This window comes from Verrucomicrobia bacterium S94 (assembly GCA_004299845.1).
In the GTDB taxonomy this organism is placed as follows: domain Bacteria; phylum Verrucomicrobiota; class Kiritimatiellia; order Kiritimatiellales; family Pontiellaceae; genus Pontiella.
Genome location: CP036201.1, coordinates 2,249,188 through 2,306,858 on the forward strand (window position 1 = coordinate 2,249,188; position 57,671 = coordinate 2,306,858).

48 protein-coding genes and 1 pseudogene (1 of these 49 running past the window's edge) are annotated in these 57,671 nt (G+C 53.5%); 18 read left to right on the forward strand and 31 right to left on the reverse strand.

All coding sequences use genetic code 11. From position 1 onward, the window contains the following. The 5 genes from EGM51_09520 to EGM51_09540 all read right to left on the reverse strand — a co-directional run. On the reverse strand, window positions 1-589 hold the 5' portion of the coding sequence (locus EGM51_09520; GenBank protein QBG47619.1) for an iron-containing alcohol dehydrogenase. 575 nt of this gene lie to the left of the window's left edge; the window shows 589 of its 1,164 coding nt (coding positions 1-589); it begins with the start codon at window positions 587-589; its stop codon lies off the left edge, out of view. Continuing rightward, the gene (locus tag EGM51_09525) at window positions 576-1,376 is read right to left on the reverse strand and encodes a haloacid dehalogenase type II (GenBank protein ID QBG47620.1); all 801 of its coding nucleotides are present in this window, start codon (window positions 1,374-1,376) and stop codon (window positions 576-578) included. Before EGM51_09525 ends, EGM51_09520 begins: the two co-directional genes overlap by 14 nt. Window positions 1,377-1,451: 75 nt before the next feature. Continuing rightward, complete coding sequence (locus EGM51_09530) at window positions 1,452-2,447, reverse strand: 2-dehydropantoate 2-reductase (protein QBG47621.1); 996 nt, start codon at window positions 2,445-2,447, stop codon at window positions 1,452-1,454. A 23-nt stretch (window positions 2,448-2,470) separates the two neighbouring features. Further along, window positions 2,471-3,205 (reverse strand): SDR family NAD(P)-dependent oxidoreductase, encoded by a 735-nt coding sequence (locus EGM51_09535; protein QBG47622.1) that lies wholly within the window; start codon window positions 3,203-3,205, stop codon window positions 2,471-2,473. Window positions 3,206-3,289: 84 nt separating this feature from the next. Beyond that, window positions 3,290-3,844, reverse strand: a complete 555-nt coding sequence (locus EGM51_09540; GenBank protein ID QBG47623.1) for a carboxymuconolactone decarboxylase family protein — start codon at window positions 3,842-3,844, stop codon at window positions 3,290-3,292. Window positions 3,845-4,091: 247 nt separating this feature from the next. On the opposite strand from EGM51_09540, the gene EGM51_09545 reads away from it, so the two are divergent. Continuing rightward, the gene (locus EGM51_09545) at window positions 4,092-4,667 is read left to right on the forward strand and encodes a TetR/AcrR family transcriptional regulator (GenBank protein QBG47624.1); all 576 of its coding nucleotides are present in this window, start codon (window positions 4,092-4,094) and stop codon (window positions 4,665-4,667) included. 10 nt (window positions 4,668-4,677) lie between these two features. Here the strand turns inward: EGM51_09545 and EGM51_09550 are convergent, their stop codons facing one another. Then, entirely contained in the window at window positions 4,678-4,872 is a 195-nt protein-coding gene (locus EGM51_09550) for a hypothetical protein (protein ID QBG47625.1), read from the reverse strand. On the opposite strand from EGM51_09550, the gene EGM51_09555 reads away from it, so the two are divergent. The 3 genes and pseudogenes from EGM51_09555 to EGM51_09565 all read left to right on the forward strand — a co-directional run bounded on the left by EGM51_09555 (window position 4,871) and on the right by EGM51_09565 (window position 5,737). Beyond that, window positions 4,871-5,188 (forward strand): hypothetical protein, encoded by a 318-nt coding sequence (locus EGM51_09555; protein ID QBG47626.1) that lies wholly within the window; start codon window positions 4,871-4,873, stop codon window positions 5,186-5,188. The two genes, EGM51_09550 and EGM51_09555, sit on opposite strands and share 2 nt — an antisense overlap. Then, complete coding sequence (locus tag EGM51_09560; protein ID QBG47627.1) at window positions 5,124-5,501, forward strand: hypothetical protein; 378 nt, start codon at window positions 5,124-5,126, stop codon at window positions 5,499-5,501. Before EGM51_09555 ends, EGM51_09560 begins: the two co-directional genes overlap by 65 nt. Window positions 5,502-5,504: 3 nt before the next feature. Further along, window positions 5,505-5,737 (forward strand): annotated as a pseudogene (locus EGM51_09565) (IS66 family insertion sequence hypothetical protein). Window positions 5,738-5,872: 135 nt separating this feature from the next. Here EGM51_09565 and EGM51_09570 read toward each other — a convergent pair. The 5 genes from EGM51_09570 to EGM51_09590 all read right to left on the reverse strand — a co-directional run bounded on the left by EGM51_09570 (window position 5,873) and on the right by EGM51_09590 (window position 13,490). Continuing rightward, window positions 5,873-9,316 carry an autotransporter outer membrane beta-barrel domain-containing protein gene (locus tag EGM51_09570; GenBank protein ID QBG47628.1) on the reverse strand — a complete coding sequence of 1,148 codons (3,444 nt, stop codon included), beginning with the start codon at window positions 9,314-9,316 and terminating at the stop codon, window positions 5,873-5,875. A gap of 180 nt (window positions 9,317-9,496) precedes the next feature. Next, a complete protein-coding gene (locus tag EGM51_09575) occupies window positions 9,497-10,357 on the reverse strand; it encodes a hypothetical protein (protein QBG47629.1) in 861 nt (286 codons plus the stop codon). A 106-nt stretch (window positions 10,358-10,463) separates the two neighbouring features. Continuing rightward, window positions 10,464-11,720, reverse strand: a complete 1,257-nt coding sequence (locus EGM51_09580; protein QBG49288.1) for an ISL3 family transposase — start codon at window positions 11,718-11,720, stop codon at window positions 10,464-10,466. A 505-nt stretch (window positions 11,721-12,225) separates the two neighbouring features. Then, complete coding sequence (locus EGM51_09585; GenBank protein ID QBG47630.1) at window positions 12,226-12,783, reverse strand: PEP-CTERM sorting domain-containing protein; 558 nt, start codon at window positions 12,781-12,783, stop codon at window positions 12,226-12,228. A gap of 56 nt (window positions 12,784-12,839) precedes the next feature. Next, window positions 12,840-13,490: a hypothetical protein gene (locus EGM51_09590; protein QBG47631.1), complete on the reverse strand. Its 651-nt coding sequence runs from the start codon at window positions 13,488-13,490 to the stop codon at window positions 12,840-12,842. Window positions 13,491-14,374: 884 nt separating this feature from the next. On the opposite strand from EGM51_09590, the gene EGM51_09595 reads away from it, so the two are divergent. Both EGM51_09595 and lgt read left to right on the forward strand, forming a co-directional pair. Next, the gene (locus EGM51_09595) at window positions 14,375-15,268 is read left to right on the forward strand and encodes a HEAT repeat domain-containing protein (protein ID QBG47632.1); all 894 of its coding nucleotides are present in this window, start codon (window positions 14,375-14,377) and stop codon (window positions 15,266-15,268) included. A 410-nt stretch (window positions 15,269-15,678) separates the two neighbouring features. Beyond that, window positions 15,679-16,551: a prolipoprotein diacylglyceryl transferase gene (gene lgt / locus EGM51_09600; GenBank protein ID QBG47633.1), complete on the forward strand. Its 873-nt coding sequence runs from the start codon at window positions 15,679-15,681 to the stop codon at window positions 16,549-16,551. 442 nt (window positions 16,552-16,993) lie between these two features. Here lgt and EGM51_09605 read toward each other — a convergent pair whose 3' ends face one another. The 7 genes from EGM51_09605 to EGM51_09635 all read right to left on the reverse strand — a co-directional run bounded on the left by EGM51_09605 (window position 16,994) and on the right by EGM51_09635 (window position 22,827). Then, entirely contained in the window at window positions 16,994-17,557 is a 564-nt protein-coding gene (locus EGM51_09605) for a PEP-CTERM sorting domain-containing protein (protein ID QBG47634.1), read from the reverse strand. 14 nt (window positions 17,558-17,571) lie between these two features. Next, a complete protein-coding gene (locus EGM51_09610; GenBank protein QBG47635.1) occupies window positions 17,572-18,099 on the reverse strand; it encodes a hypothetical protein in 528 nt (175 codons plus the stop codon). A gap of 83 nt (window positions 18,100-18,182) precedes the next feature. Further along, window positions 18,183-18,920, reverse strand: a complete 738-nt coding sequence (locus EGM51_09615; protein ID QBG47636.1) for a hypothetical protein — start codon at window positions 18,918-18,920, stop codon at window positions 18,183-18,185. A gap of 2 nt (window positions 18,921-18,922) precedes the next feature. Then, complete coding sequence (gene ubiE, locus EGM51_09620; GenBank protein ID QBG47637.1) at window positions 18,923-19,642, reverse strand: bifunctional demethylmenaquinone methyltransferase/2-methoxy-6-polyprenyl-1,4-benzoquinol methylase UbiE; 720 nt, start codon at window positions 19,640-19,642, stop codon at window positions 18,923-18,925. 88 nt (window positions 19,643-19,730) lie between these two features. Next, window positions 19,731-20,291 (reverse strand): UbiX family flavin prenyltransferase, encoded by a 561-nt coding sequence (locus tag EGM51_09625; protein ID QBG47638.1) that lies wholly within the window; start codon window positions 20,289-20,291, stop codon window positions 19,731-19,733. A 353-nt stretch (window positions 20,292-20,644) separates the two neighbouring features. Continuing rightward, window positions 20,645-22,042 (reverse strand): hypothetical protein, encoded by a 1,398-nt coding sequence (locus tag EGM51_09630; protein QBG47639.1) that lies wholly within the window; start codon window positions 22,040-22,042, stop codon window positions 20,645-20,647. Beyond that, a complete protein-coding gene (locus EGM51_09635; GenBank protein ID QBG47640.1) occupies window positions 22,039-22,827 on the reverse strand; it encodes a 1,4-dihydroxy-6-naphthoate synthase in 789 nt (262 codons plus the stop codon). The genes EGM51_09630 and EGM51_09635 overlap by 4 nt, the downstream gene beginning before the upstream one ends. Before the next feature lie 176 nt (window positions 22,828-23,003). Between EGM51_09635 and EGM51_09640 the strand changes: the two genes are divergently transcribed. From EGM51_09640 to EGM51_09660, 5 genes are all read left to right on the forward strand, one after another. Beyond that, entirely contained in the window at window positions 23,004-24,812 is a 1,809-nt protein-coding gene (locus EGM51_09640) for an assimilatory sulfite reductase (NADPH) flavoprotein subunit (GenBank protein QBG47641.1), read from the forward strand. 14 nt (window positions 24,813-24,826) lie between these two features. After that, the gene (cysI, locus tag EGM51_09645) at window positions 24,827-26,554 is read left to right on the forward strand and encodes an assimilatory sulfite reductase (NADPH) hemoprotein subunit (protein ID QBG47642.1); all 1,728 of its coding nucleotides are present in this window, start codon (window positions 24,827-24,829) and stop codon (window positions 26,552-26,554) included. A 94-nt stretch (window positions 26,555-26,648) separates the two neighbouring features. Continuing rightward, on the forward strand, window positions 26,649-27,371 hold the full coding sequence (locus tag EGM51_09650) for a phosphoadenylyl-sulfate reductase (protein QBG47643.1): 723 nt from the start codon (window positions 26,649-26,651) through the stop codon (window positions 27,369-27,371). Between the two features lie 494 nt (window positions 27,372-27,865). Continuing rightward, on the forward strand, window positions 27,866-30,277 hold the full coding sequence (locus EGM51_09655) for a PAS domain S-box protein (protein ID QBG47644.1): 2,412 nt from the start codon (window positions 27,866-27,868) through the stop codon (window positions 30,275-30,277). Between the two features lie 125 nt (window positions 30,278-30,402). Next, the gene (locus tag EGM51_09660) at window positions 30,403-31,002 is read left to right on the forward strand and encodes a hypothetical protein (GenBank protein QBG47645.1); all 600 of its coding nucleotides are present in this window, start codon (window positions 30,403-30,405) and stop codon (window positions 31,000-31,002) included. An 8-nt stretch (window positions 31,003-31,010) separates the two neighbouring features. Here EGM51_09660 and EGM51_09665 read toward each other — a convergent pair whose 3' ends face one another. Both EGM51_09665 and EGM51_09670 read right to left on the reverse strand, forming a co-directional pair. Beyond that, window positions 31,011-32,321, reverse strand: a complete 1,311-nt coding sequence (locus EGM51_09665) for a hypothetical protein (protein QBG47646.1) — start codon at window positions 32,319-32,321, stop codon at window positions 31,011-31,013. 8 nt (window positions 32,322-32,329) lie between these two features. Further along, a complete protein-coding gene (locus EGM51_09670) occupies window positions 32,330-32,983 on the reverse strand; it encodes a cyclic nucleotide-binding domain-containing protein (protein QBG47647.1) in 654 nt (217 codons plus the stop codon). Window positions 32,984-33,196: 213 nt separating this feature from the next. Here EGM51_09670 and EGM51_09675 point away from each other — a divergent pair, with 213 nt between their 5' ends. The 4 genes from EGM51_09675 (at window position 33,197) to EGM51_09690 (ending at window position 37,368) form a co-directional block, all read left to right on the forward strand. Further along, window positions 33,197-33,886 (forward strand): class I SAM-dependent methyltransferase, encoded by a 690-nt coding sequence (locus EGM51_09675; GenBank protein ID QBG47648.1) that lies wholly within the window; start codon window positions 33,197-33,199, stop codon window positions 33,884-33,886. A gap of 100 nt (window positions 33,887-33,986) precedes the next feature. Beyond that, window positions 33,987-34,994: a GTP-binding protein gene (locus EGM51_09680; protein QBG47649.1), complete on the forward strand. Its 1,008-nt coding sequence runs from the start codon at window positions 33,987-33,989 to the stop codon at window positions 34,992-34,994. A gap of 118 nt (window positions 34,995-35,112) precedes the next feature. After that, window positions 35,113-36,873 carry an ATP-binding cassette domain-containing protein gene (locus EGM51_09685; GenBank protein QBG47650.1) on the forward strand — a complete coding sequence of 587 codons (1,761 nt, stop codon included), beginning with the start codon at window positions 35,113-35,115 and terminating at the stop codon, window positions 36,871-36,873. A gap of 207 nt (window positions 36,874-37,080) precedes the next feature. After that, window positions 37,081-37,368, forward strand: a complete 288-nt coding sequence (locus EGM51_09690; GenBank protein QBG47651.1) for a hypothetical protein — start codon at window positions 37,081-37,083, stop codon at window positions 37,366-37,368. Here EGM51_09690 and EGM51_09695 read toward each other — a convergent pair. The 7 genes from EGM51_09695 to EGM51_09725 all read right to left on the reverse strand — a co-directional run bounded on the left by EGM51_09695 (window position 37,355) and on the right by EGM51_09725 (window position 46,783). After that, the gene (locus EGM51_09695) at window positions 37,355-38,755 is read right to left on the reverse strand and encodes an MFS transporter (protein QBG47652.1); all 1,401 of its coding nucleotides are present in this window, start codon (window positions 38,753-38,755) and stop codon (window positions 37,355-37,357) included. The two genes, EGM51_09690 and EGM51_09695, sit on opposite strands and share 14 nt — an antisense overlap. A gap of 1 nt (window position 38,756) precedes the next feature. After that, entirely contained in the window at window positions 38,757-39,791 is a 1,035-nt protein-coding gene (locus EGM51_09700; GenBank protein QBG47653.1) for a methyltransferase, read from the reverse strand. Between the two features lie 29 nt (window positions 39,792-39,820). Then, window positions 39,821-41,299, reverse strand: a complete 1,479-nt coding sequence (locus tag EGM51_09705; protein ID QBG47654.1) for an alpha-L-fucosidase — start codon at window positions 41,297-41,299, stop codon at window positions 39,821-39,823. Window positions 41,300-41,473: 174 nt separating this feature from the next. Continuing rightward, window positions 41,474-42,880 carry a glucuronate isomerase gene (gene uxaC, locus EGM51_09710; protein ID QBG47655.1) on the reverse strand — a complete coding sequence of 469 codons (1,407 nt, stop codon included), beginning with the start codon at window positions 42,878-42,880 and terminating at the stop codon, window positions 41,474-41,476. A 3-nt stretch (window positions 42,881-42,883) separates the two neighbouring features. Then, a complete protein-coding gene (locus EGM51_09715) occupies window positions 42,884-44,164 on the reverse strand; it encodes a DUF2088 domain-containing protein (GenBank protein ID QBG47656.1) in 1,281 nt (426 codons plus the stop codon). Window positions 44,165-44,235: 71 nt separating this feature from the next. Further along, entirely contained in the window at window positions 44,236-45,687 is a 1,452-nt protein-coding gene (gene gnd / locus EGM51_09720) for a decarboxylating NADP(+)-dependent phosphogluconate dehydrogenase (GenBank protein ID QBG47657.1), read from the reverse strand. Between the two features lie 22 nt (window positions 45,688-45,709). Then, window positions 45,710-46,783 carry a sugar kinase gene (locus EGM51_09725; protein ID QBG47658.1) on the reverse strand — a complete coding sequence of 358 codons (1,074 nt, stop codon included), beginning with the start codon at window positions 46,781-46,783 and terminating at the stop codon, window positions 45,710-45,712. Between the two features lie 297 nt (window positions 46,784-47,080). Here EGM51_09725 and EGM51_09730 point away from each other — a divergent pair, with 297 nt between their 5' ends. Beyond that, a complete protein-coding gene (locus EGM51_09730; GenBank protein QBG47659.1) occupies window positions 47,081-48,556 on the forward strand; it encodes a mannonate dehydratase in 1,476 nt (491 codons plus the stop codon). 141 nt (window positions 48,557-48,697) lie between these two features. On the opposite strand, the gene EGM51_09735 is transcribed toward EGM51_09730, so the two are convergent. Next, window positions 48,698-49,069 carry a response regulator gene (locus tag EGM51_09735; protein QBG47660.1) on the reverse strand — a complete coding sequence of 124 codons (372 nt, stop codon included), beginning with the start codon at window positions 49,067-49,069 and terminating at the stop codon, window positions 48,698-48,700. Window positions 49,070-49,114: 45 nt separating this feature from the next. Beyond that, entirely contained in the window at window positions 49,115-53,395 is a 4,281-nt protein-coding gene (locus EGM51_09740) for a PAS domain S-box protein (GenBank protein ID QBG47661.1), read from the reverse strand. Window positions 53,396-53,514: 119 nt separating this feature from the next. On the opposite strand from EGM51_09740, the gene EGM51_09745 reads away from it, so the two are divergent. After that, a complete protein-coding gene (locus EGM51_09745) occupies window positions 53,515-54,795 on the forward strand; it encodes a thymidine phosphorylase (GenBank protein ID QBG47662.1) in 1,281 nt (426 codons plus the stop codon). Window positions 54,796-54,974: 179 nt separating this feature from the next. On the opposite strand, the gene EGM51_09750 is transcribed toward EGM51_09745, so the two are convergent. Together EGM51_09750 and EGM51_09755 are read right to left on the reverse strand one after the other, a co-directional pair. After that, complete coding sequence (locus EGM51_09750) at window positions 54,975-55,964, reverse strand: integron integrase (protein QBG47663.1); 990 nt, start codon at window positions 55,962-55,964, stop codon at window positions 54,975-54,977. Between the two features lie 172 nt (window positions 55,965-56,136). After that, window positions 56,137-56,373: a hypothetical protein gene (locus EGM51_09755; GenBank protein QBG47664.1), complete on the reverse strand. Its 237-nt coding sequence runs from the start codon at window positions 56,371-56,373 to the stop codon at window positions 56,137-56,139. Window positions 56,374-56,757: 384 nt separating this feature from the next. On the opposite strand from EGM51_09755, the gene EGM51_09760 reads away from it, so the two are divergent. Beyond that, on the forward strand, window positions 56,758-57,012 hold the full coding sequence (locus tag EGM51_09760; GenBank protein QBG47665.1) for a hypothetical protein: 255 nt from the start codon (window positions 56,758-56,760) through the stop codon (window positions 57,010-57,012). Window positions 57,013-57,671 lie beyond the last annotated feature (659 nt).

The following is a 57,671-nucleotide window of genomic DNA, read 5'->3' on the forward strand; positions in this document are numbered from 1 at the left end:
TATGTACAAACGCATCTGCCACCCCGTTAGATAGCTGCCGCTGCGGCAGCGTGTAGGTTTTGGTCGGATCCAGCACGGAGAACTGCGGAAACACATGCGGACTCATAAAAGCCAGTTTGGCATGAAGTGCCGCCCGGGTAACTACCGCTCCGTGATTCATTTCCGAACCGGTGGCAGGCAGGGTCAGCACAGTACCGAAAGGCATAGCCGAATGCACGTTGGCGCCGTGCTCGGTCAGAATGCTCCAGGGATCGCCTTCAAACGGAATGGCCGCAGCCACAAATTTGGTGCCGTCAATCACGGAACCGCCACCGACCGCCAGCAGAAAATCGACACGCTCCGCCCGGGCGGTTTCCACAGCCCGCATCAGGGTCTCAAACTGCGGGTTTGCCTCAATGCCGCCGAACTCGACTGCAGGACGCCCTTCCAGTGCCTGGCGCACTTCGTCGAGCGTACCGGTACGCCGTGCGCTCTCGCCGCCGTAAAGTACCATCACGCGGGCGTCACCCGGAATATGTTCATCGATCGAAGCCGTGCGGTTTTCCCCGAAAAGAATCCGGGTCGGGTTGTAAAAGTCAAAATGATTCATAAGTTTTTCCTTTCGTTGAAGAGGTGTTCAGGAGGATAGACGCGAGTTCAGACAGATTGTTCACGACATAATCCGGCCGCGCGGCATTCGGATAAAGGGTCTTTCCCGGCCGCGCGATAAAAGCGGTCTGCAGGCCGACGTTATCCGCACCCGCCAGATCCCAGGCATGCGCGGCCACCATCAGCACGTCTTCCGGTTGCAGGCCGAGATCGTCGAGCACCATACGATACGTATCCGGATGGGGTTTATATTTCCGGAGCGCCTCAACGGTGTAGAGCGCGTCAAATTGATCGACTAAGCCGGCTTTGGTTAATTTGGTTCGTGCTCCGGCATCATTGGAGTTGGTCAGTGTGACCAGTTTAAACCGCCCGTCCTGCTTGAGCGCCTTCAATCCTTCCAGCACATCCGGATGCGGCGGCAGCGAACGGAGCGGCGGAATGATGGCCTCCCGGGCTTCATCAACCGTCATTTCTATGTCCTGGGTTTCAGCCACCATCATCAGCGCAGCCGTCCCGATTTCTCCAAAACTGTGATAGCTATCCGACAACGTTTCCACCAGTGAATAGTGCAGCATCGTTGAAAACCAGAGCGGCAGCAGATCCTCCCGGCCGCCGAGGGCTTCACCCACCGATTTCTTCAGCGGATCCAGGCTCAGCAGCGTTTCGTTAACATCAAAAATAATAACCTTGGGGGCGGCATACTGTTCTCCTGATTTTCCGGGGTTATCTGAGCACGGGCAACGGTTAATGCGGCGGCCAAAAAGACACCGGCAAAACCTGGGTTTAATCGTGAGTAAATCATTTTTATCTCCTGCTTACTTCATATAAGTTTCCCGGCCGTACTGATGCCGGGGTTATTCTTTTTATTTGCCTGCAGCACTTCCGACGGAACCGCCGGCACGGAGTTTGAGAGCGGCATAAATAAACTGATTCACAGGCGTTTCTACACCGTATGTTTTACCGAGCCGCACCAGCGTTCCATGCATCGCTTCAAGTTCCAGCGGCTTGCCGCACTCCAGATCCTGAAGCATGGACGCTTTGACTGCGGGAGGATATGAATCAATGGTGCGCATCGCGTTTTCCTGTGCGTCGTCCGGCAGGTTGACGCCGCCCGCCCGGGCGACGGTGTCCACTTCACGCAGGCAGGCGAGGTACATCGCCCGCGTGTCGGGATCTTCGCGGGTTGGCCCGATGGAACATCCGGTGACCGACTGGACGCCCATGGTGCAAATGGCCAGCATGTATTTCATCCAGAGCGCAACGCGAATATCGGCGGGACGTTCGGCCGCGATATTCGCTTTTTGCAATACGGACAAGGCGGTCCGGCCGGCCGCTTCATCGGCCTCATTCAGTGGACCGAGCAGTATCGGTTTTTCAACGCCTGATTGCCGCACCACGCCGGGAGTTATGGTTGAGACGGGTAAATAAGTCAGTCCACCCAGAATATGTTCAGAACCAGCGAGCGCTCCAAGGCGTTCGGCGCTGTCGACTCCGTTCTGCAGGGGAAGAACAATGGTGTCGGGACCTTTGAGTGCGCGCAACACCGGGGCGATTGCTTCAAAGGCATAGCTTTTGGTCGCAACGATCAATAACTCCACCGGCCCGACGTTATCCGCCCGGTCGGTCGCAAGGAAATCGGAAACGCTGAACGGCCCGTCATCGCGATGAACCGTCACGCCCTTCGAGCGCAGTGCCTGAAGCGTTGCGCCGCGGGCGATAAAATGAACGGCCGCTCCGCTGCGCGCCAATTTCGCGCCGTAATAACAGCCCAGCGCACCCGCTCCAATGATTCCTATTTTCATAAGTTTTCCCGTTTTGCTTATTGCGCCGCACCGTTCCCTCCGGCGGACATTCACCATGTTCAGATCCGTTTCACGGCCGCCTATGAAAAGTCGGCCATAACAATTTCGTCCGCAAAGTGCTGATAGGCCGCGCCGATCATCTGCCCTCCCGGGTCGGGGTAGACGAAAAAGTCGCCGTTAGCCAGCGCATCCACCAAGGCTTCTCCGACCACCGAAGCCGGAGTCGAAGTCGTCACATCGCAGGCTTCCGCCATATCCGTTACCACGCCGCCGGGGTGTACACTGACCACCTGTACGCCCTTTTTGCTCAGATCTTCACGCAGTGCCTGGGTCAGCGAATACGCCGCCGCCTTGGAGGCGGAATAGGTTGCGATGTCGGCAAAGTCGCGGAACGACGCCACCGAATTCAGCTGAACCAGCGCCCCGTTATTTTTTTCCAGTATGCCGGCAAAAGCGTGTGCCACATTCAGCAGACCGAATACATTGACCTGCAGCTCATCAACCAGATTGGGTTCGGCACGTTCATCAAGCACCCGGCTGTTCGGAATCGCAATCCCGGCATTATTGACCACCACATCCACATCCGCGGCCTGTTTGGCCAGCGCCTCGATCGAAACCTTATCAGCCACATCCGCGCGGATGGTTACCACCTTGTCGCCATACTGCGCTTCCAGTTCCGCGGTCGATTCCGGACGGCGAACCGCCAGATAAACCTTCTCTGCACCGTGGTTGATAAATGATTCGACAATCGCCCTGCCGATGCCCCGGTTGGCCCCGGTCACCAGCGCGACTTTATTTTCAATAGAAATTCCCATGATTCACTTCCTCCATTCATATGCGTTCATTGTGCCGGTCCGGCACCGCTCCCGTCCAGCACCGACCTGAAACAGGACTGCCGATTATTTTTTCTTCTCCCAGATCAGCTTCTGAAACGGTTCATCGACCGGCGTGTGCGCAAGGTGATTCACATAGTTGCTGATGATTTTCTGCGACAGACCGAGTACCACTTCCAGCAGCTGACGCTGCGTGTAACCCGCAGCAAAAAAGGCCTCCATTTCATCATCAGTCAGCCGTCCGCGGTTCCGGACCAAGGACAACGTGGTCTCACGAAGCACCTGCAGCTTTTCGGTCGGCAGCTCCGTCTCGTTCCGCAGCGCCTCCGTAATGACCGGATCAACCTGCATCATGCCCGCAATCGCCGTATGCGCCGGAACACAGTAGTGACACTCATGTTCCACATTGATCGTCTGCCACACCACCGTCAGCTCTTCCGCATTGAACGATGAATGCTCAAAAAGGCTGTGCAGTTGCGTATACGCATCCAGCACACCGGGCGCTTCCGCCAGTACCGCCAGCAGATTCGGCACCATGCCGAATGTTCGCTGCGCCTCCTCCAGCATCGGCTTACTCTCTTCCGGTGCGGACTTGATTGTATGAATTTTAAACGTGCTCATTGTCCTCTCCATTCGGGGTTTACTGTCAGCCTTTCCAGACCGTTTCGTGTCAATACGTCCGGGTTATAGGCCTCCTGGAATGATCATTCAAGTTTTATTTTGAATGATCATTCCATATATGCATCTAATCATCTCATTTTACGCCGTTTACAATGAATAATCTTTTTGAATGACTATTCAATCTGATCTGCTATATTACTCATCAGATGCCCGAATAAACAAAATTCGGAAGACAAAGGAGCATACGATGGCCAAGGCGCAATTTGATCGGAACGAAGTCATAGAGAATGCAATCCGGCTGTTCTGGCAGCACGGCTACAGCGCATCGTCCATGCAGCAGGTAGTCAAAGCCACCGGTCTTCAGCCGGGCTCCATCTACCTGGCCTTCAAAAACAAAGAGGGCCTCTACCGGGAAGCACTCGATGCCTATGCCGCAAACTCAAAAAAGCGGATCAAAGCCGCGCTTGAGGGACCGGACGGCATGCTCAAAGGAATCTGCACGGTGCTGGAATCGATGATCGAGCAATCCACGAAGGAAGATTATAACAGCTGTTTCCTGATCAAAACCCAGCTCGAACTGGCCGCCGAAGGCAACTCGCTGCACGAACTGGCCTCGGAAAAACTCGATGAAATCGAGGCTCTCTTCCGCAGTTACCTCGAACAGGAATTCGACACCGAAACCGCAAGGAAACGAGCCGCCTCCATTATGGTTCATATTTTCGGACTGCGCGTGTACGGCTATAAAGACAATGCCGCCGAACGCATGCGCGAAAGTCTGCGCCAGGGCCTACCCTGGCTCCCCTGGAATCAAACCGGCAGTTAAGCAACCGTCATCAACAATCCTTATTGAATTCAGACTCATTTTTCTCTTCAGCCAACGAAAAAAGAGATTCGGCATCCCGATCATGATACCGTTCACCGACCGGAACCGGGACATTACCGTAACCTAATATACGCCATTTGCAGGTAAGCGTCTTTTCCTTCACCCCGTAGTCAGCCCCGATGACGCCTGATAATTTCTCTGGCATGGATACGAATGAAAACAATGTGTCGGGGCGGGCTTCTTATATGGAGGATGAACGCCGGGAATTGATGGAGGAGTTTTATTCGTCGAGGCTGACCCGGGCGCCGTTCTGCCGGGAGTGGAACATCAACCCGAAAACGCTGGCCCGGTGGCAGAAGGTGGTACGAGAGGAGGCCGCGGTTTCATTCTGCGAGGTAGACATTCAGTCAGAATCTCCTCCGGTGGATGATCTGAGGATCTGCCTGCCGAACGGGATTGAGGTGCAGCTTCGAATTTCCTGTCTCAGCGAACTGGGCACAGTTCTACAGGAGGAATGTTGAACCGGGCTCTGCCCTATTTCTTTCAGAAATTATCTGCGCTTCGCTTCGGGGATTAAGCCATTCGATCCGGGTGTTTCTTGCGGTGGAGCCGGTAGATCTGAGAAAAAGCTTCAACGGATTGCATGGCATCGTCCTGGATCGACCCAACGCAGATCCCTGTTCAGGAGCATTATACCAAACGTTAAAACTATCCGGTATAAATTTGATCCCTCGCAAAGGCGCTGAGGACGCAGAGAAATTCAGATATAAACGGCTCCGCGCTCTCTGCGTCGCTGCGCGGAATAACGCAGTCATTAAGACCGGAATGTTTTAGTAAATGGTATTATTCGTGTTTACGAACAAACGGCGGAACCGGATCAAGACGCTGTACTGGGACGGCACCGGGATGTGGGTGGCAATCAAACGGCTGGAGCAGGCCGTTTCACCTGGCCGAAGGGCATTGCCGAAAATGAAAAGCCTGAACTCGCCCCCGAGGCGCTGGCCTTGCTGCTCGACGCTTTGTCGACCATGCAGCAGCCCGAAGTTTCGAACTGGACACCAGCCCGCTGAGCCGCCGCCCGGAAGCAAACCGCATAGCCGTTGACAATAGGGTGATAGAAAAGACGCATACTCTCCAACACACGAAAAAGGCCATTCCGAAGAATGGCCTTTCTGCGACAGGCAAAGTCCCCGTGATTCCTGCTCTTAGAAGCGATGCAGGATTTTACCACTGACCATTACGTTGTGGTAATCCTCACCGAATGCACCGTCCAGATCCAGGCTGAACTCGGTGGTATCATTTTCCCACTCGGAGAAGCGGATTCCGGTACCCAGACGAATCAGATCCTCTTCGCGGGCCTGCAACGCCACAGCAATCGGATCACCGGTTCCTCCAACCATGACGTAGCTGTCATCATCCATATCCGCATTGAATTCATGCAGCCAATGTGCCCGGAATTCCGGCTGGAACTCCAGCTCAGTGTCGAAGCTTTCAATCACACCGATCATCGACAGCGTAGCACCGATGGTTGTCAGGTGAGACCACTCATCGTAAGAGTCATAGTCTTTATCCGGGAACGGCGTCGTCAGGCTGGATTCCTCCGTATAGGAACCCCGGCTGTAGAACGAACCGAGATAGGAGGCTTCCGGTGTCAGCAGCCATTTGTCCTTCATGAAAGAAATTCCGTAACCGATACCTACTCCAATACCCAGTGTATGTGCATCATAATCCGCTTCATACCCAATGGTATCGACACCTTCCGTCGAAACATCGTTATAGGCATACGTCACACTGGCATCAATATAAAGCGACTCACTGTTATGCGCCCAGTAGGCCGAGGCATGCAATGTATCCGCATCACCATCATTACCTTCACGGCCATCCACCATGGTACGGGCATAACCGGCACCAAGACCGACCAGCATTTTTTCAAAACGCTTATCCATACCCACCATACCGCCGGCAATCGTTGCATCGTACCCGGCATGACCCGTCGTACTGTCCCGACTGATTGCCGAACCATAGGCTCCGCCCCAGGTCTGCCAGGTTTCAGGCATTTCAATCGGCTCATCCACCCCCGGCGTGCGCTCTCTGAGCCCGATCTGGAAGTCCCGATATCCACTGCCCTTTCCGCCGGTTCCTGAATGATAGACCTTATCTACAGCGGAAGAAATATCCTCTTGATCGAGCGTGGGCGCGTTATCCGATACTTTGCGGACGTCTTTCTGGATATCCCACGACGGCAGTACATCTTTTGTCCACTGCACCGTATTGTCGTACCACTCCTGCGGACCACGCGGTCCGGACGGTGCATACGTGGTTTTACTGCCAAAGTTTTTATAACGCAGATTGGTCCGGGTACGGCTTCTGATCTGATCCGCAAATACGCCCTGCAGTCCCATCAATGCATTAGCCATTTCCGGTGTACGGGCAAATCCCTGCTCCATATCAATCGCCGCTTCCTCTTTGCTGCTCCACTCAGCTCCCACATAAGCCGACAGATTGGAGTCAGCAGAAACAATCGGAGCAAGCTGCGTCATTGCATCCTGCATATCCGTATAGTCTTCGAAGATTTTATCCAGTGCAAGCTGACCATAGGTTGCTTCCAGCACATAACGCGAACCATCGTTGTAGTTCGTAACCCCATTGATACCGAGCAGCCACTCCGGATTATTCTCCAGCGTGAAATCGGTATATTCCAGCGAATGCGTAATATTGGATTCCGTGGCCGATGCCAGCAGAATACCGTCTGACAGATGATCGGCCGTCATATTGGTGTCCGTATTCACCACCGTCCACGACACTCCATCCTCAATCGTAGCAGATCCCGTATTGATCATACCGCCTGTAACGCCGGCACCATCCGTTTCAATGGAAGTCATCAGTTCAGTGCCGGACTTCACCGTCAGATTGGAGGACACATTCATAGTACCCAGACCTACATCCAACAACCCGGAAATCTCTGCACTCTGCTCAACATTCACTTCAGCATTCTGATCCAGCAGCACAAGAGACGATCCGCTCTGAAGATTAAAGTTCTGATTAACAAAACGAATGGAACCATCACTTACCGAGGTATTTACAAAATGCTCGTCGCTCCATTCCTCTATCGTGGAGTCTCCTCCTTGAACAACCACATTTCCACTGCTCGCAACTCCATTTGAAATAGCGAGGTAGTTCGTTGCCGTTCCGCCCAGATACAAATCACCGAATTCAAATGCAGAGCCTAGCCTGATGTAATTTTCACCGGATCCCTGAAGGAATAAATCCTCAGCTATACCATCAAGAATAACCCCGTCACTACCCGCAACACCCTCAACAATAATGTCTCCAAATGTTCCATCCTCAATCGTGAATACATTCTGCATTGGAACAGCTGCTGCAAATTCAGACGGAACAAACGATGTGAAAGTCGCCTGAGAATAACTGCCGCTTTTAATCAGCGTCTCGCTGGGAAGACCTGTTGCATTCACCAAAAGACCACGGCCGGTTACAGTAATGCCGGACAGTTCACTCGATGAAGCCGCCAACAAAAGGCCATAACCCTCTTCACCCTCTTCACCGTTGGCACTCCCTGCCGCTCCACCTTCGAAAGTACCTCCGGTAATTTCCAGAGAACCTCCCGCTCCGGTATTGGCAAACCAGACCTCTGCACCATTTCCACCATTAGCCTGAGCAGAATCACCGGTGGCGATTCCACCATCTCCACCGGAGAAAACACCATTACTGATGCTTACAGTTCCTCCACCGGCAATCAACATGCCCATTCCGCCATCCGCAATAGCTTCAATACCTGCAGAGGTTCCTCCTGATCCCCCCGCATATACTCCGCCATCCACGGTAATCGAATTAGGGTTAAAGGATCCTAGATTCCAGTTCAGATTCAACCCATTCCCGCCGGTCGTATCCGATAACTCCGCGGTAAGTTCGTTGGCCACTCCACCGTTACCGCCAACCGCTGTAACATCGGAATCGAGAGTGCCGATTGCGGCTGTGGAGATATTGAGATCGATGGCATTTCCGCCTAACGCAACAAGACTTTCTGCGCCCGCACCGGATGCCGTACCGCCATCCCCCCCAGTCAGCAGTCCGGCTTCAATATTAACAGTCCCGGATTCCGCATATAGCGCACTGCCGCCACTTGCCTCCAACGAGTTGGCAGACAGCCCTATTGCAACACCGCCGTCGCCTCCGGCAATATAACCATCAGTAACCTGCAGCATATGAGAGCCCGTGGTTCCTGAAAATTCGACCCCATAGCCTCCATTGGCCACTCCTGCCCGGATACCACTTTGAGTTATACTGACCGTAGCACCGTTACCACCTTGAATTTTTTCGGATTCGACCTGCTGATTGTTAATATCCACCGAAGCAACACTTGTAATCGACAAACCGGAACCGGCAACAACCGTAAGATTCGCCGCAGAATCCTGATCCACCCCGTCCCCACCGGAAAACGAAGCATTCTGAACCTGAAGATCAGCTATATTCGATACCGTTGCCGCATTTTCTCCAGCAGAGCCGAGATAATTTGTGCCCGAAAGCAGCGCGGGATCCGGAGCTCCACTGTTTACATAGTTCGTTACCGCACCGTACGAAATCGAGCTAACGGCTGTGAGAGCAAATATTGTTTTAACGATATGGTTCATTATCCCCCTAAAAAATTTGGATTAGGTCACAACAAAAAAAGCTCTCATAAAGGAAAACCAATGTCATGGAAAAAAGTATTTTTTTGCCCCTTGATTAATCGTCATCACAATCACCGCCTTCATAACCGGGCTATTAACCCTCCTCACACCACACAATAACGGCCACTACCATCTCGCACATCAATAGTTATGCAGATAGGAATCAAAAACCGCCATAGCAAGCACAGTGGTATGCGAACGCGGGGATGAAACTACAGTAGAGGCCCCGTCAAAACGAATCCGGGTTCTGGAAAGCGGCCAGGAACCGTCATCCAGCTGCAGATCAATAATCCGCTCTATCCATTTTCGCACAGCACGCCGATCAATCTCCTCATACCGGCCGTACCGCAGCACAAGTGCTACACGCTCCACATAAAGATCAATGGAATCAACCCCGTTCGTCGAACACTGCTCGATGTATACACGCCGCCAAAGCTCCCGCCTGCGCAACCACATTTCATCACTCAGCGGCAAACCCGCCTGCTCCGCCCAGATCAAACTAAGCAGTTGATGCGTCAGAATATAACCGCTTTCCTCGGATGATATAAAATCCTGAATCCAGGACAGGGCCCGCTCTTCCGGACCACCGAAAGCAGCCTGCAGATAGTGAATAAATTTTCCGATACCGCGATCCGGATATTCCGGCAGGTTCACCCGCGGCAAATCGGGAAACACCCCCGGAACATAATAAGGATTAAAGACCTTTTTTTTCGCTTCATCTGCAAATGACATCAGCTCCGCATCATCCTCCGCAAACTGCCGCAACACCCAGAGCACATCAGCCTGAACCGCCACCTCACGAAGCATTGAAGCACGAGCTTTGCTATACGCCTCCCGAACCGTTTTTTTATGCTCATCGGACACAACAGCATCCCGGTGCTCAACCATCCGCACCTCTTCCGACGACAGCTCACCCGTTTTGCAACCGGATACACACAGCCCGGAAAAAAGAACCAGACACACGCTCACCGCATTTATACGCACTCCACCCAGAATGATCATGCTATCCTTATAACCCCGTTTTCGAACCGCTTCAAGCCCTCAACACATAGACCGGAAACCTCAGACCACACCCCACCGGCGACAACATGATAACAAAACGGCCTCTTCAGCAAAATCTGTGGGTTGCTTCCGGCTCCGGGAGGTCGCCCATCGTGTGAAACAGGGCGATTTCAAGCACTTCGTAGCTTCGAAAGCCGTATGCTTTTCTCGTTACCAGATTTACTTTGCGGTTCAGGCCCTCGACGACGCCTGATGAATAGGCCTTCTTGGCTTTGAACCAGTTCAGGATCAGCGGCTGATGCCGCCGGATCGTTCCGACAAATTTTTTCATAGGATCGAGTCGCGAGCGCATGGCTCGGGTGCTCCATTTCTTGAGATACCATTCTGCCCAGTATGGGCTCGTGTAGTTCCAGAAGAGCTGGAAGCTTTCCTTGAGCAGATAGGCCCGGACGCTCTTCAGGTCGTAGGTGAGCACATCATTGAGTTTGAGTGCCTGTTTCTCGGTGAGGTTTTCCGGGTTTTTGAGCAGGCAGTATTTCGTATGTTTAAGCACCTCGTCATCGCAGCCCTCCTGCCGTAAGCGTTTGACCTCGTCGATACGAACCTGGTTCACGGCTTTGTTCAGATGCTGAATGATGTGGAAGCGGTCGAGCACATGCAATGCCTGCGGGGCCTTTTTAGCGATGACCTTGAGGTAGGCCCTCCACATGTCGGAGCAGACGAACTCCAGCCGGGCGCAGCGATCCCGGCCGAAGGCCCGGAAGATCCGCAGCAGGGTTTTGGCCGTACGGTCTTTACCGACGAACAGCAGGCGGCGCATCCCCGCATCGATCCGGTAGACCACGGTAAGGTATTGGTGTCCCTTGCCGTATTGGATTTCGTCCACGCCGATGGCCATCACGCCGTCAAGGTTGCGGTGCGCCAGCCCATAGTTGACAATGGCTTTGACCGAGCGGTAGACCGTGTCCCAGCTTGTGTGGAACGATTCGGCGGTTTCCTTCCACGAGAGTCTGCGTGCCCAGCGGGCAAGAAACAGCTGAAACGCTTTGGTTGTATGCGACTTTCCATCCGCCCACGGAACCTTTTCGACCTTCACACCGCATTCGGGGCAGTTGACTCGGCGCATTCGGTATTCAAGTTGGACGGGAATATTCCAAAGCGGAACGAATTCGAATTGCCGCACCGATTGGCGGTCGTAGCATTTCCTTGGCTTGCCGCACCCCGAGCAAAGCACCTTGCCGTTGAGTCGGGGCCTGATTTCCGCCACCAACGCCGGACCGGCATTACGCAGTTCCAGACGGCAGGCGGAGTAAACAAATGATTTGAGCGGATGAACTCTGTTGAGTAGGGTCTGGATTCGCACCGGGCATACCTCTTCTGTGTTGTGCAGTTCTGGTAGACCACACATTACAGATAAGTTGCCCGGTGCGTTAATCATTATTTTTTACCCACAGATTCAGCAGAAGACCCACAAAACGCAGATCTCCGGTCAGCACCGCCTTAAAACAAATGACACACAACCGGAAAAAACCTTCTGCCCCCAACGTTTCCCTTCCGGGTAAACGTTCTCTACACCCCGAAGAACGGACTCTCACGGCACTGCAACCCCTCTGCCTGAAAAGAAGAGCAATAAAAGTCCATTGCAGTACCGAGCCTACTAAACGGAAAACGTCGGCGACCCACCTTTCGCTCAACAACTCCGGCTGAAGCTCAGGACCACCCGCAAACCCGGCCGCGTTGACCTGAAACGAACTCCAGGCAATCACGGACACGACGGCCGCAATCCCAGTGCCTATCCCGATGTAGATATACAAAAAAAAAGAGCCCGCATAAGCGGACTCTTTTTCAAACCTCTGTTAATCGATAGATTAACGACGTACTTTGCGGCGGGCCAGGAACATACCCAGACCCGCAATACCCATCAGACCGATTGTAGCCGGTTCCGGAACAACATAGGTACCGTTCTGATTAATGTTCAACACACCAGTGAAAGTATTATCAGAGAATGTTGTATTCAAGACCGATGGATCATAAACGAAATCATCTCCGTCACCCATAGGGATATCAAGGAAAAACTCTCCATCAGCACCATCACTCTCGAAAATACGGGTGAAAAATTCTCCGCCGGTATAATCACCAACGTAAATCCCACCTAAACCTGTCCAGGAACTGTTTTCCCCAGTGATTCCAGAATCGAGAAGCACTTCTCCAGGAAGAAGCGCTCCTCCAATCACTTCATAGCCACCGCTGATCGTTTGAGCCCCATCAGGACTCCAAATCAACTGAATTGTAGAACCTACCAGATAATTAGGCGCACCTTCAGGTGCGGTCACTCCACCAGCCAGACTCCTCCAATCAATGGAAAGATCCGCAGTTGCCACACCAACTGCCAGTGCCGCAACCGCAATCGTCACAACTTTTTTCATGTTATTTCTCCTTTGTTTATATACCGCTCTCAAGCCGAGAACGGTAGAGCAATTAATCAAAAAGGTTTAGCCTCAACCCAAACATTCGTCGTACCAGCATTATTTTCATACCAGAAACCTTCACCAACTGCAAAGACAAGGTCGGCACTCCAAGCATCTCCAGAAAGAAAAATGGTTTGATATTCAGCAATATTCCCAATATAACCGGTTTCCGGATCATATTTGTATATTTTATCACCCAAAGCCGGAGTCAAATCCAAATCATTGATCGAAACCTCCACGGGCCAGGGATAGCGTTGCAGACTCAACCCTGGAGGAAGCGAATTTGTTATGGAATCAGCCGAAGGTACTTCGCCAGAAAAGATATTGGTGGAAGCAACCGTTGTCTCAACCCAGAAGGAACCTTCGGACAGGTCGAGCTCAGCACTCCACGCATCCCCGGACAAAAATATGGTCTGGTATTCAGCAATATTTCCAATATACCCACTCACCGGGTCATATTTGTAAATTTTAGAACCCAGGGGCAAAGAATCTCCAAAGAGTCCCGTCGGCGTAGCATCCGATCCTTCAAACTGCTGGGAAGCAATGACCAGACCCGGTACAGTTTCTACTTTAGTATACCCCACAATATTAGCACTGGTGACGGTCTGCGCAGTAACCACTGCTGCACAGGCTGCCATTGCGGCTGTTGCAATAATTTTTTTCATTTTATTACTCCTTCATTTTAAGTGAACCCATTCCACTTATGTTTAAACTTTTTACCGCAGGTCCCGGGAAGCGGCAATAGATTTTTCGGGTTATTTGTCCAACATCCACAGATTGCACGGATTTACTGGATTTTATTCCCTTCAACGGTCAAACCTCCAACGGCTGATTCCGTTTCCTGAAGTATGCAACGGGGAACCGCCCGCCGCAACCGGCGTGTATAACGTCATAAAAACAGCATTTTTTCAAGTTTGGATTTGGTTAAGTCCAGTGATAAACCGCGAACAGCTATAAACCCATGCGCCCGCCTTCGTGTATTTGGTGCACTGCCCCTAATACCAAACGTTAAAACTACCCGGTATAAATTTGATCTCTCGCAGAGTACGCAGAGTAATTCAGTCATAAATGGCTCTGCGTCGCTGCGCGGAATAACGCTATCGTTAAGATCGGAATGTTTTAGTAAATGGTATAAGAGCATTTCCTTACACTCATTTAGCCCCGATAATTCGTCTCCTTTTCAGATTCCGATTGCGGGGCGCGCCCGGTCAGGGACCGGGCCTACAGATCCGGCAGTTCCCTGCAGGCCGGGTGCCCCACCCGGCGCATACCGCACGGTGCCCGGTCAGAGACCGGGCCTACACCTTATTCAAAATAAATTCTGCTGAGCCACCTTCACTCCGTAAGATTCGCCCAACCGAGACCGCCATAGATCCCACGAAAAAATCCCATACGCCCTTTTGTGTATTTCGTTGTTTCAGGCCTTTCGGAAATCGATCCCGCACCCCGCGTCGCCACCCCCTGCACGGAATCACCGGACCTGTAATCTTGATTTCAGCCCAGCATTCCCTTATTAACGCGGTGACATAATATCCCGAAAGGTAAACTCATGAAAAACCCGTTGTTTTTTCTGACCGTACTGACAACTGCACTCTGTATCTCCGGCACAGCACAACCCGCTGTTACAAACTCCCCGACATCCATACAGGAAATGCTTATCAGCGGAACCCCTCAATATAAAATGCATTTTCTGGCTATGATCTCTCAAGGTAAAGTCAAAGTTAATGAGAGCTATATTCCCGGACTTGAAACCTGTGCAACACATCCATCAATCCCGCTCCGCAGCCTTTCAGCCAAACTCCTGGGCCAGTATTTTATCCGGGAAAAGGATGCGCCGAATGAAGAAGCTCTGGCCATTCTACTGAAACTCGCCCATGACCCGGAAGCAGACGTCCGTTTCAATGCAATCTTTTACGGCCTGACACAGGTGAAATACAAAACCCCGGAACTGGCCGAGCAGCTGATTGATATTGCGGCGAAAGAACGTAATCCGGCCCTGCAGGACCGCATCATCGTCTCGCTGGCCAATTATCAGCCCCAGGTGGAGGAGATTCTGAATAAAAAGCTGAACGGTGAACATGCGATTGCCTATTATGAAATTTACGAGGATTTCACCGGCAAGGAACCGCCGCATGAGGAAAAATTTCTTAATATGCCCTCCTCGCGGCCGCGCCTGTTGGTAATCAAAGCGAACGAATCCAACCCGGAAGTTTCAAAACCGGCTCTGATCCAGTTGCTGAAACAGGGCGGCCTGAAAAATCCGACGGTTGAAACCTCAGGAACGGGCGAAAGCTATGTCCTGATGCTGACCACCTATATCACCCGTGACTATAAAAATGTCCGGGAGGTGCTGTCAGCAAATGATGATTTTTCGATCACTCAGGATCTCTGGCTGACTCCGGAACTGGAAATTCAGATTGAAGCCATGCGAAAAGCGCAGTAGGGCCCGCAAGGCACTCTGCGGTTAAAGCCCCGGATTTCGGAGGAGATGCTAAACGCCGTTGTTTTTTTTGCGGCGGGCTTCATACGCGGAGATTTCTCAGAGCAAACTTTGTTTAATTGACCGCACAGCAGCTCCTCCGCCGGCAATGCGTATCGCAGGCGGCCTGCCTGCCGGAACCCAAGCATGAATGCCAGGTGAACCTGGCGAAATGCATCAATGCTGAACAACGCCCGGTCTATTCATCGAATAACGGCCCATGAGTCAATACGCAGGCTCGATATCACTTAACCCAACTCAATTACACCCCGCAAATGCACCCCAGAGCGGCATTCATTGACGTCGATCTGCGGTTCCTTACGTATAGCCATTGATTTATATCCGCGGTTTTTCTTACATTCGTCGCCACACACATGAACTATTACATCCATAACATTAATCCGATCGTGCTGGATCTGCCGGGAGAGCTGGCGGTGCGGTGGTACGGTATTTCGTATCTGCTGGGTTTCATTGCCTGCATACTGCTGCTGCGGCACTGGTCGAAACAGGGCGATTTTGAAGTTCCGGAAAAGGAGGTCAGCAATTTTGTGGTGCTGCTGGCCTTTTTCGGGGTGTTTATCGGCGGCCGCGTCGGCTATGTGCTGTTTTATAATTTCAGGGAATTTCTGCAGCATCCGCTTTATCTCGTGCAGGTCTGGAAAGGCGGCATGGCAAGCCACGGCGGCTTCATCGGCGTCATTCTGTTTATTTACTGGTACGCACGCAAAAACCGGCACTCCTTCTGGAACCTGACGGATAACATGGCGGTCACGACTTCGCTGGGCTTTGCCTTCGGCCGGCTCGCCAACTTTATCAACGGGGAGCTGTGGGGCCGGATCACCGATGTAAAATGGGCGGTGATTTTCCCGCAGGAGCTCGGCCTGCAGTACGGACAGTATGATCTGCCCATGATTTCCAGCCTGATGAACGCGGGCGAACTGCATCCGCGGCATCCATCGCAGCTCTATCAGGCCTTTGCAGAGGGATTTTTTGTTTTCGGCATCATGCTGCTGCTCCGCAAAACCCGCTGGGGGAAAAAGCCGGGGGCGCTGAGCGCCTCCTACCTTGTACTGTATGCCCTTGCGCGTATTGCCATGGAATTTTTCCGCGAACCGGACAACGGCGAATTCTTCATCGCCTGGATCACCAAAGGACAGTTTTACTCAGCGCTTATGCTCATCGGCGCAGCCGTCATTGCCGGAAAAATGGATTTATTCTCGCGCAGAGACACTGTGAACACGAAGTAACCGTCCAACCGCTTTATACCATCTTACTAAAACATTCCGGGCTTAACGACAGCGTTATTCCGTGCAGAGAGCGCGGAGCCGTTTATGACTGAATTTCTCTGCGTCCTCGGTGCCTCTGCGCGGGATCAAATTTATACCGGATCGTTTTAACGTTTGGTATTATAAGTAGATTTTTAGCATTTTTTCTGCGCTCCCTGCGCCTCCGCGCGCGACTGAGCAGCTCACAGCTAAATAGATCATCATCCCCAGCGGGAGGATCAGACCGAGGTTGGCGATATTGGAGACGACGAGCGCATCGAGGACTTCCTGCGCGAAGCATTGCCCGCATGGACTACGCCGCCGCTGAAATACAGCAATACGGCTCAAAACCGGCCAAACACGACTATTTCCATTTTGAGTCGGAACCGACCAGCTCGTATTAGCAACCGCTGAAGGACAACACTTATGACCGGTGCGCCGTTGCCCGGCGATACATAAACACCAGACCGGCGGAAAGGCCCATCAAGGTAATCGTTGCCGGTTCCGGAATCACGTGCAGTTTTCCGGTGGTATAGAGCTCCGACATATCCCACTCCAGTCCGGCGGCAGCAATGGGCGTAACAGAGTTGAATGCCCCGGAAACACTGCCCTGAATTTCGAAAATCTGTACAAAATCGCCGTATTCCGGAACCTCAAATTCGTCAAACAGAACATTCAGCTCCCCATCGAATACCACGTCTCCGGTAATCGTCAACGTGTTCGTGGCACAGATATCAAGTGTTCCCTGATCGGTAAGCTGCAGATCACCCTCTATGACCCCGTCGGCCGATCCGGTCGAAAAACAACCGTTGACCAGCAGGTTTCCGATAACATGGCCCGCCTCAACCGCACACCCGGCATCCACCACATCAAGTCCGCGCAGGGTCCCTCCCACCGAAACCGTACTGCCGGAATGCAGAACGAGATTATCGTCAGCAGCATTGAGGTCGGATTCAACCGTCAACGTTCCGCCCGATTCAACAGACACCCAGCTGCCGTTGGTTACCGAAAGAGATCCGGCACGGACTTCGCCGCCGGACGAAACCTGCAGATAGGCCGGAATTTCCCGGGGTTCTTCAAACTGCCCCGGTCCCCCGGAGCATCCGGCGACCAGATGGTGAGCCGGCCTGCAATATCCAGCAGCGAACCGGCTCCTGTAACCGTTACCAAATTGAGCAGTGAAGAATAAACAATGCCCTCCGTTACATCGCCGTACAGATTAAAATCCGTCGCAGTAAGAACACCGCCGTTATTCAGGACCAGCCCGCAGCCTCGTGATGAACTGCCGACATACACCCTATTCACAGCAACTGCCCCGCCGTCGACCACCGCAACCGAATCATAGCAGTTATCCCCAACAATCAGCCCGCCGGCCTCCAAAGTACCCTGAACCAGCAACTGATTGTTGTTGGAATACGGCGAAATGACCACATTGCCCTCAGAATGGCTGATGGTACCAACCGGAACTTCCAGAGCCTGGACTGCACAGGCGGCGAAAACCGCCGACCCAATAAGTAAAGAACTACGCACCCTCTTCCTCCAATCCAGACAACATTAACACCATTTACGGATTTTACCGCAACAATTCTTAACCGGATTCTTCAAGTCATAAATCAATAGCCAAGCAGCTTACGAAAATGATTCATTCCTTCAAGATCGTGCGCATCCAGCTTGTGATGCACGGAATTATCAAGATAATCGAGCCAGAATGCATGCGAACCGCCCAACTGATCGGCATAGCGCTCGGCGATCGCTTCCATATCCAGAAAACCGGCGGCATATGATTTATGGGCAATTTCCGAAACCGCCTCATAATGCTCAAAATCCTTACGCACCGCCCAGACCGCAAAAACAAAAGGCAGTCCGGTCCATTTCATCCAGGCTTCGGCCAGATCAATATCCCCCGCCGGGGCCGGCTCTGCACAGAGGGCGCGATCGCCGATGACCACCGCGGCATCCGGCTTTTCCAGATCCTGTAAATCATACATCTCGATCTTCTGTTTGAAGTAACGGGTCATCAGCAGCTCGGCCAAAGCGTTCGACGTTGCTGAAGCCGGGTCTTTCACAATGGTTTTAATCCGGCCCATCTTCTTATTGCACTTCAGCAGCACACTCTGCACCGGACCATCCGCCGCAACGCCCAGCCCTTCAATCATCTTCAGCTCGGGATGCGCAAAAAAATGGGCCACCGGAATCAGGGCCACATCACATTTTCCGTCTTTCAAATCACGGACCAGACACGCCGGATGATCATTAATCACCGTCACCCGCGAATCCACTTCTGTCAGTTTATCCACCAACGGCGCGGAATTACTGTACGGCGCACCTGCAAAAACAAACGAATCTTTCATCTCTACTTCTTACCTGAAAATATACAAACCGTTCCCATCGTCAGGGCTTTATACTGCACATTCGAAAACTCCGCAGCACTGAACATGTCGGTCACGGTATCGGGGCGCGGAAAATCTTCAATCGAATCCATCAGATATTTATACGCCGAACCGCCGCCAAGGATTTTACCGATCATGGGAACCAGCGGCGTATACAGTTTATAACCCGCCCGTACCCAGGCCTTATCCGGATAGGTCGCCTCCAGGACCACCAGCATACCGCCGGGCTTCAGTACACGCCGCATTTCCTCCAGCGCTTTCTGCCGGCGCTCGATATTGCGGAAACAGAAACCCGACACAATCCCGTCATACGTATCATTTTCCATCGGGAGATCCAGCGCATCGGCTGTAAAAAAAGAGACCGAATCTCCGACCTTCCTTTTTTCCGCTTTATCCTTGGCAATGGCCAGCATCTGCTCCGACGGATCAATCCCGTCAACCCGCACCCCGGCCGACTGATCGATAATTTCAAAAACCAGATCGCCTGTGCCGGTACCGATGTCCAGATAACGCCCGCTGCGGAAAGGTTTCAGCAACTGAACCGTTTTTTTCCGCCAGCCCTTATCCATGCCCATGGAAATCGCCCGGTTCGCCACATCATAATTTTTTGCGATGCGGTCAAACATGGCACGGTTTTCCTCCGCAGAAATCAGGGTATCTCGATCTGTAGAATGCCTAGTCATTTAAAAATGTTAACAACGAATGAATGGAAAGCAACGAATAGTTAGGTCGTATTGGATTCGCAGCTTTCCATTCATTCGCTGCCCATCCCTATCGGATGTCCTCCCAGGTCTTCGGTGCGGCCTGGCCGAACAGCGAGAGCACGTGGTCGCAATAGTATCCCAGCATTTCGGTCATTGAAACCGACTCCGGATCACGATCCTTTGCCATATAATACGGCGGCGACATCGGCATAATCGTTCCGCCCGCTTCCGCCACACGCGCCGCATTCTGCGTATTGATCAGTGTCCACGGCGCCTCCCGGATACACAGCACCACTTTGCGCCCCTCCTTCAACTGACAATGCGCCGCCCGCGTCACCAGCGAATCGGCAATGCCGGAAGCCACTTTCCCCAGGGTGTTGGCGGAACACGGCATAATCACCATCCCGACTGTCGGAACTGATCCCGAAGCAATCGTGGCGCTGAGATCGCCGTCTTTCCAGACTTCAGACGCCAGAGCTTCAAGCCCCTCAAACGACCCGGCCTCCTGCTCATATACATAACGGCCCATACGACTCGCAACCAGCGTCACCGGCCACTGCGATTTTTCAATCAGCAGTTTCGTGGCCAGCGCTCCCGAAGCACCTGTCATGGCAACAATCAGTTTCATAAACAACCTTCTACTATTTGCAACGAATGAATGGAAAGCAGCGAATTCATCGAACAACTCTCCGGAGAAAAACCTCAGGTCCTGATCTATCGATCAGAACACCCTGCCCGACTCCTGAATGTCTCATGTATGACTTTAAACGACTGAGATCCGTAGCGCTGGATAAAGCCGACACCTGCACCAATACGGTTTTGTTGATGAGGAGGACATCCAACTCCCGGGGCTCAAACTCCCGACCGGCACCGGGTTCATTATAAGCCTCCATACCGGCACCGATGATCGAATAGGATAATTCCGGATATATCAGCCCTTTATTCACAAAGCCCCATTCGTTGCTTTCCACCCGTTCATTATTAAATCCCCAGCAGTACCACCAGTGCTCCGGCAATACCCGCAATCGCGGAAATCGGGAAGAATCTAACGGGAACCGGAATGGCCGGCAAGTAGGCCGCACCGAAGGCAAGAAACGCCGCCAGCAGCGCAACGAACGCCGCCGCACCGCCGCCCAGCGTCAGCCAGAGCATCACCAGCAGCGCAAAAGCAATCAGATGAGTACACGCCGCCACCAGCTGGCCGCCGCGGGCACCGAGTGTCGCCGGCACCGACCGCACCCCATGTGCGCGGTCGAATTCGATATCCAGCAGCGCATAGATAATATCGAATCCGCTGATCCAGAAAAAGGCAAACAGCGCCAGCAGCATCAGCGGCGGCGGAAAATCCACCGAATTGGTGACGGCAATATACGACGCCAGCGGGGCCACGCCCAGACAAACCCCGATACCGTAATGACACAGTGGCGTAAACCGCTTCAGCAGCGAATAGACCGCCAGCGGAATGAGCGGAAAGAGCGACAGTTTCAGCACCAGCGGACCCAGCAGAAAACAGGCCGCAAAATAGAGCACCAGACCGGTCAGTGCCACGCCCCGGCCCTGCGCCATGGAAAGCGCACCGCTCGCCAGTTCGCGGTTTTTCGTCCTCGGATTCTGCGCATCGATGTTTTTATCGAAAATACGGTTCACCGCCATGCCGAACGTCCGCGCCCCTACACCGGCCAGCGTAATGAGCAGCAGCACGTTGACCGACGGCATGCCCTGCGCTCCGATCCATGCCCCCGCAAACAGCAGCGGCAGACTGAAAACCGTGTGCTCCACTTTGGTAAACGAGTGAATCCTGCTCCAGAGACCGGACGATTTCTCTTTATCCGGCTCCGCCTCTTCTGCAAGTCCGTCCAGACACTGAAAAACCGCTGCAGCCACCGTTTCCGAAACCGGGCCGATATGTTTCTGAATATCCTCTTTTCCGTTCACATCGCCGAAGTCGGTCACCCCTTTAAGCAGAATACAGGGAATGGAATGGTCTTCGCAGACGCGGGCCACCGCATAGCCTTCCATATCGACCAGTTCGCCGTATTTTGAAAGTGCCTTTTTCCGTGCCGGCTCAAACACCGGTTCCTGCACACTCACCAGTCGTTTCAGGCCGATCCCGACGCCGACATTTACCGCCGCCTTCAGCTCCTCCATACTGACCATGGAAACCCGATACACCGCGCCGCGTTCCAGCCGGTTGTTCAGCGCCCCGCAGACCCCGGCATTGATGATCGTTGTACAGCCCCGCTCCACCAGCTTTTCAGCAGCAATACGGGCGGCCTCAAGCCCCATTTCGCCGGAAATCTCCACCACACATCCGTCCGGTACGCCCCGGTCCAGAAACGGCTTCGCCTCCATCGGCGTCGCAAAATGAATTCCAATCATTGAATGACTCCCGCGTCCTTCGCCATCTTCTGCAGGGTATCAATCGCCGCCCGGCCTTCGTCGCCGAGATCGAGCGTGAAATGATTTACATAGGTTTTAATATGCTCCGTCGCCACCTCATCGGCGAGCTCCTGCGCATGACTTCTCACATACTCCATCGTGGATTCCGGCTCGTCAAATGCATGCTGAATGGAAGCTTTGAGCCACTTTTCAATTGCTGCTATTTTCTCCGCACCGAGCCGTTTATGCGCGGCAATACAACCCAGCGGAATCGGTTGTCCGGTTGCGCTTTCCCACCAGTCGCCCAGATCCTCCAGACACTGGAAACCCTGCTCCTTGTAGACAAAACGCCCCTCGTGAATAATCACACCGGCGTCGGCCGTCCCCGATTCCACCGCATCCATGATCTGATCGAAGGGCATAAAGATCCGGTTTTTCAGCTTCGGATTCCACAGCCGCAACAGCAGGTGCGCCGTGGTGTATTCGCCCGGAACTGCAACGACCGATTTTTCAGTCAGAATTTTCCCGTTTTCTGTAATCACCAGCGGTCCGCAGCCGCGGCCCAGCGCCGAACCGCACTGCAGCAGTTGATAGTTTTCCTGCACCAGCAGCCAGGCATGATACGACAGCTTGGTCACATCCAGCTTTTCTTCAAATGCCCATTCGTTCAGCGTCTCTACGTCGTGCAAATGCGTATAAATGTCTGCTTGTTTTGCTAATTTGTAAAAGATGAATGTGTCATTCGGACACGTAGAATAGCCAATATTTACGGGGTCGTTTTGCATATACTTACAATTTTACAGGTGTTTAAATCGCTTAATTTACGTACATTAATTTAAATTTATGATTGATCCGATCGCCTTTCCGGTTATTATCCGCGCCATCCATTTCGGAAACCGAAGAACAGAACAACCGGAAAATCATTCGATTCGAAAGTATAGAAACAAGGATTTAGGAAAAAATGTCAACACAACCTACACCAAACACGGGGCTTGATGCCCAACTCGTCGGTCAGTTGAATGCGCTGGCCGCTTCGCTCACCCCGGCCCAGCTCGCCTGGGTTGGCGGATATTTCACCGGCCTCAGCGCCCAGGGTGCCGGTGCCGCCCTTCCGGTCGGTGCCGCCGCAGGCGGGGGCGATCCGGATGCGGTTCTGACCATTCTCTACGGTTCCCAGACCGGCCACGCCCGCTCTGTGGCGGAGGAACTGCGCGATGCCGCGCAGGAAGCGGGCCTTGCCGTTGACTGTGTTTCCATGGGTAAATTTAAAGAGAAAAACCTCAAAAAGCTCAAATATGTCGCCGTCGTCACCTCCACTCAGGGCGAAGGCGATCCGCCGGATGATGCCCTCAATCTGGTCGAATACATGAATTCCAACAAGGCGCCGAAACTCGAAAACTTCAAGTTCGCGGTGCTCGGCCTAGGCGACAGCTCCTACGAATTCTACTGCAAAACCGGTAGGGATTTTGATGCCCGCCTCGAAGAGCTGGGCGGCGAACGTATTCTGGACCGCACCGATCTGGACGTCGATTTTGACGACGGCGCCGAAGCCTGGATTCCTAAAGCGATTGAAGCGTTCAAAGCAATCATTCCGGCGGGCGGCGCAACGGCAGCAGCTCCGGCCCCCGGCAATTTCGGAGCGACCGCACCGGCCGTTCATTACAGTCGTAAAAAACCGTTACAGACCCGTCTGCTCACCTGCCAGAAAATCACCGGGCGCCATTCCGAAAAGGATATCCGCCACATCGAAATTGATATCGAAGGTTCGGGCCTCACCTATCAGCCGGGCGATGCGCTGGGCATTTACTTTAAAAATGATGAAGAACTCGTTGATGATCTGCTGAAACTGCTGGAGATCGATCCGACCGAAACCGTGCACGTGAACGACGAGCCGAAACCGGTGAAAGACGCGCTGCTGGAAAACTACGAACTCACCCAGTTGCATCCGGCTTTTGTAACAGGATATGCGGAACTCACCGAAGCCGCGGAACTGATGAAAATCGCCGCCGAAACCGACACGCTGCGCGAATATGTCGAGACGCGCCAGATCATTGACGTAGTCCGCGAATATCCCGATGCCCTGGCGGCGGAAACTTTTACCGGCCTGCTGCGCAAACTGACGCCGCGCCTTTATTCCATTGCCTCAAGCCAGAGCGAAGTGGAAGACGAAGTCCACCTGACGGTCGGCGTCGTGGAATATGAAGCACACGGCTATCCGCATCTCGGCGGCGCGTCGGGCTACCTCGGCCACCGCCTGAACGAAGGCGAGGATGTGCTGATTTATGTGGAGTCCAATGACAACTTCCGCCTGCCCGAAGATCCGGACAAACCGATCATTATGATCGGCCCCGGCACCGGCGTTGCCCCGTTCCGAGCTTTTGTACAGGAACGCGCCGCACAGGAGGCTCCCGGCGATAACTGGCTCTTTTTCGGAAATCCCCACTTTACCGAGGATTTTCTCTATCAGACGGAATGGCAGGAGTACCTCGCCGACGGTACACTGACGAAGATCGACCTCGCCTTTTCTCGCGATCAGGATCATAAAATTTATGTCCAGCACCGCATTACCGAACAGGCCCGGGAAATCTGGAACTGGATTCAGCGCGGGGCCCATATTTATGTCTGCGGCGATGAATCCCGTATGGCACACGATGTCCACCAGGCCCTGCTCGACGTAGTCGCCGAAAAAGGCGGATACAGCCCGGAAGAAGCCGAGGAATATCTCGTCCAGCTCCGCAAAGACGGACGCTATCAGAAAGACGTATACTAATTTTGGAGAACCCCATGAGCCACGACGAAAAACAATTGAGCGAAAACGAACACATTAAAGCCCGTAGCCGCCATCTGCGCGGAACCATTGAAGAAGGGCTGAAGGATGCCACCACCGGCGGCCTATCCCCGGACGATACACAGCTGACCAAATTCCATGGATTTTATCAGCAGGATGACCGCGATCTCCGCGACGAACGCCGCCATCAGAAACTGGAGCCGCTCCATAGTTTCATGCTCCGCGCCCGGCTGCCGGGCGGAGTCATCACCGCCGAACAATGGAAAGCCATTGATGAAATTTCGCGGAACCTCACCGGCGGCGGCATTCGCCTCACCACGCGTCAGACCTTCCAGTATCATGGTATTCTGAAACGCAACATCAAAGAACTGATCCAGAACATCAATAAGGTCATGATCGATTCCATCGCCGCCTGCGGCGATGTGAACCGCAACGTGCTCTGCAACACCAATCCGGTGGAATCGGAACTGCACGAAACGATTTATAAAGACGCGATCGCCGTCAGTAAACACCTGCTGCCGAAAACGGCCGCCTATCATGAGATCTGGCTCGATCAGGAAAAAATCGTGGACTTCAAAGAAGAGTCCGAACCGATTCTCGGCGACACCTATCTGCCGCGTAAATTCAAAATCGCCATCGCCGTCCCGCCCCATAACGATGTGGATGTCAACGGCAACGACCTGAGCTTTGTCGCCATTGTCAAAGACGGAAAACTGCTGGGCTATGACGTACTCGCCGGCGGCGGCATGGGCGCTTCCCATGGTGAACCCGAAACCTATCCGCAGATTGCGAAAAACTTCGGGTTTATTGAACAGCAGGATCTCTGCACCTTTGCAGAGGCCTTCGTTACCACCCAGCGTGATTTCGGGGACCGCCTGAACCGTAAACATGCACGTTTGAAATACACGATCGATGATATGGGTGTGGAAACCTTCAAAAAACACGTCGAAGAGCGCACCGGTAAAAAATTCAAAAAAGCCAAACCCTTTGAATTCACCATGCACTCCGACCGGTTCGGCTGGGTGAAGAATGCCGACGGCACCTGGAACCTGACGATGTTCATCGAGCACGGCCGCATCAAAGATTACGACGACGGCCCGAAAATGCTGCAGGGACTGCTGAAAATCGCGGATCTCCATAAAGGAAATTTCCGCATCACTGCCACACAGAACCTGATCGTGGCTCAGGTGGCCGAAAGTAAAAAGGCCGACATTGAAAAACTGGCGGTTGAACACGGCCTCTACCGTCAAGGCATCAGCCTGCTGCGCCGGAACAGTATGGCCTGTGTGGCACTGCCGACCTGCGGACTGGCCATGGCGGAAGCCGAACGCTATCTGCCGGACCTGATCACCAAACTGGAGGGGATCGTTGACAAACACGGTTTATCCGATCAGCCGATCGTGGTCCGTATGACCGGATGTCCGAACGGCTGTGCCCGCCCCTATCTGGCGGAAATCGCCTTTATCGGCAAGGCACCGGGAAAATACAACCTCTACCTCGGCGGTGACGGTAAAGGCACGCGGCTGGTGAAACTCTACAAGGAGAACATCGGCGAAGAGGAAATTCTCCAGACCCTGGAACCCCTGATTGAAAAATATGCCAACGAGCGGAAAAAAGGCGAAGGTTTCGGCGATTTCTGTGTCCGGACCGCCGTCGTTCCGCCGGTCTACGACGGCCGCGATTTCCATAAAAATCCGGAAGGATTCATTTCCAGCGGCATTTAAATGAATGATGGAGGTCTGATTCCCCGCTGACGTTTCGTACATCACCGGTTCACTCAGCTTCTGCCGATTAATACTACCTAATAAGACTAAATCAATGACTGAATACCAACATCTATTCTCCGGCATAGAGCCCAAGGATTCCCTCGAAGTGCTGTCGCGGGCCATTGACCATTTCGGGGATGAAATCTGCATGGCGACCAGCTTTCAGCTCGGCGGACTTGTGCTGCTGGACATGCTGCATCAGGTCAATAAACCGGTGCGCGTTTTTTCCATCGATACCGGCCGCCTTCCCGAGGAAACCTACGAATGCGCCGATGCGGTCCGCTACAAATACGGCATCAACGTTGAATGGGTTTTCCCTAAGTACGAAGCCGTCGAAAAGCTGGAAACCGAAAAAGGCCTGTTCTCGTTTAAGGAGAGTACTGAAAACCGGCGGGAATGCTGCAGCATTCGTAAAGTTGAACCGCTCGGCCGTGCGCTTGAAGGCTACAGCGCCTGGATTACCGGCCGCCGGAAGGAGCAGAGCGAAACGCGCGGCGGACTTGAATTTATTGAAAGCGACCCGGTGCACGAGGGCCTGATGAAAATCAATCCGCTGATCCATTGGTCAAAAGGCGATCTCTGGTATTATGCCGAAGAGCACAAGGTTCCCCATAACCGCCTCTACGACGAAGGCTACCTTTCCATCGGCTGCGCCCCCTGCACCCGCCCCTGCCGCGAAGGCGAGGACGAGCGCGCCGGACGCTGGTGGTGGGAAAGCCCCGAACACAAGGAATGCGGACTGCACCTTAACTTCAAAAACGGCGGCGGTATTTGACGCTGCGATAAGGCCGGCACTCCGCGTCTTATTCAGATCTTATCAGACCTGCGCTTTTCCCCGCTCCTGACACTCGTGGTTTTTTGCACGGAATCGAAGCGGGTCCTTTATTAAATCTATAAAAAGGCCGGGATATCCGTCTTTCCGTGCATGAGGTTCACATCTTCAGGAAAAGTTCTCATCTCTGACGGCCGACGAGGTGCGCCGCATATAATAACCATTTAATAAAACATTCCGGTCTTAACGACAGCGTTATTCCGCGCAGAGACGCAGAACGCGCGGAGCCCTTTATGACTGAATTTCCCTGCGTCCTCAGTGCCTCTGCGAGGGATCAGATTTATACCGGATCGTTTTAACGTTTGGTATACTCCGACAGAATTTTCTGCATAAAACAAGCGATGCTCTTTCGCCGGCTCTGCTCCGGCGGCAGATCCGTCCACTTGGCATACGGTTTGCATGTAAATCAAAAGGGTGCGTGACCGCTGGATCATCCGATGATATTCATCAGACGAAATTTAACCCGGAAGGGCCTGCGGTTGATTATGAACCGGAAAAATAAAAACAGGTTGAGCAGTGATAACCTTGAACAGAATCTGATGTCTGCTCTGAAACCCGGGGCGGAACAAACCGGTTTTGCTGCAGCCCCGAAAGAGGAACCGGTGAAAGGGATCCCCGCCGTCCGCGCTTTATCCAACTCGCTCAGCATTGCCCTGTTCTGTTGCGGACTGCTTCTTTTCGGTGCCATGCTCTGGGCAATCGAGCTGCATTTTAAACCGCTGAGCGAACGGAATCTGAACCAGAGCGTACAGCAGCTCAGCACACGTATTGACACGTTTCTGAATGACCGCATTCAGATCCTGCACGATTATGCGAGCCTGCCGCTCATTGGTCTGGCCCTCCAGCATCCCGAAAACAGCAGGACCTACCTTGAAGATGTGATGGGTAATCTGCCCCTGCTTGGCAGGAACCACAAAACGGTACTGCTCGACCTTAACGGGCAGCCGATTTATTCGACCAAAGGAGCCCCGGTTTTCGATTATGGCCACGCATCATTTATCAATAGCTTCCGGAAAAATGCAGCCGATCATCACTCCTCCGTCAGCGGTAACGGGACGAATACCTTCTGGCGCCTGGCGGTCCCCGTCCACCTCAATGAGAAACTGCTCGGCACCTTGCTGACAGAAATGCCCCTCTCGGAACTTGATGAGTCCCTTCACCTTTCATCCATGCTGGAGAATGAACAGGTGCAGCTGATTAAACACGGCAAACTGATCGCCTCGTACGGCCCGGAAATCAGTGCATCCCCCCATATCGCCTATCTCGACCGGCATGATCTCCAGCTGTTTTACAGGGTTCGTTTCCGCCCCCTGATCGGCTTCCAGAAAGAGCTGATCATCACCACAGGCATTATCCTGCTGCTGAGCGCACTCTTCACGCTCCGTCTCACCACCCGCCTCAGTCTCCGCTCGTTTGTAAACCCGCTCGAAAGTCTGCGCGAAATGGCCACGGCAATGGCAAACGGAAAAACCGCTGAGCAGCCCCCCGCCATCCATTCCAACATCCTCGAAATTCAGCTCCTTTTCCGCGATTTCAACCTGATGGCCGATACCATCAGAAAACGCGAATTCCAACTCCGAAGCGCCCACGAAAGCATGGAGCTGCGGGTCATTGAACGCACCAGGGATCTTAAGGAAAGTCATCGGAGAATCGCCTCCATTCTGGGCAATATTCAGTCCGGCATCATGGTGGTCGATCCGGATTCAAATAAAATCATCGAAGCCAATGCCGCCTGTGCCGCCATTCTCGGCGTTCCGGAAGACGATCTTCCCGGAAAATCAGGAAAAATCTTCACAGAAAACACCGCCCATTACACGACACAGAATTTAACCCCGGGTTATCTGGAACAGAATAAAGAATGTACGATCACCAACGCACAGGGCCAAACCATCACCATTCTCAAAAACACTGTTCCAATTGACTATGCCGGCAAAGTTCATCTGCTGATCAGTTTCATTGATATTTCCGAGCGCAAACAGGCACTCAACGAACTTGAAAAAGCCCGGAAAAAAGAGGTCAACCTGGCGGCCCATATTCAGGAAACGCTGCTGATCGGCACGCCGCCCGCCATGATCGGAAACCTTAAAATCAGTGCCCTGAGCGTTCCATCGCAAACCGTTTCAGGTGACTTTTATGACTACCATTGCTGGAGCGGCAGCAAAAACTGTCTGGACCTCATTATCGGTGATGTCATGGGCAAAGGCATTAACGCCGCCCTGCTCGCCGCGGGCATTAAAACCGCCTGGCATCAGGCGCTGATTTCCGCCCTCGAGAGCGAATCCCATGCCGGCCTTCCACCCACCGGCGAAATCGTATATCAGCTGCACCTGCGTATTGTTCCCGAACTGATTGCCTTCGAATCCTTCATTACCCTCTGCTACGCCCGGCTCAACATCGAACAGCAGCTGCTTGAATTCGTACACTGCGGACACACTGAAATCATCCGCTGGAATGACTACGACAAACGCTGCACGCTGCATGTCGGCACCAGCCCGCCCATGGGTATGCTTGAAGACGAAGAATACACCACCCTCTCCCTTCCGTTTAAAGCCAATGACTGTTTCCTCTTTTTCTCGGACGGCCTCACGGAAACCCGGAATCCGGAAGGCGAAATGTTCGGAACCGAACGCCTGTGTCGGATCATCGGAAAAAACCATAAAAAATCCGCGGCGGAAATACTCGATATCATTGAAAACTCCATCCGGCAGTTCTGCGCTGGCGGCGACTTCGCCGACGATCTTTCCTGTATTCTGATCAAGGTGGATCCCCTCTCCCAACCGCCCCGCCAACTGCCGGGCATCAGTTTATCCCAAAAAACGGAACATTCCCGCACAACACCGGAATCCTGATTCCGGCCGGACGATCCAAGACGTTTAAGCATTGAACGGCAGTCGTTACTGCTCTCTAATATTTCACCATGCAACGGATTCTTATACAGCTTTTATTTATCCTCCTGCTGCTTCCCGCTGCGGCCATGAATACGGCAGAGCTGGTGAATAACCCGGATGCCGAAGCCGTTCTCACGCGAAACTGTATCCGGCTGGGCACCGCCGAGATTCTACCCATAAAATTCAAAACAGCGGTCACGGTGCTGAATAATCCCGACCTCGTCACCGCCGTACAGGATGAGTTCGCCCGCTCCGTTTCAGAAAACGGCACCGTTGATTTTCCCGTCTTTGAAATCGGGGAGCACCGCTATTACTACATCAATGAATACGGAAATCGTACCGACATAACCGAACTCTACAGAAAACAGACCGATGAAACCACCTACGACTACATCGTCATGGCTGGCGGAAAACGCAAATTCGGCTACTACGACGTCATCATCCATCTGCGGATAACCGACCTCGACGATCTGGGCATTCTCTACTCTGTCAAGGTGCACGCCTGGCCCCACAGCTGGTTCACCCGTACCGCAAACCGGATCGGCCTCACCCGCAGTTATTTCAAAAACAACATGCAGTTTATCTCCTGGGTCGCCCGCAAGGTCGCCATCGGTCTGTGCAAACAGGAAGAGCAGAAGCAGGCCCTTGCCGAAGTTCACACCCCCACAGCCCTGAACAGAAAATAAAGGATCGTCTACTTCAGAATCCGCTGCGCCGGTTCGTTTCCGAGTTCGACCGCATAATCCAGAGCTGTCATGCCGTTGGTTGCCGCAATCGACGGATCCGCACCATGGTCCAGCAGCAGGTTGACCATTTCAGGGCTCGCGGAAGCCGAGGCCTCGATCAGCGGCGTCCCCCCCCGCTTACTGATTGCATTCACCTCGGCACCCTGCGCTACCAGATACGCCGCCACGTCAACACGGTCCTTTTCGGCCGCATAATGCAATGGCGTCCATCCCTCATCATCCTCTGCCCCGAGATCCGCTCCGCTTTCCGCCAGCAGTTTAACGATTTCAAGGTATCCGCGATCCGCCGCAAGATGCAACGGCGTTTTCAGCGTTCCCGTACGTTCGTCGAGTTCCGCACCTTTGGCCACCAGCACCTCAGCACATTCGGTCTGACCGCGCACAGTTGCAAAATGCAGCGGCGTCCAGCCCTGTTTGTTTTTCCGGTTCACATCGGCACCCAGCAGCAGATGATTTTTCACATCCACCGGATCCCCTTTGGCAATGGCATGCAGTATCGTTTTATTTTTAACCACAATAGGCTCCGCCGACTCAATCCCCTCATCCGGGACCTCAAGTCCGGCCGACCAGACAATCGCATTCAGTACCATTTTACGGAAATTCGGCTCGGCCCAGTTCCGATGGAAATGCCCGCCGGTAAACCCGAAGGCATTATCACCGAAGGTCCAGGCCAGCGTATGCACCTTCTCCTCCTCCGGCGGTTTAGCCATCATAACCGGGATCACATCACCGAAACGCAGATTAAAATACCACTCATCCTTCAGTTCATACGGCTTGAGCCCCCGCGTAACCGGATGATTGGCCGCAAAGAAAGGATCCTTCACCGTCCAGAGCGGGTTCGCGGATTCTTCGTCATGATAATATCCGCCGACCACCTTCATCAGGGTTTCATCCAACAGTCCATCCGTTCCGTCAAGCGCATAGTGCAGCACCACCATACCCACCCCTTCATTGGACAGTTTCAGCAGTTCGCCCTCATGACCGATCGCCAGATGATCCGCATTACCGTCGCAATAGAGTACCAGCGAATCGATATCCTCCAGCTCCACAGCAATCGGCCATTTTTCCACACAGACCGAAGCCCGGAGCGGCTGCCCGGATTCATTCAGCGCTTTAGCCAGCAGTTCCGCCCCGGCCGGAAATTCATGTTCCCCCGGCCCGTGGCTCGGTTTTCCGGCCACAATCAATACCTGCTTCGGCGTACCCGCAAAAACCGCACCGGCCAGCATCAGCCCCGCCATCAAACTCTGTATTCTCATCACGTTTCCTATTTTCTTCCCAATGCGTAATGCAGCATCACTTCTTCCGTTCGGTTTAAACGCCGGCTGGCTTCACGCGCAATATTCATCATAAGCATACCGAACAGTTTCGGATCGCGTTCGTACAGCGCAAACAGCTTTTCCCGCGGCACCACCAGCAGATCCGTATCCTCCAGTGCCAGCGCATCCGCGGTATGAGGGTGAATCGCCAGCACCGAGGTTTCGCCGAAACAATCGCCCGGACCGAATTCAAACAATTCCATCGGCGTGCCGTCCACATTTTCAACCAGCCGAATCCGACCCTTTTCAATAATCCGGATATGATCCGGCGCATCGCCCTGACGAAACACAAACTCGCCCTTGCGATACTGCTCGGTTTCCAGCATCCGGAAAACCGTATACAACTGCGTATCATCCAATGCCCCGAACAACGAAATCCGGTTCAGGATCGGAAGCACCTTCTCCACCTCCAGCAACGGAGGCCTGTATTTCTCAGTCGCCATATCAGCAACCATACTAAATGAACGTCGCGGGACGGAACCGGAAATTTCATTTTCCCGCAACAGAACATGGACAGCAGAGATTTCTTTATCAGCACCGGATGCTATTAATCGGAAAAACGTCACATCCCGACAACACAGCTCTTTCAGACAGCAAGACATTGCAAAGAAGGTCCGGATGCGATATCCATCCCGGACACAATCTAAAAGCGATCTGTAATACCATTTACTAAAACATTCCGGTCGTAACGACAGCGTTATTCCGCGCAGCGACGCAGAGAGCGCGGAACCATTTATAACTGAATTTCTCTGCGTCGCGAGGGATCTAATTTATACCGGATAGTTTTAACGTTTGGCACAACTTTAAAAGACAGCATGAGTTTCAAACTGGAAAATGCGGTCCCGTGGGGACGCACCTATACAGAATACGTATCGATGTTCAACCTGTCTGCATCCGACCTGCAGGGCCGCGTGCTCGGTTGCGGTGACGGACCGGCATCGTTTAATGCCACCCTGACCCAACAGGGCGGAGATGTCATTTCCATCGATCCGATCTACCGCTTTTCCGCCGAGGAAATCCGGGAAAGAATCAACGAAACCTACGACACGGTGATGGAGCAGACCCGGAATAACCGCCAGGAATTTGTCTGGAAAAATATCCGGTCGCCGGAAGAGCTGGGCAAAATCCGCATGGAAGCAATGCATGCCTTCCTTTCGGACTATCCGAACGGGAAAGAGGCGGGGCGTTATATCGCCGGTATGCTCCCGGAGCTGCCGTTTGCTGATGGATCGTTCGACCTCGCACTCTGCTCCCATTTTCTGTTTCTCTACAGTGCCCATTTTTCGAAAACCTTCCATTTCAAATCCGTTCGCGAACTCTGCCGTGTCGCCCGGGAAGTCCGGATTTTTCCTCTGCTGGAACTTGGGGCGGTTCCGTCGCGACACCTCCGGCCGCTGATTGACCGACTGGAACGGGAAGGCTTCCACGCCGTCATTGAACCCGTGCCCTATGAATTTCAGAAAAACGGGAACCGAATGCTGAAAATCCGCAGCGAAGAACCATAAGCAGGTGATCGCCCGCCTTAATACAGTCCGCGGCAGACCGGAATAAACACACATACATTTTCCGTGACACGAAACGGATGCTGAAGATATACGAGAACGCATTATGGAAAATAAAAAACCAATCCACCGCGTACCCACCAACATCATTACCGGCTTTCTCGGCACCGGAAAAACTTCGGCGATTCTACATCTGCTGAAAAATAAACCGCCCTCCGAAAAATGGGCGGTTCTGGTGAATGAGTTCGGCGAAATCGGGATCGATGGAAGCCTTTTTGAAGGACAGCACAGCCAGGAACAGGGCGTTTTTATCCGTGAAGTTCCCGGGGGCTGCATGTGCTGTACCGCCGGCCTGCCCATGCAGATTGCGTTGAATATGCTGCTCACCACAGCTCGTCCCGACCGGCTGCTGATTGAACCGACCGGACTCGGACACCCGGTTGAAGTACTCGGCGTGCTCTCCGGAGAACATTATCAGGAAAGTCTCGCCATCCAGAAAATTGTCACCCTTGTGGATGCCCGGCACCTTTCCGATTCTCGCTACACGGATCACCAGACCTTCAATCAGCAGATCGCCATTGCCGATCTCATTGTGGGGAATAAATCAGATCTGTATGAGGAAAAGGACCGACGGGCTCTGGAGCGCTACGCAAAACAGCACGGTGCGGCTCATGTAAAACTCCTGATCACCGAACAGGGCATGCTGGAACCCTCCGCACTGGAAGGCCGGACCCGCGCAACCGAAGCGGAAACGCATCATCACCATCATCACGAAAATCGGAACCCCTCCATTTCCGAGATACCGATTCCGGAAGCGGGATACCTTAAAGCGGAGAATGAGGGCGAAGGCTTCCAGAGTGTCGGCTGGCGCTTCACACCGCATCGGGTATTTGACCATAGCAGACTGTTTTCATTTTTCAGCGGACTGGACGCGGAACGGATGAAAGGCGTATTTATTACCGACAAAGGTATTTTCGGGTATAACCTGACGGCAGACGGCTTAACCGAAATACCCATTGATGAATGTGCGGAAAGCCGGGTTGAAATCATCGCCCCGAAAATTGAGCCCGTCTGGGAAGAACAGCTCTTGAATTGTATTATGCCGAATTAAGCCCGGTATACCATCTCTGGACGCCTTCAGGCGTCCGTTCGCAATTCCTTCCGGTCTTTCTGCTTTCCAACCGATGGAAAATCTGGAGAATGCGCGGTTCTTTTGTTTGGGAAAGAATATGGCACTGCTCAGTTTACAGAATATTCAGAAAGCCTTCGGCGGTCCCCTGCTGCTGAACAACGCTACGCTGCAGATCGAACGCGGCGAACGAATCTGCCTAGTCGGCCGAAACGGTGAAGGCAAATCAACGCTTTTGAAAATCATCGACGGCTCCATCGAACCCGACGACGGCGAAATCATCCGGCAGCCCGGGCTCAAAGTCCGTCGTCTGCGTCAGAATGTGCCGAATGATATTCCGCACACCATTGAGGAACTGGTTTTCCAGGGACTGGACAATCCGCACGACGACTATGTTTCGCATCAGGCGGTCGACAAAGCGGTTTCATTGGTAAATCTTGAAAACCATCTTAAATTCAATGAACTGTCGGGCGGACAGAAACGCCGCGCTCTGCTGGCGCAGGCGCTGGTCTGCGAACCGGATATTCTCGTACTCGATGAACCGACCAACCATCTCGATATTGAATCAATCAACTGGATGGAAAATTTTCTCCAGCGGTATCGGGGCACCGTCGTCTTTGTAACCCATGACCGCTCCTTTCTGCGTAGACTGGCAACGCGCATTGTTGAACTGGACCGCGGCCACCTGCATTCGTGGGCCTGCGATTATAACACCTACCTGAAACGCAAACAGCAGCTGCTGGAGGGCGAACAGGAACAATGGGCGCAGTTTGATAAAAAACTGGCTCAGGAGGAAATCTGGATCCGGAAAGGCATCAAGGCACGGCGCACTCGGAACGAGGGGCGCGTCCGGGCTCTGGAAAAAATGCGGGACGAGCGGCGCGCACGACGGATGCAGTCTGGGACGGTGAACATGAAGGCGGTCGAAGCCGGAGTTTCGGGCCGAAAAGTCATTACGGCGGAAAATGTTTCCTATAACTACGATGGAGAACCTCTGATTCAGAACTTCAATGTCGAAATCATGCGCGGAGACAAAATCGGCATCATCGGGCCGAACGGCTGCGGAAAATCCACCCTGATTAAACTGCTGCTGAAACAGCTGGAACCTGAAACCGGTACGGTAAAACACGGCACCAAACTGGAGGTGGCCTATTTTGACCAGCACCGGGCCATTCTCGACGAAGACAAAACCGTGGCCGAAAATATTGCTCCCGATGAAACCATCACCATCGGCAACCGGAAAAAACATGTGCTCGGCTACCTCCAGGATTTTCTCTTTTCGCCCGACCGCGCACGCTCGCCGGTGTCTATTCTGTCCGGCGGAGAACGCAACCGCCTCCTGCTGGCCAAACTGTTCACGAAACCCTGCAATGTACTGGTGCTCGACGAACCGACCAACGACCTGGATGTTGAAACCCTCGAACTGCTGGAAGAACTGCTGGCGGCCTATGAAGGCACACTCCTGCTGGTCAGCCACGACCGCGCCTTTCTGAACAACGTAGTGACCGGCACCATGGTTTTCGAGGGTGAAGGACGGATCGGAGAATATGCCGGCGGGTATGATGACTGGCTGGCCCAACGTTCAGCAACCGGGGAAACAAAGGCCGAAACCCCGAAAACCGCTGAAAAAAAGGTTACAACCCGGAAACTGACCAATAAAGAGCGGGAGGAACTGAAAAATCTGCCGAAACGCATCGAACAGCTGGAGGCGGAACTTGAGGAGCTGCAGCAGGCCATGACCGATCCGGCTTTCTATCAGAAACCGCCGGAGGAAATTCAGGCCGCCACGGCCCGGGCCGAAGCCATTCCTCAGGAACTTGAAAAAAGTTTTGAACGCTGGGACGAACTGGAACGTCTATGATCACGAACCACGGAATTGCAGGAAAAGCCGTCCCCCTTACGGCAGTAGCCTGTGCTGAAGTGCGGCACTTGGGGCCACGAGGTCAGGTCGCATTTTTAAATCCGTGGTTTTTTTGTGCCCCCGTTGCGGCGATTATGGGTTAATGGTTGGCAGACAGACAGAATATGCCGGTTGACCATTAACGATTGAACTGAAAAGGTTCAAACTATGAAACGGCTCATCAGGAACAAACATGCCAGGCTCATTGCGAAACACATCGCGGGCTGGTTCTGTATCGTCGTCGGCATCATCATGTGCATCACGCCCGGTCAGGGACTGCTGAGCATTCTGCTGGGCATCTACCTGCTGGCCGATGAAGTTCCCCTGTTTGGCAGAATCCGCGACGGGCTCGAACGCCGCTTTCCCAAAGCGACAACCTTTGTCAACCGGCAGAAGCAGAAACTGCACAACAGGTTTCAGAAGGAAAAGCCGGGAACCCCGGCTAAGGACGAATAAATTCCTTTTCCAGCTCTTCGATCGTCCGGCCTTTGGTTTCGGGCAGAAAGAAAAAGTAAAACGGTAATGATACCGCCACGACAGCCGCAAAGATGAAAAAGATGAAATGCGTCGGCATCGTCGCCTGCATCATAGGAAACAACTGGGTAACCAGAGCACTGGTCAGCCAGATAGCGATGCTCGCCACCGAAATCGCCATTCCCCGGATCCGATTCGGAAAAACCTCTGAAATAAAAACAAATTTTACAGGACCGATTGCACAGGCAAATGAAGCAATGAACGCATTTACCGCAATCACAACCGGAATACCCATGTTGTCCCTGAAAAACAGGGTCCCCAGTATCAGATGGGAAATCAGCATGCCGACAGAGCCGATAATCAACAGCTTCCGGCGGCCGAGCAGATCCATAAAAAAGAGCGCAAAAACAGTAGCGCCCATATTGGCGAGACCGATGGTAAGCGAACTGCCCAGTGCCGCACCGGTGGTGAAACCGGCCGCTTCAAAAATCTTCGGCGCATAATAGAGCACAGCGGCAATTCCACAGGCCTCGGCAAAAAAACAGACCAGCATGGAGAGCACCAGCGGCCGACAGAGTCGGGCGGTAAACAGGTCGTAGAGATGAACATCAGACTCCATCCGAATGGCTTCCTGAATCTCTGAAGCCACCTCCTGCCCCCGCTCCGGACCGTTGATCCGCTGTAGAACCGTCAGCCCTTTTTGTACGCGATCATTTTTGATCAGCCAGCGCGGGGTTTCCGGCAGAAAGGCCGTACAGCCCAGAAACAGAATGCCGGGAATGGCTTCCGCCGCAAACATAAACCGCCAGTACTGATCCACCGCAAACCATTTCCATATTCCGGAAAGCGTCGTATCCTCGGCATGACCCTCGGCATAGCCGAAAATTTTCCAGTTCACGAGCAGACAGACCACAATACCGATAGTGATGGTAAACTGATACAACGTCACCAGTCCGCCACGGTATTTTTCCGGTGCCACTTCCGATATATACAGCGGACAGACCATTGTCGCTGCACCAATCCCCATGCCGCCGATAACGCGGGCCAGAATCAGCTGGACCGCACCGCCGGCCAGACCGCTCCACACCGCAGATATAAAAATCAGTACCGATGCGATAATAATCAGCGCTTTCCGGCCGAATTTATCCGCAATAAAACCGGAACAGAATGAACCGATACCACAGCCCAGTAAGGTGCTGCTGACAAAGAAGCCGGTCTGGGTTGGCGTAAATGCAAACAGGTCGGTCACCTCTGAGGTGGTGCCGGATACCACGATCACATCATAACCGAACAGGATGCCTCCCGCTCCCGCCACCAGGCAGATAAACCACAGATACAGTTTCGACCCGGCTTCTTTGACTTCATTCATTTCATTTCCCCTTTACGGCATTCAGCAGCGCTTCAATATTGGCCGGTGGAATGTCCGGAAGAATCGCCTCATGACTGGGCGAAATCACCAGACCGGTCGGAAAGATCGACTTCAGCTCCATCACTTTGGCCGCCACCTCTTCGGGTGTTCCGTTCACCAGCAGATTCTGCGCATCAACCCCGCCGCAGAACGAAACCTTGTCGCCGAACCGGTCCTTCAACCCCTGCGGCTCCATACCGGCGGCCAGCGCCTGGATCGGATGCACCACATCCACACCGCTTTCAATCAGATCCGGAATAATATCCGCAACCGCACCGCACGAATGGTAAATAACTTTCAGACCATACGACTTGGCCTGTTCAATCAGCCGAACATTACTCGGAGTTACAAACTCATGCAGCAGTTCCGGCGAAACCATCAGCCCCTGCTGGCTGCCCATATCATTACCGATCAGCACCGCGTGGATTTTATCGGCCACCGCTTCATAGAAAATCTTATTCGCTTCCAGGTAGAAATCGGTGCAGCGGTTAATGACTGCATGGTACATCTCCGGCGAATCGTACATCATCATCATCGCCTCCTCCATACCGAACGCCGCGTTGGTATCCTGAAAATGCGATGACCAGAGAATCGCCATCCGTGCACGGTCCTGCGGAAGCTCATCCACCAATTTCCGGCAGAGATCCGGATCTATATATTTCGACGGATCCGGCCAGTCGAAATCGTCCACGCGCGCCGGGTCCTCCACCCCTTTGAAAAATCCGGTCTCACCCAGTGTACGCTCTTCATTTCCGACTTTTCCATGGTTGGAAAAATCGAGTGCCATATGGATGGCATCGGCCGTCGGCGAATGATACGGCATCTCCAGCGTCACGACATCGTCGTCCAGCTTCAGGCTCATCTCCGTGATACTGCCGACGCCGAAATAGCTGAACAGCCCCTCAAGTGCCGCCTCGGTCGGCTGCCCCATCCAGCTCGCCGGACGGTCAACGGGTTTACGTTCAATAGTATTAATAAATCGTTCAATATGATCCATCTGATTTCCCTTTCCCCTGGTTGTTCAAGTTAACGCATGATGCGGAACACAAACGCGTGCTCGCACGGTTTCCTTTTCGGAAGCCGGATATCCAGCGAAAACGTCTTCCGCTCCCATTTCAGTCCGCCCCGGTGCCCGATCAGTTCCACACCCTTGATTTCGGTGTTGTAAAATGCACGCCCGAAAGTCTCGATCGAAAGCGTTCCTGACGCCGGCCATCCGAATGCAATGGCATACAGCTGCCCGTCGCGCTCCGTAAACCGGATATCCTGCTCCGTAAAGCCATCGAAATGCCGGTCCGCCAAATGGCCCACCTTGGTTTCTGTCGGCCCCTCCCCGTAATAAATCCACGGTCGGCTCTCATAAATGGCTTCACCGTTCAGTTTCAGCCACGCGCCCATTTCCCGCAGAATCCGCCGCTGCTCTGCCGGAATTGATCCATCCGGATGCGGCGCAATATTCAGCAGCAGACATCCGTTTTTACTGACGATATCCACCAGATCATGAATCAGCCGGTCGGTGCTGTAATATTCAATATCCCGCGACCACGACCATGTTCCCGGGGAAATAGAGGTGTCGGTCAGCCACGGTTCCGGATAAATCTCAGGCATACGGGAACGCTCCAGATCAACGGTGCCGACGCCCAGCGGGAAATCGGGGCGTTTAAAGGTCAGCACAAACTCCTGCTCGCGTGCATCGGCTTTGTTGTATGCAAAAGCGAGCATCTCCTGACGGATGTTCTCTGAAAGAATCCGGACGCGGTTATCAAACCAGAGCAGATCCGGGGAATACCCCTCGACCACTTCCTTCACCTTTTCCAGCCACACCTGTTCCCACTCGGGATACGGCAACGGCAACGCGCCGTTCGATCTGCCCTTTGCTTTTTTCAGCTGCTGTGCGGTTTCCGGCACTTTCGGTCCGTAGAGCGAAGCATTCGCCGGATCGGCGCAATCGGTACCTTTCTGCCAGGTCGGAAACCAGCCCCACAGCCACGAATGATGCAGACTCACCACATATTTCAGGCCGCGCTTGCGAACCGCCTTTTCCAGTTCACCCACGACATCACGTTTCGGCCCCATATCAACCGCATTCCACGGATTGACCTTCGAAGCCCACATGGAAAAACCATCAGCATGTTCACCCGCCGGACCGCCGAACCGGGCACCGGCTTCCACCATCAGCTCCGCCCATTCGTCAGCATCGAACTTTTCGCCGGTGAACATGGGCACAAAATCCTTATAGCCGAATTCATCCAGCGGCCCGTAATGCTCTTCATGAAAACGACGGTTGGGATGACCGGCCTTATACATATTCCGACCATACCAGTCGCTGTTCCCCGGAGCTCCCGGAACCGAATAAACTCCCCAGTGCGCATAAATGCCGAATTTTGCATCCTGAAACCATTCCGGACATTCATACTGCCGCAGTGAATCCCACGTCGGCTCAAATTTTTCAGCACCGGCCGTCAAAGCCAGACCTGCCAGAGCAAGTCCCACAAATACCCTCATTCAACTTCTCCATAAAAAACAGGCGGGCCGGTCGGCCCACCACTGATTAATTAACGGAAAAGTGTCCGGCAATTTGCGGCTTTTGTCTATATCCGCTACTGTTGCGGTTATGTCCGATTCTGTCAGAACCGTTCACTCAGGATCCGGATCATGGCTCTTTCGGCCTGGACGAATTTATACGTCGATCCCAAAATATTCGACCGCGTTGTTATAACAGATATTTTCCACCATCTGCCCCAGCAGCTCCATATCCGCCGGGATCTCCCCGTTTTCCACATCGCTTCCGAGCAGGTTGCAGAGAATACGCCGGAAATATTCATGACGCGGATACGACAGGAAACTGCGTGAATCCGTCAGCATGCCGACAAAACGGCTCAGCAGCCCCAGCAGCGACAGTGCATTCATCTGCTTTTCCATCCCGTCTTTCTGATCCAGGAACCACCATCCGGAACCGAACTGCATTTTGCCCGGAACCGAACCGTCCTGATAATTCCCGATCATGGTGGCGAACAGCTCATTATCGGCCGGATTAATGTTATACAGAATGGTCCGGGCCAGCTGATCGGAAGCATCAAGCCGGTCCAGCAGACGAATCAGCCCCGGCCCCTGGCGGTAGTCTGCAATCGAGTCAAAACCGGTATCCGGACCCAGCGCATTGAACAGCCGCGTATTGTTATTACGGAACACGCCCACATGGAACTGCTGTGCCCAGCCGCGTGCATGGTGCATTTTCGCCACTTCATATAAAAACACCGCCAGAAACTGATCCTGCTCACCCTGTGTCGCCGGACCTCCGGTCATCACCTTGTTAAAAATCGTATCGAGCTCCGCCCCCGTTGCATCGGCATCCGGCACATAATCCAGTCCGTGATCCGAAAGGCGGCAGCCCACTGAATGGAAATAAGCATGGCGCTTATCAATCGCCGCAACCAGATCCTCAAAACCGTTAATCTCCTGATCCGCCGCTTTTTCCAGTGTCTGAATATATGCTTTATACGCTTCGGGGTCCGCCAGTTTGGCGGCTTTATCCGGCCGGAATGTCGGCAGCATTCGGATCTCAAAACCATCGGCCGCCACCTGTTTATGATAATCCAGGTTATCCACCGGATCATCCGTCGTGCAGACCACCTTAACCTTCATTTTACGCATCAGATTACGCGCGCTGAATTCCGGCGTCTGCAGCTTGGCCGTGCACTCTTCATAAATCGCATCCGCCGTCGCCGGGCTCAGCAGCGTATCAATGTCAAAATAACGCCGCAGCTCAAGATGCGTCCAGTGATAGAGCGGATTACGCAGCGTATGCGGCACCGTCGCCGCCCAGGCATCGAATTTTTCCTTCCACGATGAATCACCCGTGCAGTATTTTTCCTTCACTCCGTTCGACCGCATGGCCCGCCATTTGTAATGGTCGCCGCCCAGCCAGATTTCCGCCAGGTTTTCATACTGCTTATCCTCCGCCACCTCCTGCGGCGGCAGGTGGCAGTGATAATCATAAATCGGCATATCTTTTGCATGATCGTGATACAGCTTAATTGCCGTCTTCGTTCTGAGGAGAAAATCCTCGTCCATGAATTTTTTCATCGTCTACTCCTTAAATTTGTCCTTAAACGCCCAGAGCCCCAGTGCCGGATTGGAAATATAATAGATCTCTTCCCCGTCCGGCAGAATGTTCCAGCCGTCCTTAAGAACAGCGGGATCATACCGCCCGGCCATTTCTTCATAGGATACCGCATCAAATCCGACCGACCGTACTTCATCGAGCGTCACATCCCGGCCCGGGCAATACGTAATATGAAAACGCCCCTCCGACGAACCATGAATCAGATGCGCTGCCGCCCCCAGATTGGACCGCAGTTCTTCATCCTCTTCCACATGCTTCAGCGTCGCCGGTGTACCGCAATAGCCGAACTTCCGAATCAGTTTATCAATCGTCGGATCCTCGCCGAATTCCTTCAGCGCCGGTGCCAGTACAATGAGTTCACCGCCGTCCGCAATCGCCATGCGCGTGCGGTAAACCGACTTATTCCCCAGCCAGGTACTTTGAAATTCGTGCGGATCGAGATAGACCACCACTTTCTTCGGCTCGCGATCCAGCAGCGTGATGTTCACCGCACGCGCCAGTTTGCAGGCCTCCTCGAAAACAGCCGCATCCCGACCGGCATAAAATCCGCGCATATGCATTTCGCCGGTATCATAATTCTGCTCCATCACCGTCAGAATATAGGTGATCGGAAGATCCGACAGATACGTATCCACCGCATGATTAAACAGCCGGCGCACCGGCGAATCCGTCTGTCCCAGAATATGTTCAATACCGGCCACCGCACCGAGAAAGTGCGACTTATTAATGATATCTGAACCGCCGGCCCCCACCACGATATTTTTCGTGTAGTTGGCCATACCCACGACCTCATGCGGCACCACCTGACCGACCGAAAGAATCAGATCATAACCGTCAAACAGCATCCGGTTGACTTCAACCCCAACGGTATAATTCACCTTTCCAGCGGACAGTTCTGCAAGCATATCGCCGGAAATTTCGCCTTTGCGCACCACGTCATTCCGCCAGTCGTGCACCCGGAACCGGTCCAGAGGAATTTTATCCCCGAACATCATCCGCAGCTGCGCATCCGTCATCGGATTATGCGTCCCGAGCGTGGGCAGAATATCCACCTCCACCCCGTCAGCGGTCAGCTGTTCATAAACCATTTCCGTAATCGGACCGGCCATGGAATTCAGCCGCGTATGATCCGGCGGCAGAATAAGAACGCGCTTCAGAACCCCGGTATGTTCCAGACATTGCGAAACCAGTTCACGGAGCTCTTCACCGGAAATGGAAACCTGCTCGCCGAATCTGCCGATCATAACAACTCCCGTTTGTTGACGGAGTATCCGGCGCTGTACCCGGTTTCCCGGTACAACGCCGGAAATTTCACTTACACGATATAAGTGGACGCAGACGTATCGCCGCCGCGTCCGGTCCAGTTGGTGTGGAAGAATTCCCCGCGCGGCTTATCGAGGCGTTCATAGGTATGTGCACCGAAATAGTCGCGCTGCGCCTGCAGCAGATTCGCCGGAAGCCGCGCCGAACGATAGCCGTCAAAATAGGCCAGCGCCGCACTGATCGCCGGCATCGGAATACCCAGCTCAGCGGATTTCATAACCACCCGCCGCCACGATGCCTGCGCATTTTCAACCGCGTCTTTAAAGAACGGATCCAGCAGCAGATTCACGAGATCCGGATTGGCATCGAACGCTTCCTTGATTTTTCCAAGGAAGACCGAACGGATAATACAGCCGCCGCGCCACATCAGTGCAATCTCACCGTTGTTTAATGTCCACCCATACTCTTCCGCCGCTGCACGCATGAGCTGATATCCCTGAGCATACGAAACAATCTTGGAAGCATAGAGCGCCTGTTTGAGATCCTCAATCATCGCCGCTTTATCCCCTTCGAACACCGTATCCGGACCGTTCAGCACCTTCGAGGCAGCCACACGCTCCTCTTTCAGCGCCGAAAGACAACGTGCAAAAACCGCTTCGCCGATCAGCGTCAGCGGCTGACCGAAGTCCAGCGCCGAAACCGCTGTCCATTTTCCGGTCCCTTTCTGCCCGGCGGTATCGAGAATCGAGTCGATCACCGCTTCGCCTTCTTCGGTTTTATAGCCGAGAATATCGCGGGTGATTTCAATCAGATACGAATCCAGCTCACTCTCATTCCACGCTTTAAAGACATCGTGCATCTCTTCGTTACTGAGGCCGAGTCCCTCTTTCATCATCTGGTAGGTTTCGCAGATCATCTGCATGTCGCCGTATTCGATCCCGTTGTGCACCATCTTAACAAAATGGCCGGCACCGTCGGAGCCCACCCATTCGCAGCAGGGTTCTCCGGTCTCCGTATGGGCGGAAATTTTCTGAAAAATCGGTTTAACCGATGCCCACGCCGCTTCGGAACCACCGGGCATAATGGACGGGCCGAGCAGTGCCCCTTCTTCCCCGCCGGAAACCCCGGTGCCGATGTAGAGCAGCCCTTTGCTTTCCACATATTCCGTCCGGCGGATCGTATCCGGATAATGGCTGTTTCCGCCATCGATGATAATATCGCCTTCTTCAAGATGCGGCAGAACCTGCTCAATCAGCGCATCCACCGCCGCACCGGCTTTCACCAGCATCATCACTTTACGCGGACGCTCCAGACTGGCACAGAACTCTTCGATGCTCTTGCATCCGATAAAGTTTTTTCCGGCTCCGCGACCTTCAATAAATTTATCCACTTTTTCCACCGTGCGGTTGAAAACCGCCACGGTGAACCCCTTGCTCTCCATGTTGAGAACAAGATTCTCGCCCATCACTGCCAGGCCGATCAGGCCGATATCTGCTTTTGCCATTTTATGTCTCTCCATTTTAAAATTAACGTTTAACCCGGGCATTGCCCTCCCAGATGCTCCAGAGCTGATCTTCATCAGCCGGTTGCGCGTAATCGGTGAGCATAGTAGCGGCGAGTGCGCCGCTTGCCCAACCGAACCGCGCACATTTTTTCACATCCCAGCCTTTCAGAATACCATAGAGCAGCCCGCCCACAAAACCGTCGCCGCCGCCGATCCGGTCCAGCACACCGATCTCCCGCGGCCGGATGATTTCCCAGTCGCTGGAATCCGTAACCAGCGCCCCCCACATATGGGCGTTGGCCGAAAGCACTTCACGCAGGGTCGTGGCAAAATACTTCGCATTCGGATAGGCCTGTTGCACGCGGCCGATCATCTCCTTAAACCCGTCGATCTTGGAATCCAGTCCCGCGCCGCCCGCTTCCGGACCCTCAATACCCAGACACAGCTGAAAATCCTCTTCGTTACCGATCAGAATATCGCTGGCATCGGCAATTTCGTGAAAGGCGCTGCGCAGCTCCTCTTCACGCCCTTTCCAGAAGCTGGCCCGGTAATTGAGATCAAACGAAATTCTTGATCCGTGCGCTTTGGCCGCACGCGCCACATCCAGACAGAACCGACTGGTCTTGGGCGACAGCGCGGCAATCAGACCGGAAAGGTGAACAATCTCCACGCCTTCTTGCCCGAATATCCGGTCGAGATCAAAATCAGCAGCACTCAGCTCCCGGCCGACTTCGCCGGCGCGGTCGTTCTGCACACGAGGCCCGCGCGATCCCCACCCGCTGTCGGCCATATTGATCTGATGACGGAATCCCCACGGATTGTCCTGCTCAAATTCAGGCCCCTCAAAATCCATCCGCCGGCTTTTCAGATTATCCTTAATGAAATGCGCCACCGGACTCCCCTTTACGAAAGCCGTCAGCACCTTTACCGGCAGACCGAGATAGGACGAAATGCTGGCCACATTGCTCTCCGCACTGGTCGCCTGCATCTTAAAGGTATCGCTGCAATGGAACGGCTGCGAATCCACCGGCGTGAGCCGGATTCCCATACTGGTAGGCACCAAAAGGGCATATTTTTTAAATCCGTTCTCGGTCATTTTTTATCCTCCATCGGTTATTTCACAATCAACAGGTTATTAACAGCCTTTCCAGAACCCGGAAAAGTGCCGGCCCGCCCAAGACCCTTAAATGCACCTCAATGGTTTGAGAAAATGCTTTTACGTATGTTTTTACAAGAAAAAATATTGCATTTTAACGGTGATCTCCCGATATTCCCGCGAACTTACCAACGGCCCTAATCCGGCACGGAACTACTTATTTAATACCCCTCCGATACAGGGGTTTCCGGGGAAATACGACATAATTGACTACAAGTTATTCACAAGGGGAAAACCATGAGCGAAATCTATAACCAGAACTGGAACCGCGAGCGTGTCCGCGCCGGCATGCGCTGGTTCGGACCGGATGATGCCGTAACCATCCGCAACATCCAGCAGACGCCCGGCGTCACGAATATCATCACCGCACTGCACCACATTCCGGCCGGCGAAATATGGACGGAAAAGGAGATCGCCCGACGCAAAATTGAGGTGGAATTCCAGCCCATGGAAAACGAGCCGGACCTGGAGGGCATGCCGCTCTACCAATGGTACCAGACCAACGGAAAACGCACCGGTCTGGTCTGGGATACTGCCGAAAGTCTGGTCTTCACCGAAGACATCAAAAACGGCAGCCCGAATCGTGACGAACATATCCGGAAATACAAAATCAGCCTGCAGAATCTCGGGCGATTCGGCGTTCAGAACGTCGTCGGAAATTTTATGCTCGTGGCCGACTGGACCCGCACCGGGACCGCTCGGCTGGCCGACGGATCCAAAACACTCAAATACATCCATGCCGCATTTGCGGCATTCGATATTTTTCTGCTCAAACGCCACAATTCTGAACAGGAATATATTGCCGATGGATCATTTTCCGCCGAAGAGGTGAAGGAGGCCCGGAAATATTTTGAGACCTATCTGGCCGATTCTCCGGAACGCCGGAAAGAACTGATCGATATGATTACCGCCGGGCTGCCCGGTGCTCAGGAGGGATTCACGCTCGATGACTTCCGCGCGGCAGTGGCAAAATATGAAGGGATGTCGCTGGATACACTGCGGCAGCATATCGCTCATTTTCTCGATGCCGTCGTTCCTGTGGCTTCCGCCGCCGGGGTCCGGCTCTGCTGTCACGCAGACGACCCGGCTTTTTCGCCGTTTCTCGGAACTCCGCGCGCAGTGGGCGGAGTGGAGGGGTATAAGTTTCTGCTGGATCACGGCTGCGGCGTAAACCTCTGCATCGGCTCGCTGATGGCCAATGAAACCAACCGCGACATCACCACCGTCATTCGCGAAATCGCTGAATACGGACAGATGAAAGGCCTGAGCATCGACGAAATCTTTCCGCATATTCACCTCCGCCCCATCGAAACCGATGGAAAAAACTTCCGGGAAGGCCATCATGCCGAACACCGCGAGGAACTCGCCAAAGTAGTACATACCTTCGTCGATCTCGGCTGGCAGGGCGTTTTCCGGCCCGACCATGCCCCGCAACCCGATCACGGTTTCGGCCGCACCGGCTACGACGCCATCGGCCGCGGCTACGGAGCACAATTGCTGCTGGGTCTGTTTGAAATGGCGGAAATTATCAAAACCACCCGCTTCCGTGCTGTGGAAGCCGCCATTCAGGCCAGCGGTGGTAATATGGCAAAAAAGGAAGAGGCTTTTGCAGCCGCACGGAAAGCCGAAGCCGACAAAATCAGCCGCAAAATCGCCTTTATCAAAGTTCCCTTTGTCTACGGCGAACAGGGGGTCATGGCCAAACTGGATTGATTCATTCAGCGGTCGTCCCGCCGGAACTTCGTCCCTTGCAGCTGCCCCTCTTTTCAGGAACGGCTCTGACGGGATATTCATTCCGGTCCGTCAGCCTTCGCCGGCCGGACCGGGATGCAGCATACCGGAAGGGAAAACGGACTATCCATTTCCCAGGGCTTTTTCTACGGCTCCAAGCAGATCATCCAGCTCAACCGGTTTATAAAGCACATCGCACGCCCCGAACTTTTTCGCCATCGGCAGAAAATCCATCGGCATCGCATGCATCCCCCCGGAAATCGCAATCACCGGAATATCCGCCTCCTTACCCCGAATCGCCATAACCACCTCAAGACCATCGGTTTCCGGCATCATGATATCGGTAATCACGAGATCAACCGGAGACTCTTCAACCAGTCGCAATCCCTGCCGGCCGTCGGCCGCCACAATCACATCATACCCTTTACCGCACAGAAAACGCTTAAAGACACTGCGGATCGTTTCATCATCGTCAATTATCAATATACGAGCCATAACCACTCCCCTTCATGTGGAAACCGGATTTGACTAAACAGCGGCTTATTCATCAAGCATTTCCCGCACGGTTTGCAACAACAGCATACTGCCCACCGGTTTTTCCAGATACCGGAAACGGTTTTTCTTGACCATTTCATGCATTGCGGAATCGTGGGAATAACCACTGCAGATCAGTACGGCCAGCGCCTCATCCGACTTCCGCAACTCCTGCGCAAGCTCCAGCCCCACCCCGTCCGGAAGCACCATATCAGCCATCAGAAGGTCGAAATGCGATTCAACCATCGCCTCTTTCGCCGAAGTCACATCGGCCGCCGGATGTACATCATACCCGGCATCTCTCAGCATCCGACACGAAAGGTCCCGCACAACGGCATCGTCTTCAAGCACCAGAATCCGCTCGCCATGCCCCTCCAGCGAACGCTCATCCGGCAAACGGCGCTCATGACGGGACAGATCGTCCGCCTCAGCACAAACCGGAAGATAAACGCTGAATACCGCCCCTTCTCCCACAATGCTGTCCACCTCAATCCTCCCGCCATGCTGCTGAACAATCCCATAAACCACGGAAAGCCCCAGCCCGGTTCCCTCCCCAACCTGCTTGGTGGTAAAAAAAGGTTCGAACAGATGCTGCCGCACCTCTTCGCGAATGCCGTGCCCGCTGTCCGAAACCTCAAGACAGACATACCCCTCCTGATGACCGGACGCCGCCTCTCCGGCATCCGGCAAAACATTATATGTACGAACCTGCAGACGACCACCCTCGGGCATCGCGTCGCGCGCATTGATAAACAGATTCAGAAGAATCTGCTCAATCTGGCTCTGATCGGCGCGCACCGTTTTCACCCCCTCCTCAAGATCGAAAACAAATTCAATATGTTCACCGATCAGCCGCCGCATCATCTTTTCATTCTGAAGCACAATCCCGTTCAGATTCTGAATCGTGTACTCCACGTTATGCTTCCGGCTCAGCGTCAGCAATTGACGGGTAAGCTCTCCGGCCCGGCGGGCCGCCGCCCGGATCTCCGCCACATCGTCATACTGCGCCGATCCCTCTTCCAACTCGCTCATCAATATGCCGCTGAAGCCCAGAATCGACTGCAGAATATTATTAAAATCGTGCGCAACCCCGCCGGCAAGCCGGCCCACCGCATCCATCTTCTGCGCCTGTCGAACATGCTGCTCCAGCTCCACCTGATCGCTCACATCACGGATCGAAACCACATAATGTTCAATTTTCCCTTCCGGATTCTTCACCGGAGAGATCGCCGACTCCGCAGTATACAGCGAACCATCCTTATGCCGGTTTACAATCCGTCCGTTCCACGGACTGCCCGACTCAATCGTTTTCCAGATATTGGAATAAAACATATCATCGTGCTTCCCGCTCTTGATGATCGCCAGGTTCTTGCCGATCGCTTCATTCCGCGCAAATCCCGTCACCGCCTCAAACGCCGGATTCACATACTGAATAAAGCCCTTCAGATCCATAATCACAATGGCTTCAGCCGACTGATTAATCGCCGTGGTCAGACGCGCCCGCTCCTCTTCCAGCAGCTTGCGCCTCGTGATATCCTGATAGGCCCCCAGCACCCCGATCACCTGCCCGTCCACATCCCGGATCGGCACCTTGCTCGTACTCACCCAATATTGCGTCCCATCCGGACGGGTCTGCGATTCTTCATAATTAATCCGCTCAAGCTCAAGCTCCATCACCTCGCGGTCATCCTGCTGATACCTCTCCGCATCCGTCTCAGCCCAGCCCATCTCAAAATCGGATTTTCCCACCAGATCATCCGGACTCGCAAATCCCGCATCGGAGGCAAAGGCACTGTTACAGCCCATATAAATACAATTCCGGTCCTTCCAGAAAACACGCGCAGGAATCGTGTCTATAATACGCCGCTGAAACAGCCGCGACTCCTCCAGCTCCCGCTCCGCCCGGATACGTTCCGTGGCATCACGCGCAATACCATGAATCTCCTTAAGCCGCCCCGCCTCATCCCGGATCACCGTTGTAACGATTTCCAGAACAATGTTCGACCCATTGCGATGCGCCATCTCAAAATAGAAACTTCCCGGCTCCCCACAGCCCTCAAACCGCCGCTGCAACCGCCCGGCCATCTCCTCCCGGCATTCCGGCGCCGCCAGATCCATAATATTCTTCCCGATCAGCTCATCAACCGGGAACCCGGTCACCTCCTCTGCCGCCGTGTTGAGATAGGTATAATTCCCCTCCGCATCTGTTGTGAAAATAATGTCATTCGTATTGTCAAAAATATGCTGCAGCTGCCGCTGCGCCTTCCGCACCGCCTCCTCCGCAATACGGCGTGCCGACACATCCGTGATCACCACCCCCAGATACCCCGGCTTCGGCACAAAAATCCATACCGAAAGATATCGCTCAATCGCCGCCAGCCGATTCTCATACGAGGACGCCCGGCCCGTCATCGCCACCTTCGCCAACACATCAATCCAATACGTTTCAACAGGATGAAAAGCCTCTTTCAGCGACCGGCCGATCAATGCCAGCCGGTCCCGGCCCGCCATTCTGCTCGCAGATTCATTCAGCTGAGAAAAGCGGAAATCCTTCGGCGTACCGCCCGACGAATAGATCACCTCAAAAAGCACAAACCCCGTCGTCATGTTCTCAAACAGGTTCCGGTAATCCTGCTCACTCGCCGTCAGCGCCGCCACCATCTGCCGATAGGGCGTCACATCCCAGTTCATGCCCACCACTCGCCTCGGTTTTCCCTCTTTGTCATATTCAACCTGCGCCAGCCCCCGCACATGCTTCACCTGCAGCCGCTCCGTTACCACCCGGAACTCCGCTTCAAACGTCGCATGCTCCTGCACCGCATAGTTGAACTCTTCCCGCGTCTTCTCCAGATCATCCGGATGCACCGAACGCTCCCACGAATGAAACTTTCCGTCAAATCCCGAACGATCCACCCCGAAAATCTCAAACATCTGGTCATCCCAGATCAGATTATCCGTCTCGAACTCATATTCCCAGATCCCCACCTTTCCCGCCTGCGTAGCCAGCCGCAGCCGCTCATTCGTACGCTTCAGAGCAAGCTCCGCCTCCTTCCGCTCCGTAATATCCCGACCGACGCCGATAATCGCCCGCACCTGACCGCGCTCATCCAGAATCGCCGTATCCTGCCACGACAGCCAACGCCACCCCAGCCGCGTCATCGCCCGCTGCTCCATATAAGCCTGATACGGCGGATCAAAAATCTTACGGAACGCCTCTTCCGTATGCCGCCGGTCCTCCTCATGCACCAACGGCATAAACTTCCTGCCCAGCAACTCCGCCTCAGATGCTCCGAACAACTCACAATACGACGGACTCACATAAAGCAGCGCCCCATCCACATCCACCTTAACCACCAGATCCGACTGATTCTCCACCAGCATCCGGTAACGCGCCTCACTCGCCACCAACCGCTCCGTCCGCCGCTTCACCTCACGCCGCAGCCACCAGCTCAACACCAGAAAAAGCAACGCCGAAACCACCATTCCCCAGAATAGCCCCCTCACCCAGAACGGCACCTCCAGGCGCCACGGACGCTCCGCACCAAACCAATAATCAAAACGCCAGAAATAATACGAATTCCTATCCCTCTTCCACCTCGTCAGAACAGCATCAATATCCGCCAGCACATCCGCATGAAACCCCTTCTTTACCGCAAAATGAATCGGCGCCGGCGAAAACTGAATGGCCGTACCCACCACATGATTTCTACGCCCGAAACGCAGCGCGTAATGATTCGGAACCACCCCCGCATCAAGCTTCCCCGCAGACAGCGCCTCAAAAATCTCCCGATGCGAATCATACGCCTCAAACGTACAATCAATTCCGAAAGCCCGCACCAGCTGCATAAAATTCTTCCCGTGTATCCCCGCCCGCAGCACGCCCACATGAGCCCCACGCAAATCCAGCACACCCTCAATCCCGGACGCCTCGTTCACACATACCTGACTCCAGACCTCCAGCACCGGCGTCTCACAGAAATCCATCACCTCCGAACGCTCCACCGTATATGTCACGCTCATCATCAGATCCAGATCCCCACTCTGCAGCAGCTCAAGTCCCTCCGCCCACGTAACCGGCACAAACTCCGGCACCCACCGCCCGCGTATTTTTGAAATCTCCCGAAGCAGATCCGGATTAAACCCCTGCGCCACCCCCTCCTCATCAACAAAGTTCAACGGCTCCATGTCAAACACGCCCACACGCACCGTACGCACCTCATCTGCCGCCATCACGGAAAACGCGCACAACAGCAGAACCCCCACCCAGCATTTAAAACAACGAACCATCAGCCAACACCCCCGTATTCAGAAAATATGAAAAAGAATAGAGAATCGCCCGCCATAAAACAACCCGCACCCCGCCCCAAACACTCGACACCCGCCCGCCATTCCGCTAACCTCCTCCCATGCTGCCCCAATGGATCATCGAAAAGAAACGCGACGGCTCGGAACTCGACACCCCCGAAATCCGTGAATTCATCGAAGGCTACACCAAAGGCGACATCCCCGACTACCAGATGGCCGCCCTCGCCATGGCCATCTACTTCAACGGAATGACCCCCCGCGAAACCGCCGACCTCACCCTCGCCATGATGCACTCCGGAAACGTCATCAACCCCGCTTCCATCCCCGGAACCAAAGTCGACAAACACTCCACCGGCGGCATCGGCGACAAAATATCCATCCCCCTCGCCCCCCTCGTCGCCACCTCCGGCGCCACCGTCCCCATGATCTCCGGCCGCGGACTCGGCATCACCGGCGGAACCCTCGACAAACTCGAAGCCATCCCCGGCTACCGCACCGACCTCACCCAGACCGAATTTCTCCAAACCCTGAAAACCTGCCGCTGCTCCATGATCGGCCAAACCCCCGAAATCGCACCCGCCGACAAAAAACTCTACGCCCTGCGCGACGTCACCGCCACCGTTCCCTCCATCCCCCTCATCGTCTCCTCCATCATGTCCAAAAAACTCGCCGAAGGTATCGACGCCCTCGTCCTCGACGTCAAATGCGGCAACGGCGCCTTCATGAAAAATATCAACGATGCCCGCGCCCTCGCCCAAGCCCTCGTCGACACCGGCAAAGCCATGGGCAAAAAAATCACCGCCCTCATCACCGACATGAACCAGCCCCTCGGCCGCAACGTCGGCAACGCCCTCGAAATCCGCGAATCCCTCGAAATCCTCAACGGAAAAGGCCCCGAAGACACCCGAACCCTCACCCTCACCCTCGCCGAACACATGCTCCGCTTAGCCGGCATCACCGATCCCGGAATACGTCAGAATCTGGAAAACGGCCAGGCAATGGCCAGATTCAAACAAATGGTAACCCTCCACGGCGGCGATCTCTCCACAGCACTTCCAACCGCCGGAAAACAGATCGAACTCCCCGCCCCCCGATCCGGCTATATCTCCAAATGCGACGCCGAAGCCATCGGCCGCGCCGCCCTCCTCCTCGGCGCCGGACGCACCAAAACCACCGACTCCATCGACCCCGCCGTCGGCATTTCCAACCTCCGGAAAATCGGCGAACCCATCGAAAAAGGCCAACCCCTCTGTACCATCCACTCCAACAGCCGCGAAAATCCCGAACCGCTTTTTCAACTCCTGGAAACCGCCTTCGGCATTTCCCCCTCCCCCCGAATCCCCCCACCCCTCATCCTCGAAACCATCACCGCACAAAACTAATCGGATTTTATCTAAGAAACGCAGAATTACAAAGAACAGCATGCTTTATAATTTGAAATTTGCGCTCCCATCAGGCACAGTCTCAAACGTGCTCATGCACTCCACATTCAAAGCACCCGACCGCAAGACCAAGGGCGGCAGCATGCCCACATCCCGCCGCACACTTCCCACCAACCCCGTTATAGCAAATCCAACGGGCTCTTCACCTGATCCAGATCCTTATTCATCACATGCGTATAAATTTCCGTTGTTTTAACATCCGCATGCCCCATCAGCTCCTGCACCATCCGGATATTCGTCCCATTTTCCAACAGATGCGTCGCAAACGAATGCCGCAACGTATGACAGCCCGCACGTTTCCGGATACCACACCGCTCCACCGCCACCTTAACCGCACGCTGCAGCCCCGACTCCTTTACATGATGCCGCATTTCCCGTCCACTTCGCGGATCCCTCGACCGCTTCTTCGACGGAAAAACATACTGCCAGCCCGGCTCACGACACGCATTCGGATACTTCCGAGCCAACCCCTCCGGAATATAAACCTCTCCGAAACCCTCCGCCAGATCCCGCTCATGCAACCGCAAAACCCGATCAATCTGATGCCCCAGTGCCGGCACCACCGACTTCGGCAGCACCACCGTCCGATCCTTATTCCCCTTGCCGCCCCGGACAAAAACCTGCCCCTGCCCGAAATCCACGTCCTGAACCCGTAACCGGATACACTCCATCAACCGCAACCCGCAGCCATACAACAACTGAGCCATCAACTGATGCGTCCCCGACAGCTCCAACAAAAGCTCACGCGCCTCCTCCTGAGTCAGAACCGTCGGCGGCCGACGCTCCCGACGCCCCCGCGTCGGCGCAATCTCACCCAGCTCCATATCCAGCACCTCGCGGTATAAAAAAACAATCGCATTCAACGCCTGACGCTGCGTTGAAGCGGAAACGCCCTCCTTCACCGCCAAATAACTCAGAAAACGTTCAATCTCAGCAGCTCCCATATCCCGTGGATGCCGCTTCATCTCATAAAAACGCAAATACCGCCGAATCCAGCTGCAATACGTCTGCTCCGTACGAATCGCATAATGATGAAATCGCAAAACCTCCTTCACCTGCTCCATCAACTTTAATTTTGGATCCGGACGAAACCGCGCACTGCCGCTCATACAACCCCCCAATATCTGATATCACCTATTTTTACCCATCTATATTGCATATTAGACAAACAACTTTTACTTTTTTTGTCTTTATATATTCAATATTACGTTATTCAATAAATGCAAGTAAGACACAAGGTCATATCACCCCAAATAAAGAGAACCCGAACCAACTGTTCGATTAAATTATTTCTCCATCCATGTTTCCATAAGCCAGGCCCTCACCCTCGTAGCCATCATCCAAGCGTTCGCAGTCATGAATCTCAAACATATCAATCGCGGTGTTCACAACCGCTTCGAGCTTCCTAACCTCTCCTCGCAAAAACTCATAAGCAGCATCTTTGTTTGGGAATTGGCGTGCGGTTCCTTCGATTACAACCTGCACTCTCTCTTCATCTCTCCGCTTAATTTCAACCATTGTTTTCTCCGTTTAAAACCAACTGCTAACCAGCGAATCGAAATCAACGCTATTCGCCGCGCGTCTCATTCGTAACGTTGGGGAAATTAGACATGAACAAACTTCACAGATTCGCCAGCGTAATCGACACAACGTTGTTTAAGCCTCTCAAGGGTGTAGTTCATCCCGAAGATGCACTTTCCGCGTTTGTGCGGTTGGGATTGATCCGTTTCAAAAGAGAAGAGTCCGTCGTCTTGCTTTTTAATTTTTACCGTCATTGTTTTGTCTCCATTTTAGTTAAAAAATACCCAGCAGTGGTTTGAGCCTATCGCGACAACGCCCGCAAATCCGGTCAACGTCGTTTCCGCTCAGGCTCACCCATAACGTTCGAAAAAAGGAAACCCCATGACATTCAAACTCGGTTCAGAAATAAAATTCACAGCGGTTAACGAAAAAAGCGAACGTCTTGACTGCATTGCCAAAATCATTGGAATCACATCCGTCTGTATTGAAACCAAGGTTATTGAACCATTAGACAAATTCACGAATCCCCCTGAGTTTGACATGATTCCTGACCTGATTGAGGAAGAGAAAGAGGGATTACAGTACAAGGGCGAGATAGACGGTGCAGTAATGATTCCCGCGTTTCTCTGGAAATAATCGCAAGTTCACTCGTTCCGTCTTCGTACCAAATTCTAAACATTTCTTTATTCTCCAATAATTAATAAATATTCGAACCAGTGGCGTCAGCCTACGCCGACCAACGCCCGTTTTTAATTTCAACCATCTTCCCGGCGCGGCTGCGCCAGAACGTTGGGCTGATCTAATCGACAACAGTCATTATGGATCAAATTAAAAAACATTTGAACGTCACCAGACAAAGCCGAATCTGTGATATTTGTTGCAACGCACCACCCTGAATTTATAAGTGAAATGCCAATCCTGAATCTATTTCCGTTTGTTGAAAACGTGTAGCACCGCTGCCCTGAATTGTCGTACACATCAAAAGAATCATTAATCCTCGTTATGTGTTGAAATCTTTCGCTTGCTTGCCTTGCTAAGTCGTTAATTGTCATCATATCCTCCGTTAAAGCCCAACCAGGGGCTTGAGTTTACCCGGACGACGCCGGTTTTAAATTTCACCTTTATTCGCCGGGCAACTCAGCCCGGACGTTGGAACAACTCACTTAGGTGCATGGAATTTAATGAAACCTGATTTGCAGACAATTCACCGGACAACCTGCTCAGCAGCGGACTTCCTGCTGTGCACGGACAACCTGCAATGAATCGTAGAAAACCTGAAATACTGACTTGCTCAA

Bases quoted from the DNA above. Each gene is read 5' to 3' on its own strand.
- EGM51_09700 (QBG47653.1), bottom strand. From the start codon at position 39,791: ATGGATCATATTGAACGATTTATTAATACTATTGAACGTAAACCCGTT.
- EGM51_09530 (QBG47621.1), bottom strand. From the start codon at position 2,447: ATGGTGAATGTCCGCCGGAGGGAACGGTGCGGCGCAATAAGCAAAACG.
- EGM51_09630 (QBG47639.1), bottom strand. From the start codon at position 22,042: ATGATTGGAATTCATTTTGCGACGCCGATGGAGGCGAAGCCGTTTCTG.
- EGM51_09745 (QBG47662.1), top strand. From the start codon at position 53,515: ATGCTGCCCCAATGGATCATCGAAAAGAAACGCGACGGCTCGGAACTC.
- EGM51_09665 (QBG47646.1), bottom strand. From the start codon at position 32,321: ATGAGAATACAGAGTTTGATGGCGGGGCTGATGCTGGCCGGTGCGGTT.
- EGM51_09685 (QBG47650.1), top strand. From the start codon at position 35,113: ATGGCACTGCTCAGTTTACAGAATATTCAGAAAGCCTTCGGCGGTCCC.
- EGM51_09555 (QBG47626.1), top strand. From the start codon at position 4,871: ATGGATACGAATGAAAACAATGTGTCGGGGCGGGCTTCTTATATGGAG.
- EGM51_09675 (QBG47648.1), top strand. From the start codon at position 33,197: ATGAGTTTCAAACTGGAAAATGCGGTCCCGTGGGGACGCACCTATACA.
- lgt (QBG47633.1), top strand. From the start codon at position 15,679: ATGAACTATTACATCCATAACATTAATCCGATCGTGCTGGATCTGCCG.
- EGM51_09550 (QBG47625.1), bottom strand. From the start codon at position 4,872: ATGCCAGAGAAATTATCAGGCGTCATCGGGGCTGACTACGGGGTGAAG.
- EGM51_09705 (QBG47654.1), bottom strand. From the start codon at position 41,299: ATGAGGGTATTTGTGGGACTTGCTCTGGCAGGTCTGGCTTTGACGGCC.
- ubiE (QBG47637.1), bottom strand. From the start codon at position 19,642: ATGACTAGGCATTCTACAGATCGAGATACCCTGATTTCTGCGGAGGAA.
- EGM51_09575 (QBG47629.1), bottom strand. From the start codon at position 10,357: ATGATCATTCTGGGTGGAGTGCGTATAAATGCGGTGAGCGTGTGTCTG.
- EGM51_09695 (QBG47652.1), bottom strand. From the start codon at position 38,755: ATGAATGAAGTCAAAGAAGCCGGGTCGAAACTGTATCTGTGGTTTATC.
- uxaC (QBG47655.1), bottom strand. From the start codon at position 42,880: ATGAAAAAATTCATGGACGAGGATTTTCTCCTCAGAACGAAGACGGCA.
- EGM51_09535 (QBG47622.1), bottom strand. From the start codon at position 3,205: ATGGGAATTTCTATTGAAAATAAAGTCGCGCTGGTGACCGGGGCCAAC.
- EGM51_09615 (QBG47636.1), bottom strand. From the start codon at position 18,920: ATGAAAGATTCGTTTGTTTTTGCAGGTGCGCCGTACAGTAATTCCGCG.
- EGM51_09635 (QBG47640.1), bottom strand. From the start codon at position 22,827: ATGCAAAACGACCCCGTAAATATTGGCTATTCTACGTGTCCGAATGAC.
- EGM51_09660 (QBG47645.1), top strand. From the start codon at position 30,403: ATGAATACGGCAGAGCTGGTGAATAACCCGGATGCCGAAGCCGTTCTC.
- EGM51_09650 (QBG47643.1), top strand. From the start codon at position 26,649: ATGACTGAATACCAACATCTATTCTCCGGCATAGAGCCCAAGGATTCC.
- EGM51_09545 (QBG47624.1), top strand. From the start codon at position 4,092: ATGGCCAAGGCGCAATTTGATCGGAACGAAGTCATAGAGAATGCAATC.
- gnd (QBG47657.1), bottom strand. From the start codon at position 45,687: ATGGCAAAAGCAGATATCGGCCTGATCGGCCTGGCAGTGATGGGCGAG.
- EGM51_09585 (QBG47630.1), bottom strand. From the start codon at position 12,783: ATGAAAAAAGTTGTGACGATTGCGGTTGCGGCACTGGCAGTTGGTGTG.
- EGM51_09715 (QBG47656.1), bottom strand. From the start codon at position 44,164: ATGATCGGCAGATTCGGCGAGCAGGTTTCCATTTCCGGTGAAGAGCTC.
- EGM51_09570 (QBG47628.1), bottom strand. From the start codon at position 9,316: ATGAACCATATCGTTAAAACAATATTTGCTCTCACAGCCGTTAGCTCG.
- EGM51_09640 (QBG47641.1), top strand. From the start codon at position 23,004: ATGTCAACACAACCTACACCAAACACGGGGCTTGATGCCCAACTCGTC.
- EGM51_09725 (QBG47658.1), bottom strand. From the start codon at position 46,783: ATGACCGAGAACGGATTTAAAAAATATGCCCTTTTGGTGCCTACCAGT.
- EGM51_09760 (QBG47665.1), top strand. From the start codon at position 56,758: ATGACATTCAAACTCGGTTCAGAAATAAAATTCACAGCGGTTAACGAA.
- EGM51_09590 (QBG47631.1), bottom strand. From the start codon at position 13,490: ATGAAAAAAATTATTGCAACAGCCGCAATGGCAGCCTGTGCAGCAGTG.
- EGM51_09750 (QBG47663.1), bottom strand. From the start codon at position 55,964: ATGAGCGGCAGTGCGCGGTTTCGTCCGGATCCAAAATTAAAGTTGATG.
- EGM51_09595 (QBG47632.1), top strand. From the start codon at position 14,375: ATGAAAAACCCGTTGTTTTTTCTGACCGTACTGACAACTGCACTCTGT.
- cysI (QBG47642.1), top strand. From the start codon at position 24,827: ATGAGCCACGACGAAAAACAATTGAGCGAAAACGAACACATTAAAGCC.
- EGM51_09730 (QBG47659.1), top strand. From the start codon at position 47,081: ATGAGCGAAATCTATAACCAGAACTGGAACCGCGAGCGTGTCCGCGCC.
- EGM51_09655 (QBG47644.1), top strand. From the start codon at position 27,866: ATGATATTCATCAGACGAAATTTAACCCGGAAGGGCCTGCGGTTGATT.
- EGM51_09540 (QBG47623.1), bottom strand. From the start codon at position 3,844: ATGAGCACGTTTAAAATTCATACAATCAAGTCCGCACCGGAAGAGAGT.
- EGM51_09690 (QBG47651.1), top strand. From the start codon at position 37,081: ATGAAACGGCTCATCAGGAACAAACATGCCAGGCTCATTGCGAAACAC.
- EGM51_09735 (QBG47660.1), bottom strand. From the start codon at position 49,069: ATGGCTCGTATATTGATAATTGACGATGATGAAACGATCCGCAGTGTC.
- EGM51_09755 (QBG47664.1), bottom strand. From the start codon at position 56,373: ATGGTTGAAATTAAGCGGAGAGATGAAGAGAGAGTGCAGGTTGTAATC.
- EGM51_09670 (QBG47647.1), bottom strand. From the start codon at position 32,983: ATGTCTTGCTGTCTGAAAGAGCTGTGTTGTCGGGATGTGACGTTTTTC.
- EGM51_09625 (QBG47638.1), bottom strand. From the start codon at position 20,291: ATGAAACTGATTGTTGCCATGACAGGTGCTTCGGGAGCGCTGGCCACG.
- EGM51_09740 (QBG47661.1), bottom strand. From the start codon at position 53,395: ATGGTTCGTTGTTTTAAATGCTGGGTGGGGGTTCTGCTGTTGTGCGCG.